The sequence below is a fragment of the Streptomyces sp. SudanB5_2050 genome (assembly GCF_964272335.1).
GTDB lineage: Bacteria > Actinomycetota > Actinomycetes > Streptomycetales > Streptomycetaceae > Streptomyces > Streptomyces rochei.
In genome coordinates this window covers 1,750,274-1,806,926 of the sequence record NZ_OZ186760.1, presented here as the reverse complement: position 1 = coordinate 1,806,926, position 56,653 = coordinate 1,750,274, and the positions used below count along the sequence as shown (strand labels likewise).

The 56,653-nt window shown below is 72.7% G+C and carries 50 protein-coding genes and 1 tRNA gene (1 of these 51 only partly in view); 24 read left to right on the top strand and 27 right to left on the bottom strand.

The window, feature by feature from the left end; all coding sequences use genetic code 11:
• Positions 1–412: the 5' portion of a MaoC family dehydratase gene (locus ACFZP7_RS08020; protein ID WP_046250402.1), read on the bottom strand. 50 nt of this gene lie to the left of the window's left edge; the window shows 412 of its 462 coding nt (coding positions 1–412); it begins with the start codon at positions 410–412; its stop codon lies beyond the left edge, outside the window.
• A gap of 130 nt (positions 413–542) precedes the next feature.
• Here ACFZP7_RS08020 and soxR point away from each other — a divergent pair, with 130 nt between their 5' ends.
• Positions 543–1,064, top strand: a complete 522-nt coding sequence (gene soxR / locus ACFZP7_RS08015) for a redox-sensitive transcriptional activator SoxR (RefSeq protein WP_019325283.1) — start codon at positions 543–545, stop codon at positions 1,062–1,064.
• A gap of 102 nt (positions 1,065–1,166) precedes the next feature.
• Here soxR and ACFZP7_RS08010 read toward each other — a convergent pair whose 3' ends face one another.
• The gene (locus tag ACFZP7_RS08010; protein WP_030978268.1) at positions 1,167–1,919 is read right to left on the bottom strand and encodes a 3-keto-5-aminohexanoate cleavage protein; all 753 of its coding nucleotides are present in this window, start codon (positions 1,917–1,919) and stop codon (positions 1,167–1,169) included.
• An 82-nt stretch (positions 1,920–2,001) separates the two neighbouring features.
• Positions 2,002–2,604 carry a hypothetical protein gene (locus tag ACFZP7_RS08005; protein ID WP_046250400.1) on the bottom strand — a complete coding sequence of 201 codons (603 nt, stop codon included), beginning with the start codon at positions 2,602–2,604 and terminating at the stop codon, positions 2,002–2,004.
• Positions 2,605–2,824: 220 nt separating this feature from the next.
• Here ACFZP7_RS08005 and ACFZP7_RS08000 point away from each other — a divergent pair, with 220 nt between their 5' ends.
• A complete protein-coding gene (locus ACFZP7_RS08000; protein WP_385634137.1) occupies positions 2,825–5,632 on the top strand; it encodes a penicillin acylase family protein in 2,808 nt (935 codons plus the stop codon).
• Positions 5,633–5,648: 16 nt separating this feature from the next.
• Here ACFZP7_RS08000 and ACFZP7_RS07995 read toward each other — a convergent pair whose 3' ends face one another.
• Entirely contained in the window at positions 5,649–6,914 is a 1,266-nt protein-coding gene (locus ACFZP7_RS07995) for an exo-beta-N-acetylmuramidase NamZ domain-containing protein (RefSeq protein WP_385634136.1), read from the bottom strand.
• A gap of 175 nt (positions 6,915–7,089) precedes the next feature.
• On the opposite strand from ACFZP7_RS07995, the gene ACFZP7_RS07990 reads away from it, so the two are divergent.
• Genes ACFZP7_RS07990 through ACFZP7_RS07980 form a run of 3 tightly spaced genes read left to right on the top strand, consistent with a single transcriptional unit; the run spans position 7,090 to position 10,164 of the window.
• Complete coding sequence (locus ACFZP7_RS07990; protein ID WP_210902667.1) at positions 7,090–7,860, top strand: SDR family oxidoreductase; 771 nt, start codon at positions 7,090–7,092, stop codon at positions 7,858–7,860.
• Positions 7,857–9,548, top strand: coding sequence for a class I adenylate-forming enzyme family protein (locus ACFZP7_RS07985; RefSeq protein ID WP_385634135.1), 1,692 nt, complete (start codon positions 7,857–7,859; stop codon positions 9,546–9,548). Before ACFZP7_RS07990 ends, ACFZP7_RS07985 begins: the two co-directional genes overlap by 4 nt.
• A gap of 22 nt (positions 9,549–9,570) precedes the next feature.
• Positions 9,571–10,164: a TetR/AcrR family transcriptional regulator gene (locus tag ACFZP7_RS07980; protein WP_019325276.1), complete on the top strand. Its 594-nt coding sequence runs from the start codon at positions 9,571–9,573 to the stop codon at positions 10,162–10,164.
• On the opposite strand, the gene ACFZP7_RS07975 is transcribed toward ACFZP7_RS07980, so the two are convergent.
• From ACFZP7_RS07975 to ACFZP7_RS07960, 4 genes are all read right to left on the bottom strand, one after another.
• Positions 10,103–11,035 carry a LysR family transcriptional regulator gene (locus ACFZP7_RS07975; protein ID WP_019325275.1) on the bottom strand — a complete coding sequence of 311 codons (933 nt, stop codon included), beginning with the start codon at positions 11,033–11,035 and terminating at the stop codon, positions 10,103–10,105. The two genes, ACFZP7_RS07980 and ACFZP7_RS07975, sit on opposite strands and share 62 nt — an antisense overlap.
• Positions 11,036–11,210: 175 nt before the next feature.
• The gene (locus ACFZP7_RS07970) at positions 11,211–12,425 is read right to left on the bottom strand and encodes an acyl-CoA dehydrogenase (protein WP_385634134.1); all 1,215 of its coding nucleotides are present in this window, start codon (positions 12,423–12,425) and stop codon (positions 11,211–11,213) included.
• Positions 12,426–12,431: 6 nt separating this feature from the next.
• Positions 12,432–13,457, bottom strand: a complete 1,026-nt coding sequence (locus ACFZP7_RS07965; RefSeq protein ID WP_019325272.1) for a phosphotransferase family protein — start codon at positions 13,455–13,457, stop codon at positions 12,432–12,434.
• Positions 13,458–13,588: 131 nt separating this feature from the next.
• The gene (locus tag ACFZP7_RS07960; protein ID WP_385634133.1) at positions 13,589–13,885 is read right to left on the bottom strand and encodes a hypothetical protein; all 297 of its coding nucleotides are present in this window, start codon (positions 13,883–13,885) and stop codon (positions 13,589–13,591) included.
• A gap of 73 nt (positions 13,886–13,958) precedes the next feature.
• Between ACFZP7_RS07960 and ACFZP7_RS07955 the strand changes: the two genes are divergently transcribed.
• Positions 13,959–14,894 carry an NADP-dependent oxidoreductase gene (locus ACFZP7_RS07955; RefSeq protein ID WP_385634132.1) on the top strand — a complete coding sequence of 312 codons (936 nt, stop codon included), beginning with the start codon at positions 13,959–13,961 and terminating at the stop codon, positions 14,892–14,894.
• 32 nt (positions 14,895–14,926) lie between these two features.
• Here ACFZP7_RS07955 and ACFZP7_RS07950 read toward each other — a convergent pair whose 3' ends face one another.
• The 4 genes from ACFZP7_RS07950 to ACFZP7_RS07935 all read right to left on the bottom strand — a co-directional run bounded on the left by ACFZP7_RS07950 (position 14,927) and on the right by ACFZP7_RS07935 (position 17,478).
• Positions 14,927–15,238, bottom strand: coding sequence for a DUF202 domain-containing protein (locus ACFZP7_RS07950; protein ID WP_030978278.1), 312 nt, complete (start codon positions 15,236–15,238; stop codon positions 14,927–14,929).
• A 2-nt stretch (positions 15,239–15,240) separates the two neighbouring features.
• Entirely contained in the window at positions 15,241–15,633 is a 393-nt protein-coding gene (locus tag ACFZP7_RS07945) for a YidH family protein (RefSeq protein ID WP_031016710.1), read from the bottom strand.
• 416 nt (positions 15,634–16,049) lie between these two features.
• Positions 16,050–16,556, bottom strand: coding sequence for an NUDIX domain-containing protein (locus tag ACFZP7_RS07940; RefSeq protein WP_167546134.1), 507 nt, complete (start codon positions 16,554–16,556; stop codon positions 16,050–16,052).
• Positions 16,557–16,584: 28 nt separating this feature from the next.
• Positions 16,585–17,478: a DMT family transporter gene (locus ACFZP7_RS07935; RefSeq protein WP_385634131.1), complete on the bottom strand. Its 894-nt coding sequence runs from the start codon at positions 17,476–17,478 to the stop codon at positions 16,585–16,587.
• A 248-nt stretch (positions 17,479–17,726) separates the two neighbouring features.
• Between ACFZP7_RS07935 and ACFZP7_RS07930 the strand changes: the two genes are divergently transcribed.
• Positions 17,727–18,677: a hypothetical protein gene (locus ACFZP7_RS07930; protein WP_193515812.1), complete on the top strand. Its 951-nt coding sequence runs from the start codon at positions 17,727–17,729 to the stop codon at positions 18,675–18,677.
• A 36-nt stretch (positions 18,678–18,713) separates the two neighbouring features.
• Positions 18,714–20,252: an APC family permease gene (locus ACFZP7_RS07925; RefSeq protein WP_031016696.1), complete on the top strand. Its 1,539-nt coding sequence runs from the start codon at positions 18,714–18,716 to the stop codon at positions 20,250–20,252.
• A gap of 154 nt (positions 20,253–20,406) precedes the next feature.
• Here the strand turns inward: ACFZP7_RS07925 and ACFZP7_RS07920 are convergent, their stop codons facing one another.
• Together ACFZP7_RS07920 and ACFZP7_RS07915 are read right to left on the bottom strand one after the other, a co-directional pair.
• Positions 20,407–21,804 (bottom strand): GntP family permease, encoded by a 1,398-nt coding sequence (locus ACFZP7_RS07920; protein WP_019325263.1) that lies wholly within the window; start codon positions 21,802–21,804, stop codon positions 20,407–20,409.
• 93 nt (positions 21,805–21,897) lie between these two features.
• A complete protein-coding gene (locus ACFZP7_RS07915; RefSeq protein ID WP_019325262.1) occupies positions 21,898–22,425 on the bottom strand; it encodes a gluconokinase in 528 nt (175 codons plus the stop codon).
• A gap of 137 nt (positions 22,426–22,562) precedes the next feature.
• Between ACFZP7_RS07915 and ACFZP7_RS07910 the strand changes: the two genes are divergently transcribed.
• Positions 22,563–23,264, top strand: coding sequence for a FadR/GntR family transcriptional regulator (locus tag ACFZP7_RS07910; RefSeq protein WP_019325261.1), 702 nt, complete (start codon positions 22,563–22,565; stop codon positions 23,262–23,264).
• Positions 23,265–23,269: 5 nt separating this feature from the next.
• On the opposite strand, the gene ACFZP7_RS07905 is transcribed toward ACFZP7_RS07910, so the two are convergent.
• Complete coding sequence (locus tag ACFZP7_RS07905) at positions 23,270–23,644, bottom strand: YchJ family protein (protein WP_078494838.1); 375 nt, start codon at positions 23,642–23,644, stop codon at positions 23,270–23,272.
• A gap of 70 nt (positions 23,645–23,714) precedes the next feature.
• Positions 23,715–23,802 (bottom strand) — tRNA-Leu (locus ACFZP7_RS07900).
• Positions 23,803–23,976: 174 nt separating this feature from the next.
• Between ACFZP7_RS07900 and ACFZP7_RS07895 the strand changes: the two genes are divergently transcribed.
• The 3 genes from ACFZP7_RS07895 to ACFZP7_RS07885 all read left to right on the top strand — a co-directional run bounded on the left by ACFZP7_RS07895 (position 23,977) and on the right by ACFZP7_RS07885 (position 26,664).
• The gene (locus ACFZP7_RS07895; protein WP_019325259.1) at positions 23,977–25,302 is read left to right on the top strand and encodes a M20/M25/M40 family metallo-hydrolase; all 1,326 of its coding nucleotides are present in this window, start codon (positions 23,977–23,979) and stop codon (positions 25,300–25,302) included.
• Positions 25,303–25,482: 180 nt separating this feature from the next.
• Complete coding sequence (gene chpH / locus ACFZP7_RS07890; protein WP_019325258.1) at positions 25,483–25,716, top strand: chaplin ChpH; 234 nt, start codon at positions 25,483–25,485, stop codon at positions 25,714–25,716.
• Positions 25,717–25,881: 165 nt separating this feature from the next.
• On the top strand, positions 25,882–26,664 hold the full coding sequence (locus tag ACFZP7_RS07885; protein ID WP_385634130.1) for a chaplin family protein: 783 nt from the start codon (positions 25,882–25,884) through the stop codon (positions 26,662–26,664).
• Positions 26,665–26,773: 109 nt separating this feature from the next.
• Here ACFZP7_RS07885 and ACFZP7_RS07880 read toward each other — a convergent pair whose 3' ends face one another.
• Positions 26,774–26,962 (bottom strand): DUF5703 family protein, encoded by a 189-nt coding sequence (locus tag ACFZP7_RS07880; protein WP_027758838.1) that lies wholly within the window; start codon positions 26,960–26,962, stop codon positions 26,774–26,776.
• Between the two features lie 47 nt (positions 26,963–27,009).
• On the opposite strand from ACFZP7_RS07880, the gene ACFZP7_RS07875 reads away from it, so the two are divergent.
• Positions 27,010–27,753, top strand: a complete 744-nt coding sequence (locus ACFZP7_RS07875) for a hypothetical protein (RefSeq protein WP_385634129.1) — start codon at positions 27,010–27,012, stop codon at positions 27,751–27,753.
• A gap of 101 nt (positions 27,754–27,854) precedes the next feature.
• Here the strand turns inward: ACFZP7_RS07875 and ACFZP7_RS07870 are convergent, their stop codons facing one another.
• Both ACFZP7_RS07870 and ACFZP7_RS07865 read right to left on the bottom strand, forming a co-directional pair.
• Positions 27,855–30,293 carry a helix-hairpin-helix domain-containing protein gene (locus ACFZP7_RS07870; RefSeq protein WP_385634128.1) on the bottom strand — a complete coding sequence of 813 codons (2,439 nt, stop codon included), beginning with the start codon at positions 30,291–30,293 and terminating at the stop codon, positions 27,855–27,857.
• Positions 30,290–31,276 (bottom strand): aldo/keto reductase, encoded by a 987-nt coding sequence (locus ACFZP7_RS07865; protein ID WP_385634127.1) that lies wholly within the window; start codon positions 31,274–31,276, stop codon positions 30,290–30,292. Before ACFZP7_RS07865 ends, ACFZP7_RS07870 begins: the two co-directional genes overlap by 4 nt.
• Positions 31,277–31,388: 112 nt before the next feature.
• Between ACFZP7_RS07865 and ACFZP7_RS07860 the strand changes: the two genes are divergently transcribed.
• Together ACFZP7_RS07860 and ACFZP7_RS07855 are read left to right on the top strand one after the other, a co-directional pair.
• Positions 31,389–32,444: an LLM class F420-dependent oxidoreductase gene (locus tag ACFZP7_RS07860; RefSeq protein ID WP_031016680.1), complete on the top strand. Its 1,056-nt coding sequence runs from the start codon at positions 31,389–31,391 to the stop codon at positions 32,442–32,444.
• Positions 32,445–32,697: 253 nt separating this feature from the next.
• Positions 32,698–33,486: a hypothetical protein gene (locus ACFZP7_RS07855; RefSeq protein WP_030974812.1), complete on the top strand. Its 789-nt coding sequence runs from the start codon at positions 32,698–32,700 to the stop codon at positions 33,484–33,486.
• Between the two features lie 7 nt (positions 33,487–33,493).
• Here ACFZP7_RS07855 and corA read toward each other — a convergent pair whose 3' ends face one another.
• Positions 33,494–34,489, bottom strand: coding sequence for a magnesium/cobalt transporter CorA (gene corA / locus ACFZP7_RS07850; RefSeq protein ID WP_031016678.1), 996 nt, complete (start codon positions 34,487–34,489; stop codon positions 33,494–33,496).
• 61 nt (positions 34,490–34,550) lie between these two features.
• Between corA and ACFZP7_RS07845 the strand changes: the two genes are divergently transcribed.
• The 4 genes from ACFZP7_RS07845 to mshC all read left to right on the top strand — a co-directional run bounded on the left by ACFZP7_RS07845 (position 34,551) and on the right by mshC (position 38,273).
• On the top strand, positions 34,551–35,237 hold the full coding sequence (locus ACFZP7_RS07845) for a histidine phosphatase family protein (protein WP_019325249.1): 687 nt from the start codon (positions 34,551–34,553) through the stop codon (positions 35,235–35,237).
• An 84-nt stretch (positions 35,238–35,321) separates the two neighbouring features.
• Positions 35,322–35,912, top strand: a complete 591-nt coding sequence (locus ACFZP7_RS07840; protein ID WP_019325248.1) for a DUF3090 domain-containing protein — start codon at positions 35,322–35,324, stop codon at positions 35,910–35,912.
• Positions 35,876–36,706, top strand: coding sequence for an SCO1664 family protein (locus ACFZP7_RS07835; RefSeq protein WP_175437948.1), 831 nt, complete (start codon positions 35,876–35,878; stop codon positions 36,704–36,706). Before ACFZP7_RS07840 ends, ACFZP7_RS07835 begins: the two co-directional genes overlap by 37 nt.
• Positions 36,707–37,043: 337 nt before the next feature.
• Positions 37,044–38,273, top strand: coding sequence for a cysteine--1-D-myo-inosityl 2-amino-2-deoxy-alpha-D-glucopyranoside ligase (gene mshC / locus ACFZP7_RS07830; RefSeq protein ID WP_355519381.1), 1,230 nt, complete (start codon positions 37,044–37,046; stop codon positions 38,271–38,273).
• A 68-nt stretch (positions 38,274–38,341) separates the two neighbouring features.
• Here the strand turns inward: mshC and parJ are convergent, their stop codons facing one another.
• The 5 genes from parJ to ACFZP7_RS07805 form a co-directional block, all read right to left on the bottom strand.
• Positions 38,342–39,331 carry a filament polymerization regulator ParJ gene (parJ, locus tag ACFZP7_RS07825; RefSeq protein WP_019325245.1) on the bottom strand — a complete coding sequence of 330 codons (990 nt, stop codon included), beginning with the start codon at positions 39,329–39,331 and terminating at the stop codon, positions 38,342–38,344.
• A gap of 246 nt (positions 39,332–39,577) precedes the next feature.
• Positions 39,578–41,194 (bottom strand): glycerol-3-phosphate dehydrogenase/oxidase, encoded by a 1,617-nt coding sequence (locus tag ACFZP7_RS07820; RefSeq protein ID WP_030974806.1) that lies wholly within the window; start codon positions 41,192–41,194, stop codon positions 39,578–39,580.
• Between the two features lie 18 nt (positions 41,195–41,212).
• Positions 41,213–42,751, bottom strand: coding sequence for a glycerol kinase GlpK (gene glpK, locus ACFZP7_RS07815; RefSeq protein WP_019325243.1), 1,539 nt, complete (start codon positions 42,749–42,751; stop codon positions 41,213–41,215).
• A gap of 85 nt (positions 42,752–42,836) precedes the next feature.
• Positions 42,837–43,634 (bottom strand): MIP/aquaporin family protein, encoded by a 798-nt coding sequence (locus tag ACFZP7_RS07810; RefSeq protein WP_019325242.1) that lies wholly within the window; start codon positions 43,632–43,634, stop codon positions 42,837–42,839.
• Between the two features lie 318 nt (positions 43,635–43,952).
• A complete protein-coding gene (locus ACFZP7_RS07805; protein WP_019325241.1) occupies positions 43,953–44,717 on the bottom strand; it encodes an IclR family transcriptional regulator in 765 nt (254 codons plus the stop codon).
• Positions 44,718–45,159: 442 nt separating this feature from the next.
• Here ACFZP7_RS07805 and metH point away from each other — a divergent pair, with 442 nt between their 5' ends.
• The 3 genes from metH (at position 45,160) to ACFZP7_RS07790 (ending at position 51,575) form a co-directional block, all read left to right on the top strand.
• Positions 45,160–48,672, top strand: a complete 3,513-nt coding sequence (metH, locus tag ACFZP7_RS07800) for a methionine synthase (RefSeq protein ID WP_031016665.1) — start codon at positions 45,160–45,162, stop codon at positions 48,670–48,672.
• Positions 48,673–48,814: 142 nt separating this feature from the next.
• Positions 48,815–49,516, top strand: coding sequence for an HAD family phosphatase (locus ACFZP7_RS07795; protein WP_019325239.1), 702 nt, complete (start codon positions 48,815–48,817; stop codon positions 49,514–49,516).
• A 454-nt stretch (positions 49,517–49,970) separates the two neighbouring features.
• Complete coding sequence (locus tag ACFZP7_RS07790) at positions 49,971–51,575, top strand: ABC transporter substrate-binding protein (RefSeq protein WP_046248523.1); 1,605 nt, start codon at positions 49,971–49,973, stop codon at positions 51,573–51,575.
• Between the two features lie 68 nt (positions 51,576–51,643).
• On the opposite strand, the gene ACFZP7_RS07785 is transcribed toward ACFZP7_RS07790, so the two are convergent.
• Positions 51,644–52,315, bottom strand: a complete 672-nt coding sequence (locus ACFZP7_RS07785) for a response regulator transcription factor (RefSeq protein WP_019325237.1) — start codon at positions 52,313–52,315, stop codon at positions 51,644–51,646.
• 14 nt (positions 52,316–52,329) lie between these two features.
• On the bottom strand, positions 52,330–53,319 hold the full coding sequence (locus ACFZP7_RS07780) for a RecB family exonuclease (RefSeq protein ID WP_385634126.1): 990 nt from the start codon (positions 53,317–53,319) through the stop codon (positions 52,330–52,332).
• 175 nt (positions 53,320–53,494) lie between these two features.
• Here ACFZP7_RS07780 and ACFZP7_RS07775 point away from each other — a divergent pair, with 175 nt between their 5' ends.
• Positions 53,495–55,489, top strand: coding sequence for a site-2 protease family protein (locus ACFZP7_RS07775; protein WP_385634125.1), 1,995 nt, complete (start codon positions 53,495–53,497; stop codon positions 55,487–55,489).
• Positions 55,490–55,547: 58 nt separating this feature from the next.
• The gene (locus ACFZP7_RS07770) at positions 55,548–56,450 is read left to right on the top strand and encodes a tRNA (adenine-N1)-methyltransferase (RefSeq protein WP_019325234.1); all 903 of its coding nucleotides are present in this window, start codon (positions 55,548–55,550) and stop codon (positions 56,448–56,450) included.
• The last annotated feature ends 203 nt before the right edge of the window (positions 56,451–56,653 follow it).

The following is a 56,653-nucleotide window of genomic DNA, read 5'->3' as shown; positions in this document are numbered from 1 at the left end:
CGCCCTCGCGCTCCACGGTGAAGGCGACGGTCACCTGGATGCCGCCCGTGACGTCCTCGACCCCGGTGATCGTCGCCGTGGCGCGCAGACGCGAGCCGACGGGGACGGGGGCGGGGAAGCGGACCTTGTTGGTGCCGTAGTTGACGCCCATCTTCACGCCCTCGACCTTGATCAGCTGCGGTCCGAAGAGCGGCAGCAGCGACAGGGTCAGGTAGCCGTGCGCGATGGTGGTGCCGAAGGGTCCGGCGGCGGCCTTCTCCGGGTCGACGTGGATCCACTGGTGGTCGCCGGTCGCCTCGGCGAACAGGTCGATCCGCTTCTGGTCGACGTCCAGCCAGTCGGTGTACCCCAACCGCTCGCCGACCGCGGCCTTCACCTCGTCGGCGGATGTGAAGATCCTCGGCTCTGCCATGTCCCGGCCTCTCTGCTCGCTCGACCTGTGCGCTGGACTCTAAGCGACTGCTTAGCATGGTCGCCCGCGGGGCCCCTGTCAACGGACCGGAGGGGGCCGGGCGGGTGACCGGGTCGGTAGGGTCTGAGGAGTGCCTCAGATTCCCGAGAAGATCCACGAGCTCACGGTCGGCCAGCTCGCCGCGCGCAGCGGCGCCGCCGTCTCCGCCCTGCACTTCTACGAGTCCAAGGGCCTGATCAGCAGTCGCCGCACATCGGGCAATCAGCGCCGCTTCAGCCGGGACGCGCTGCGCCGGGTCGCCTTCGTGCGCGCGGCGCAGCGCGTGGGCATCCCGCTCTCCACCATCCGCGAGGCGCTCGCCGAGTTGCCGGAGGAGCGCACGCCCACGGCGGAGGACTGGGCGCGCCTGTCGGAGTCCTGGCGTTCCGAACTGGACGAGCGCATCAAGCAGTTGAACCGGCTGCGCGACCACCTCACCGACTGCATCGGCTGCGGCTGCCTGTCCCTGGAGACCTGCGTCCTGTCCAACCCCGACGACGTCTTCGGCGACCGGCTCACCGGCTCCCGCCTGCTGGTGGAACGCCGCGACTCCGCGGCCGCCGGCCGACGCGGCGGTCGCGCCCGGGAGCGGAAGACGGAGTGCTGCGACTGACGACACGGTGACGGCCTCCGGTGTGGCCGGGTGCCGGACCGGAGCCGTCGTCACGGCTCGCGCGGGCGGGCGGAGCCGTGCCCCTCGTCGGTGCGCACCGGCTCACCCTCCGCGAGGGCCGGCCGTTCCCCGTGCCGCCGCCGCCCACGCGCGCGCCCCGGCGGCGACCAACTCGGCGTTGGACGCGGCCCGGTGGCCGTCGGGCAGGAACAGGGTGTCCTCCAGGCCGATGCGGGTGGCGAGGCCCAGCCGGCCGGCCAGGCGCAGGACCGGCCAGGTGCCGGACTCCTCGCCGTGCAGCAGGACGGGACGGCCGCGGGCCGTACCGAGGCCGGCCAGCAGCGCGCGCGCCGTGTCCGCCGCGGTCGCCGGGTCGGGGTCGGTGACCTCCGCCAGCACCCGCAGCACCTTCGGCGCGAGGGGCGAGCGCAGGAACCGGGCCGTCCCGTCCGTGCCGGACCAGACACCGGCCTCCACGCCCACCCCGCGCTCGATCAGCGCCGCGGCGACCTCCTCGGCGCCCGGCTCGTGCCAGTTGACCGAGGCGTGGTCGGGCAGCACCGTCCAGCTGCGGATCCGCGCGACCCGGGCGGCCGGGTCCGGCTCGGCCCAGGCCCCGGTCGTGACGCCCACCGGCACCGACGCGGGCACCCGCGCACGGATCGCGCCGAGCGTCACCGCGAGCACGCGCGGGGACAGCGTGTCCCGGCCGCACGGTGTCTTGGGGTGGACATGGACATCCGTGGCCCCGGCGGCCACCGCCCCGGCCGCCGAGTCCGCGACGGCCTGCGGCGACAGCGGTACGACGGCACCGTCGGCGCTCCCGCGGGCCCCGTTCAAGCAGACCTGCACCATCCCCCCATGGTGCCGGTGCCCACTGACAACACCCTCGGCCGCGCCGCGGGGGCGCGGCATCCCCTGCACACCCCCGGGCCGGCTACGCCGACATCAGCAACCGTCCCCGCCGGGCGTACGCCAGCGCGTCAGGGGTCAGGACGGGCCGCGGGACCAGGATTCCGCAGTCCGTGCAGACGGGGCCCGCGGAGGGCTCGTGGTCGAGGTCGTACAACCACACGAGGCGCTCCCCGTCGCAGACCGGGCACACCGACCCCGGTTCGCGCTCCAGCGCGGAGATCAGCCGGCGCAGCACCTCCGCCAGCGGCCCGTCCGGATGGACCCGGGGGTCGTCGCACCAGGCGACCCCGAAGCCGCCCCAGGTCAGCCGGTGCCAGTCGTCCACGCTGCCCGGCCTGCGCAGCCCGTCGTGCTTCTCCTTCCTGCGCCGCTCGGCGAACTCGACCTCGTAGGCCAGCCACACCGACCGCGCCTCCTCCAGCTCCTCCAGTGCGGCCACGAGCCGCGCCGGGTCCGGAGAGCGGTCCTCGGGGTCGAACCCGGCCCGGGAGCACAGATGGTCCCAGGTCGCCCGGTGCCCGTAAGGGGCGAACCGTTCAAGGCACTTGCGCAGCGAGTAGCGCCGCAGTGCCAGATCGCATCGTGGATCGCGGACCTGTCTCGCGAGACTCCGGAAACCGGCCATCGCCCTGCACCTCCGTCACACCTGCACCTGCACTTCGGTCACTTCGGCGTCGTCCAGCGGACGTCGCCGAATAGACGTATCGACAGGCGATTCGGCTCCATCCGATTTCCGATGCCCCCCATCAGCCGATCCACCCGCTCCAAAAAGTGACGCATGTTCATCTTCCAACTCGGGGATACCGGCGGTAACGTCCGGCCCACCCCCGTCGGGAGGAGCTGCCATGCCACGGCGCACCCCACGCAACGCCCTCGACAGAATGAGAACTCCCCGCGGCTTCCACGGGTTCCTGAAGGGCGCCTCCCTATGCGTCCTCGTCGCCGGCCTTCTGTCACCGCTTGCCCCGGCGACGGCCGCCGACACGGACGCCCCGGCCGCACCCGCCGCCCCGGCGGCGGCGGACGACCACTGCGGCGCCCGGTGTTCGGACATCCTGCCGCCCGGCCAGAACGGCAACGCCACCCTCGCCCAGATCCTCCTCAACCAGGCCTTCGGCACCCAGCCCGCGCACGCCGAGGACCAGCTCGGCCCCTACGCGAACCTCGCCACCGGCTACACCGGCCTCACCGACGAGAAGATCAACACCTTCTTCAACGACGCCTCCTTCGGCGTCCCCGAGGGCCAGGTCGCCTCCACCCTCCGCCCCGCCGGACGCGACGACGTGACCATCGTCCGCGACAAGAGGACCGGCGTACCGCACATCACCGGCACCACCCGCTACGGCACCGAGTTCGGCGCCGGCTACGCGGCGGCCCAGGACCGGCTGTGGCTGATGGACCTCTTCCGGCACGTCGGACGCGGCCAGTTGACCCCGTTCGCGGGCGGCGCCCCCGCCAACCAGGGCCTGGAACAGCAGTTCTGGCGCAGCGCCCCCTACACGGAGGCCGAGCTGGAGGCCCAGATCGAGAGCGCCGCCGCCGAGGCGGGCGAGCGCGGGAAGCTGGCCCTGGCCGACGTGGACGCCTACCTCGACGGCGTCAACGCCTACATCGACGCCTCCGACAAGGGCCGCTACTTCCCGGGCGAGTACGTCCTCACCGGCCACAAGGACGCGATCACCAACGCCGGCACCATCGCGCACTTCGAGCGCACCGACCTGATCGCGCTGGCCTCCGTCATCGGCTCCCTCTTCGGCTCCGGGGGCGGCGGCGAGGTCGCCAACGCGCTCTCCCTGCTCGCCGCCCAGGAGAAGTACGGCGTCGCGGAGGGCACGAAGGTCTGGGAGTCCTTCCGCCAGCGCAACGACCCCGAGGCGGTCCTCACCCAGCAGGGCGGCAGCTTCCCGTACCTGACGAAGCCCGACGACCCGCGGGGCCGCGCCCTGCCCGACCCCAGCTCGGTCGAGGCGGAGCCCCTGGTGCACGACCGCACGGGCAGCGCCGCCGCCTCGCACGCGACCGGTGCCTCCGCCACCGCCGCCGACGCGGCCCTCTCCTCGGCCCGGCGCGGCATGTCCAACGCCCTGGTCGTCAGCGGCGAGCACACCGCGAGCGGCCACCCGGTCGCCGTCTTCGGCCCGCAGACCGGCTACTTCGCGCCCCAGCTCCTCATGCTCCAGGAGATCCAGGGCCCCGGCATCAGCGCCCGCGGTGCCTCCTTCGCGGGCCTGAGCATGTACGTCGAACTCGGCCGCGGCCAGGACTACGCCTGGAGCGCGACCACCTCCGGCCAGGACATCATCGACACCTACGCGGTCGAACTGTGCCAGGACGACCACCACTACCTCTACCGCGGCCGGTGCACGCCGATGGAGAAGATCGAGCGCAAGAACGCCTGGAAGCCCACCGTCGCCGACGGCACCGCGGCCGGCTCGTACACGATGCGGGTCTGGCGCACGAAGTACGGCCCGGTCCAGTACCGCGCCACGGTCGACGGCAAGAAGGTCGCCTACACCTCCCTGCGCTCGTCGTACCTGCACGAGGCCGACTCGATCATCGGCTTCCAGATGCTCAACGACCCGGAGTATCTGAACGGCCCCGAGCGCTTCCGGAGCGCGGTGCAGAACATCAACTACACCTTCAACTGGTTCTACGCCGACTCCGAGCACACCGCGTACTACAACAGCGGCGACAACCCGGTGCGGGCGGACGGCGTCGACGCCGACTTCCCGGTCCGGGCCGAGGCGGCGTACGAGTGGCGGGACTGGGACCCGGCCGCCAACACGGCCCGCTACACCCCGCCCGCCGCCCACCCGCAGTCAGTGGATCAGGACTACTACGTCTCCTGGAACAACAAGCAGGCCCGGGACTACACCACCGCCCCCTGGGGCAACGGCTCCGTGCACCGCGGCAACCTGCTCGACGACCGTGTGAAGAGGCTGGTCGCCGAGGGCGGAGTCACGCGCGCCGCGCTGGTGAAGGCGATGGCCGAGGCGGGCCTCGCCGACCTGCGGGCCGAGGACGTGGTGCCCGACCTGCTGAAGGTGATCGAGTCGGCGCCGGTGACCGACCCCGCCGCGAAGACGGCCGTGGACCGGCTCGAGGCGTGGATCGCGGCGGGCGGCCTGCGCACCGAGACGTCGGCCGGTTCGAAGAAGTACACCCACGCCGACGCCGTCCGCACCCTGGACGCCTGGTGGCCGCTGCTGGTGAAGGCCGCGTTCGAGCCGGGCCTCGGCACCGACCTGTACACCGCCTTCACCCGCAACCTGCCGGTCGACGAGTCACCGTCCGCCGCCCACGGCCCGACCGGCGCCCACGCCGGCAGCGCCTTCCAGTACGGCTGGTGGAGCTATGTCGACAAGGACATCCGGTCCGTGCTCGGTGAACCCGTCAAGGGACCCCTGGCGCGCGCGTACTGCGGTGGCGGCGACCTCGCCGCCTGCCGGGACACCCTGCTCACCACCCTGAAGGAGGCGGCGGGCCGGACGCCCGCCCAGGTCTACCCCGGGGACGAGAACTGCTCGGCGGGCGACCAGTGGTGCGCCGACTCGGTGATCCACCGCACCCTCGGCGGCATCAAGCACGGCGGCATCGGCTGGCAGAACCGGCCGACCTACCAGCAGGTCGTGGAGTTCACGTCCCACCGGTGACCGGCCGGTCCCACGGTCACCTGTAGAGGAGGTACTGGCGGCGCGTGCGGCGGAACGCCGCCAGTTCCTCCTCCCAGCCGCCCACCACCTCGTCGGTGTCCGCGCCCGCGTCGATCATGGTGCGCACCAGCGTGGAGCCGGTGAGCTTGTCGATCCAGTGGTCCGGGCGCCAGGCGAAGCCCTCCCAGCTCCGCTTCGCGGTCACCAGAAGGGCGATCCCCGTGCGCACCGGGTCGAAGGCGGCCCGGTCGTGCACGTGGAGCTGCACGCCGCCGACGGTCTTCCCCTGGAACTTGGAGAAGGTGGGCGCGAAGTACGCCTCCCGGAACCGCACCCCGGGCAGCCCGGCCTCGTTCGCGGCGGCGGCCCAGCCCCCGTCGACGCCCTCCGCCCCGAGCAGTTCGAACGGGCGGGTCGTACCGCGCCCCTCCGACAGGTTGGTGCCCTCGAACAGACACGTCCCCGAGTACACCAGCGCGCACTCCGGCGTCGGCATGTTCGGGCTCGGCGGCACCCAGGGCAGCCCGGAGGCGTCGTAGAACTCCGAGCGCTTCCAGCCGGACATCGTCACGGTCTCCAGCGGCACGGGCGACTGGAGGAACTCTCCGTTGAAGAGCCGGGCCAGCTCGGCCACCGTCATGCCGTGCGCCTGCGCGATGGGCTTGCGGCCGACGAAGGTCGCGAACTCCTCGTGCAGGACCGGTCCGAGGGCCGCCCGTCCGGTCACCGGGTTCGGCCGGTCCAGCACCACGAACCGCTTGCCCGCGAGCCGGGCCGCCTCCATGCAGTCGAACAGGGTCCAGATGTACGTGTAGAAGCGCGCGCCCACGTCCTGGATGTCGAAGACGACGGTGTCCACGCCGGACGCCGTGAAGACGTCCGCGAGCGGCTGCCCGCTCTTGAGGTACGTGTCGTAGACCGGCAGCCCGGTCGCCGGGTCGTCGTAGCGCCCTTCCGAACCGCCCGCCTGCGCGGTGCCCCGGAACCCGTGCTCGGGGCCGAAGACGGCGATCAGGTCCACGCGGTCGTCGGCGTGCATGACGTCGACGATGTGGCGTACGTCCCGGGTGATGCCGGTCGGGTTGGTGACCACGCCGACCCGCTGCCCGGCGAGCGGGGCGTAACCCTCGTCGGCGAGACGCTCGAAGCCGGTGCGCAGCCGGCGGCCGCCGTGGCCCCCGGGCGCCGCGTGCGCCGTGCCGGCCGCGGCGGCCGTGGAGGCCGCCGTCGCGGCCGCGGCCGCGGCCGTGGTGGCGAGCAGGTTCCGTCTGGACAGCGTCATGCGGTGACCTCCGTGATCGCGGCGGGTGTCATGCGCACGCACGCTAACCCGCGTCCCGGGCCCTACGGAACGGAGTAGACCGCGGTTCGCCTCTTCCGTCGTACATACCGACTGGTTAGTCTGACGCTGCAGCAGGCCCACGCGGGTGGCGCCGCAGCCGTGTCGAAGGAGACCGATGGTGGAAGCCGTGCAGGATGCCTCAGTCGTGGTCACCGGGGCGGGAGGCGGCATCGGTGCCGCCCTGGCCCGCCGCTTCGCCGCCGAGGGGGCCCGGGTCGTCGTCAACGACCTGGACGCCGACCGGGCGAAGGCCGTCGCCGAAGAGATCGGCGGCATCGCGGTCCCGGGCGACGCCTCCGCGATCGTCACCGAGGCGCGCGAGGCGCTGGGCGGCACGGTCGACGTCTACTGCGCCAACGCGGGCGTCGGCTGCGGCGGCACCGAGGCCGCCGACGAGGCCGTCTGGGCCCTCGCCTGGGACGTCAACGTCATGGCCCACGTCCGCGCGGCCCACGAACTGCTCCCCGACTGGCTGGAGCGCGGCAGCGGCCGCTTCGTCTCCACCGTCTCCGCCGCCGGACTGCTCACCATGATCGGCGCCGCCCCCTACAGCGTCACCAAGCACGGCGCCTACGCCTTCGCCGAGTGGCTGTCCCTGACGTACCGCCACCGCGGCGTCAAGGTGCACGCCATCTGCCCGCAGGGCGTGCGCACCGACATGCTCACCGCCAGCGGCAGCGCGGGCGAACTGGTGCTCAAGCCCACCGCCATCGAACCGCGGGACGTCGCCGACGCCCTGTTCGAGGGCATCGAGGAGGACCGCTTCCTCATCCTCCCGCACCCCGAGGTCGCCGAGTACTACCAGGCACGCGCCGTCGAGCCCGACCGCTGGCTGCGCGGCATGAACCGGCTCCAGCGGCAGTGGGAGGAGGGGACGGCCCGATGACCGGCTCCCGTTACGCCGCCAAGCCCTGGCTGGACCTGCTGACCGACGCCCAGAAGGCGCCGCTCGACCCGGACGCCTCCCTGGTGCACGCCCTGCGCCGGGCCGCCGCCGAGGCTCCCGACCGGACCTTCCTGGCCTACTTCGACGGCCGCCTCACCTACCGCGAGGTCGACGAGCTGACCGACTCCGTCGCCGGGCACCTCGCCGCGCGGGGCCTGGAGCGCGGGGAGCGGGTCGCGGTCCTGCTGCAGAACTCCCCGCACTTCGTCCTCGCGGTGCTGGGGGCCTGGAAGGCGGGCGCGGTGGTGGTGCCCGTCAACCCGATGTACAAGGCGGGGGAGGTGGGCCACGTCCTGCGGGACGGCGAGGTGGCCGCGCTCGTCTGCTCCGACCGGGCCTGGGAGGCGTATCTGCGCGAGACGGCGGCGGACTCGCCGGTGCGGATCGTGCTCACCGGGTGCGAGCTGGACTTCCAGAGCCGCCGGGACACCCGCGTCCTGACCTTCGAGCGGCTGCCGGACGCCCCCGACGCCGACGACCTCACGCGGGCGGCCCGCTCGGGACACCCGGCCCCGGCCGGACGCGACCCGGAGCCCGGCGACACCGCGCTCATCAGCTACACCTCGGGGACCAGCGGCACCCCCAAGGGAGCCACCAACACCCACCGCAACATCATGTACAACGCCGAGCGGCAGCGCACCGGGCTCGGCCTGCCCGAGGCGCCCGTCTACTTCGCGCTGGCGCCCCTGTTCCACATCACCGGCATGGTCTGCGAGTTCGGGGCCTGCCTGAACAGTATGGGCACACTCGTGCTGGCCTACCGCTTCGAGGCGGGCGTCGTGCTGGACGCGTTCGCCGAACACCGGCCGCACTACACGGTCGGCCCGTCCACCGCCTTCATGGCGCTGGCCGCCCACCCGGCCGTCACCCGCGACCACTTCGCCTCCTTCGCCAACATCTCCTCCGGCGGCGCCCCCCTGCCGCCCGCCCTGGTGGAGAAGTTCCGCGCCGGCTTCGGTCCGTACATCCGCAACGGCTACGGGCTCACCGAGTGCACCGCGCCGTGCGCCTCGGTCCCGCCGCACCTGGAGGCGCCGGTCGATCCGGTCTCCGGGACCCTCGCCGTGGGCGTCCCCGGCCCGGACACGGTGGTGCGGATCGTCGACGAGCAGGGCGCGGAGGTGCCCTTCGGGGAGCAGGGCGAGATCGTCGTCAGCGGCCCCCAGGTCGTCCCCGGCTACTGGCGCCGCCCCGACGCCACCGCCGAGACCTTCCCCGGCGGCGAACTGCGCACCGGCGACATCGGCTTCATGGACGAGAAGGGCTGGCTCTACGTCGTCGACCGCAAGAAGGACATGATCAACGCCTCCGGGTTCAAGGTCTGGCCCCGCGAGGTCGAGGACGTGCTCTACACCCACCCGGCGGTGCGCGAGGCCGCGGTCGTCGGAGTGCCCGACGGGTACCGCGGGGAGACCGTCAAGGCGTACATCAGCCTCCGTCCGGGCGCCGACACGGACCCGGACGCCCTCGCCGCGTACTGCGAGGAGAGACTGGCCGCCTACAAATACCCGCGCCAGGTGGAGATCCTGCCCGACCTGCCGAAGACGGCGAGTGGGAAGATCCTCCGTCGGGAACTGCGTTCCCGTACGCAACGGGACGAACAGGCACGGCCGCTGGACGGCCGCTGAGAAGGAAAGGCAGGTGACGGCAGTGCCCAGGACCACGGACGGGGACGGCACTCCGGTGCCGCAGCGGCTCCTGGCCGCCGCCACCCGGCTCTTCGCGGAGCAGGGCTACGACCGCACCTCGGTACAGGAGATCGTCGAGGCGGCCGGCGTCACCAAGGGCGCCCTGTACCACTACTTCGGCTCCAAGGACGACCTGCTGCACGAGGTGTACGCGCGCGTGCTGCGCCTCCAGCAGGAACGCCTGGACGCCTACGCGGACTCCGACGAGCCGGTCGAGAAGCGGGTGCGGGACGCGGCGGCCGACGTCGTCGTCACGACCATCGACAACCTCGACGACGCGTCGATCTTCTTCCGGTCCATGCACCAGCTGAGCCCGGAGAAGAACAAGCAGGTGCGCGCCGAGCGCCGGCGCTACCACGAGCGCTTCCGCGCGCTCATCGAGGAGGGCCAGCGGGCCGGTGTCTTCACCAAGGAGACCCCGGCCGACCTCGTGGTCGACTACCACTTCGGCTCGGTGCACCACCTGTCGACCTGGTACCGCCCCGACGGCCCGCTCAGCCCGCAGGAGGTCGCCGACCACCTGGCGGACCTGCTGCTGCGGGCGCTGCGTCCGTGACGCGTCCCGTGAGGTGACCGGCGAGGGCCGCCGCCGCGGGATTGCGCGGCCGCGGCCCCCGCCCGGCCAGGACGACGGTCCGGCCCGGTTCCGGCTGCCGGATCTCCACACACGGCAGCCCCGCGCGCTCGCCGATCCGGCGCGGCACGAACGCCACGCCGATCCCGGCCCGCACCAGATCCACCAGCAGCCCGATCTGCGTCACGTCGCAGGTGATCCGGCGCTCCAGACCGCAGTGCGCCGCCAGCCGCCGCACGGCCGTCTCCAGACCCGTACCGGCACGGAAGTCGACGAACGGCTCGTCGGCCAGGTCCCTGATGAGGGTCCGCCCGGCGGTGGCCAGCGGGTGGTCCGGCGCCGTGATCAGCACCAGTTCCTCCTGCCAGGTCGCGTACGGCGTCAGCCCCTCCGGCAGGTCCCCCGCGTCCGGCACCAGGTACGCCAGGTCCAGCTCGCCCGCGCGCAGCGCCTCGGTCAGCTCACCGACCGGCGCGTCCCGCACCGACACCTGGACACCGGGGAAGCGGCGGTGGAAGGTGGCCAGTTCGGCGGGGAGGTCCACGCAGGTCAGCGTCTGGATCGTGCCGATCGCCACCCGGCCGGTGGCCAGCCCTGCCACATCCGCGACCGCGTGCCGCGCCTCCTCGGCGCCGGCCAGCAGCGCGCGGGCCCGCGGCAGCAGGGCGCGGCCCGCCTCCGTGAGGACCACCCGGCGGCCCGTACGGTCGAACAGGTCGGCGCCCAGCTCCCGCTCCAGGTTGCGGACGGACGTGCTGAGCGCCGACTGCACGATCAGCTCACGACGGGCGGCGGCGGTGAAGCTGCCCTCGGTGACGACCGCCATGAAGTGGCGGAGCTGGCGGATCTCCATCCATCGATTCTAGAGATGGACCGCAGCGATACGATCTGTTGGACCGCTGACGGGGCCGCGAGCCAGCCTGGTGGCATGACCCGCAGACCGCCTCTCTGGCTCCGCCTCGTCGCCTTCGCCCGCGCGCTCGCGCACACGGACCACCACTACGGCGGCGGCTACTAGCCGCCGGCCGCTACAGGTACTTCTTGATCTCCCGGCGTGCCAGCGAACGCTGGTGCACCTCGTCCGGACCGTCGGCGATCATCAGCGTCCGGGCACCGGCGTACAGCTCGGCCAGCGGGAAGTCCTGGCTCACACCGCCCGCGCCGTGCAGCTGGATCGCCCGGTCGATGATGTCGACCACCGCACGGGGCGTGGCGATCTTGATGGCCTGGATCTCGGTGTGCGCGCCCTTGTTGCCGACGGTGTCCATCAGCCAGGCGGTCTTCAGCACCAGGAGCCGCAGCTGCTCGACGGTGACCCGGGCGTCCGCGATCCAGTTGTGGATCACGCCCTGCCGGGCCAGCGGCTTGCCGAACGCCTCGCGGGACACCGCGCGGCGGCACATCAGCTCGATCGCGCGCTCGGCCATGCCGATCAGCCGCATGCAGTGGTGGATGCGGCCCGGACCGAGGCGGGCCTGGGCGATGGCGAAGCCGCCGCCCTCCTCGCCGATCAGGTTCGACACCGGCACGCGCGCGTGGTCGAAGGTCACCTCGGCGTGGCCGCCGTGGTAGTGGTCCTCGTACCCGAAGACCCGCATCGCCCGGTCGACGGTGACGCCGGGGGTGTCGCGCGGGACCAGCACCATGGACTGCTGGCGGCGGATGTCCTCGCCGTCCGGGTCCGTCTTGCCCATCACGATGAAGATCTTGCAGTCCGGGTTCATCGCCCCGGAGATGTACCACTTGCGGCCGGTGATGACGTACTCGTCGCCGTCCCGCTCGATGTGCGTGGTGATGTTCGTGGCGTCGGAGGAGGCCACGTCCGGCTCGGTCATCGCGAACGCCGAGCGGATCTCACCGGCGAGCAGCGGCTCCAGCCACTGCTTCTTCTGCCCTTCGTCGGCGAACTGGGCCAGCACCTCCATGTTCCCGGTGTCGGGCGCCGCGCAGTTCGTCGCCGTCGGCGCCAGCTGCGGGCTGCGGCCGGTGATCTCGGCGAGCGGCGCGTACTGGAGGTTGGTGAGGCCCGCGCCGTGCTCGGCGTCGGGGAGGAAGAGGTTCCACAGGCCCTGGCGGCGGGCCTCGGCCTTCAGCTCCTCGACGACCCGCGGGGTGTCCCAGGGCGAGGCCAGACGGCCGCGCTGCTCGTGGGCGACCTGCTCGGCCGGGTAGACGTACTCGTCCATGAAGGCCAGCAGCTTGGCGCGGAGTTCCTCGGTGCGTGCGTCGAACGCGAAGTCCATGGCGGGTCAGCCCTTCTGAAGGGTGGTCAGGCCGTGCTCGATGAAGACGGGGACGAGGTCGCCGATGCGGTCGAAGCCGCGGCCGACCGTCTGGCCCAGCGTGTAGCGGTAGTGGATGCCCTCCAGGATCACGGCGAGCTTGAACCAGGCGAAGGCCGTGTACCAGGCGACGGCGGACACGTCGCGCCCCGAGCGCGCGGCGTACCGCTCGATCAGCTCGGCGGGGGCGGGGTGCCCGGGGGCCTGGGCCGTGGTGGAGACGGGGGAGTCGGGCATGCCGAGCGGGCTGCTGTACATCACCAGCAGGCCGAGGTCGGTGAGCGGGTCGCCGAGCGTCGACATCTCCCAGTCGAGGATCGCCCGGATCTCGTCGTCCTCCCCGCCGATCAGGACGTTGTCGAGGCGGTAGTCGCCGTGCACGACGGTCGGGGAGGGCGAGCGGGGCAGCTCCCGGCCGAGGGTGGCGTGCAGCTCGTCGATGCCGGCCAGGTCGCGGTTGCGGGAGGCGTCCAGCTGCTTGGCCCAGCGGCGGAGCTGGCGGTCCAGGAAGCCCTCGGGGCGTCCGAAGTCACCGAGGCCGACCTCGGCGGGGTCCACCGCGTGCAGGCCGACCAGCGTGTCGACCAGATTCAGCACGGCGGCCCGGGTGCGCTCGGGACCGAGCGGGGCGAGCTGCTCGGCGGTGCGGTAGGGGGTGCCCTCCACGAACTCCATGACGTAGAAGGGCGCCCCGAGGACCTCCTCGTCCTCGCAGAGCAGCACCGGGCGCGGCACCGGGACGTCGGTCGGGTGCAGGGCGCTGATCACCCGGTGCTCGCGCTTCATGTCGTGGGCGGTGGCCAGGACGTGGCCCAGCGGGGGTCGTCGCACGACCCAGCTCCCGGTACCGTCCGAGACCGCGTAGGTGAGGTTCGACCGTCCGCCCTCGATCAGCCGGCCGGACAACGGGCCGGCCACCAGGCCGGGCCGCTCGCGGTCGAGCAGGCCGCGCAACCGGTCGAGATCGAGTCCGGGCGGGTGGTCGGGGCTCATCGGCGCTCCTCGGGCTGGTGAACAGTACCCGAGTCATGATGCCGACCAGTCGGTATGCCGTCCAGGGGTGGAGCGCAACGTGATCGGGGCCACGCGGCGCTCCCACCGGCCCGCCGGGCGGGCCGGTGGGCTCAGTGGTCGTCCCAGTGCCCCTCGTGGGCCGCGTGGCGGTGGCCGTCGTGGAGATAGTCGTCGTGGTCGCCGTGACGCACGCGCGTGTGCCCGCACCCCTCGCCGTGCTGATGCTCGTGGCTCGCGTGCGCGGTGTGCGCGGCGGGTTCGCACTCGTCCCAGTGGCCGCTGTGCGCGCGGTGCAGGTGGCCGTCGTGCGCGTAGTCGACGTGGTCGCCGTGGGGCACCTCCGGGTGCCCGCAGTCGGGGCCGTGGGTGTGCTGGTGGGCGGTGTGCTCCTGGTGCAGTGTGGTCATGGCGCTCACCTTAACGGGGTGTATACGGACATTCCGGTTGCGTGAGAACCGGGTACCCCGGAGGGTCGGAGCCATGAAGGCGATCAGCTACGCACGGTACGGCGGCCCCGAGGTGCTGGAGTACGGGGAGGTGCCGGACCCCCGGGTCGGGCCCGACTCGGTGCTGGTGAGGGTGCGGGCCGCCGCCGTGAACCCGGTCGACTGGAAGTGCCGCGACGGTCACCTCGACGCGATCCTCCAGCCCGTCTTCCCGGTGGTCCCGGGGTGGGACGTGTCGGGGGTGGTGGTCCGGCCCGGGGCGTCGGTCACGGAGTTCACGGTGGGTGACGAGGTCATCGGGTACGTCCGTGAGGACTTCCTCTCCCGGGGGACCTTCGCCGAGTACGTGGCGGCGCCCGTGCGCACGCTCGCGCGCAAGCCGCGCAATCTCTCCTTCGAGGAGGCGGCCGGGCTGCCGCTCACGGGGCTGACGGCGTACCAGGTGCTGACGAAGGCGCTGCGGGTGAAGCGGGGTGAGACCGTCCTGGTGCACGCGGCGGCGGGCGGGGTCGGGTCCATCGCCGTCCAGCTGGGGCGGCACCTGGGGGCGCGGGTGATCGGCACGGCGAGCGAGCGCAACCACGCCTTCGTGCGGGGCCTCGGCGGGGAACCGGTGACGTACGGGGAGGGGCTGGCCGAGCGGGTGCGGGGGCTGGCGCCCGAGGGGGTGGACGCGGTGTTCGACACCGTCGGCGGGGAGACGCTGAAGGTCTCGGCGAACCTGGTGGCCCCCGGGGGCCGGTTGGTGTCGATCGCCGACGCGGAAGCCGTCGACTACGGGGGGCGGTACTTCTTCGTGCGCCCCGACTCGGAGGACCTGCTGCGGCTGACCGAGCTGGCGGAGCAGGGGGTGGTGAGCGTGCACGTGTCGGAGACGTTCCCGCTGGAGCGGGCGGCGGACGCGCACCGGCTGAACCAGGAGGGGCGGACGCGGGGGAAGGTCGTGGTGAAGGTGGACTCGGCCGAGTAAGGGGCTGCCGTGCGGGGCTGCCCCTGGGCGGGTCAGAGGACGAGCAGGGCGCCGCAGACTGCCAGTGCCGCCGTGCACAGGGCCGCCGCCGTGGCGTAGGGCGGGGTCATGGTGTGCGGCGTGGGCGTCGCGGCGAGGGTGCGGATGCGGACGTGGGCGATGCGGAGGAAGGTCAGCCACAGGACGCAGCACAGGGCGGCGGCCACCACGGAGACGGGGGTCGCGCCGCCGTGCAGCGCGGTCTTCGCGGCGAGTACGGCGACGACCGTGCCGGAGAGGGTGGTGCGGCGCCAGGCGAGGCGGGTGCGTTCGGGCTGGAGGCCGGGGTCGCGGTCGGGGCTCACGGTCAGCCCTCCCAGCCTACGAGGACCACGACGACCATCGCGACGGCGACGACGGCGACGACCAGGCTGAGGAGGGCCGGGAAGCGGGAGACGGGGAGGTCTTCGCCCCGGCGCATGGCGCGTTCGCAGCGGACCCAGTGGTTCACGGCGCGCAGCGCGCACAGGACGCCGGCGGCGAGCAGGGCGAGGGCCAGTCCCACGCGCCAGCCCCAGCGCAGTTCGGGCAGGAACTGGTCCACCGCGAAGCCGCCGCCGATGAGGGCGAGGGCGGTGCGCAGCCAGGCCAGGAACGTCCGCTCGTTGGCGAGCGAGAACCGGTAGTCAGGGGTTCCCCCCTCCTGGCGGACCTCCTCGGGCACGAACCAGAGCCGAACGTTCCGCACGAATTCGATCACGCGGGGACCTTATCGGGTGGGGTGCCTGCGGCGGTCTGTGCGGGTGTGTGGGTGGGGTGCCTGCGGCGCCGCTGCGGCTTCGGTGGGGGTGCGCGTAGCGCGTTCGGTTGTGGGTGGGGCGGGGCCGCGCCGGGGGGTGTCCGTCCTCGGAACGGCGCGAAATCGGTCGGCCACAGAAGCCGGGGGCGTTGACGCGCCAACCGCTGCGGGCGGACACCCCCCGACACGTCCCCTCCCCGCCGTACGCGGCTATCCCGCCATGCGACCTGAGCTGCGGGCAGTCGTGCCGCTGGGGCGGCACGGGTGGGCGCAGCGGCACCCCGTCGGCGCCGGGCTGCGCACCCACCCCCGCGCCCGCACCCACGCCGGGCCCCACGCGACCGCCGGTCCGAAACCCCCGCTCACCCGGCCGGCGGTCACCGCCGAGCCCGCAGCCGCGCATACGCCGCCAACCCGTCCGGCACCCACTCCCACTCCCCGAGCCGCCCCTCCAGCTCCGCCTCCGTGAGGAACCCGTGCCACGCCACCTCCTCCACCTGCGGAGCGACCGCCCCCTCGCAGCGCACCTCGTACACCGCCGACCACCAGGTCCGCCCGGCACCGTCGTCGTACAGGAACTTGAAGAGGAACGACGGGCGCGGCAGCCCGCTCACCCCCAGTTCCTCCTCCGCCTCCCGCAGTGCCGCGTCGTCGTAGGACTCGCCCGCGCCCACCACCCCGCCGACGAACATGTCGTACAGGGACGGGAAGACCAGCTTCGTCGCCGTGCGGCGGTGCACGAAGACACGCCCCTCGGCGTCCCTGGCCCGCACGAACACACAGCGGTGGCGCAGCCCTCGCGCGTACACGTCGCCCCTGCGGGCCCGCCCCACGACGCGGTCGTCCTCGTCGACGACGTCCAGGATCTCGTCAGCAGCGTTCATGGCGTCCATCCAAGCAGCGGCACACCCGTCAGCGTCGCTCCAGGGCGCGGTCGTGGCCGCTCTCGCCCGTGCCCTGCGGCATCGCCGGATGCAGGCCCAGCAGGACGATGCCCGCCACCACCGCCACGAGCCCGCCCGCCTCCCACGCCAGCGCCGCGGGACCGGTGCGCAGCCGGTCGCCGAGGAAGCCGACACCGCAGGCGATGCCCGCGAGCGGCTGGGCCGCGGTCAGGGCCGGCAGCGACCTGCGCAGCGGTGCCGTCTCGAAGGCGCTCTGGACCAGGATCAGGCCGGTGACGCCGAGCACCACGACCGCGTACGGCTGCCAGCCGGTCAGCAGCTCGGCCGGTCCTCCGGCGGAGAAGCGCCGGCCGCTGATCCGGGTCAGCGCGTCCTGGACCCCGTAGACCAGACCCGCGGCCAGCGCCAGCAGGGTCGGGCCCCAGGTCAGGCGGGCGCGGCCCGCGCACGCCGTCAGGAGCACGGCCAGGCCCAGCATCACGCCGATCAGCAGCCAGTGCCGCACCGGGTCGGTGACCGCGCTGCCGCCCCGCGGTTCGCCCGCGACGATGAACGCCGTGACGCCGCCCGCCAGCAGCACGAGCCCGCCCCAGCCCTGACGGCCCAGCGGACGGCCGGTCTGGGCGCGGGAGAGGGCCAGGGCGAAGAGCAGGTTGGTGGCCAGGAGGGGCTCGACCAGCGTCAGTTCCCCGCCGCCGAGGGCGATCGCGCCGAGCGCCATGCCGGCCACCATCAGGCCCATGCCGGCGAGCCAGCGCGGCACGCGCACGAGGTCCAGCAGGAGGCGCGGGGAGAGGAAGTCACCCAGCGGCGCGCGCTGGGCCGCGTTCTGCTGGAGGACGAAACCGAAGCCCAGGCAGCAGGCGGCACCCACGGCGAGGACGAGGACCAGAACCGACACGCTGCGTCCCTCGATCGTCGGGTCACGGGAGCGTCGGGGCCGACTCTAGTCAGGGGAGCAGCGGTGTGCCGGGTGGGTGGCGCATGCGGGTGGCACACTCATCAAGTTGCCTTTTCTACAAGTGAGTTGACGCGTGTAACGCGGATTCCGGCCTTGACGCCGAGCGTTGGCTGCCGGTTTGCTGTGCGTGATCAGTTCATGGCAAACCGGCTACGACGACCAGCGCGTCGCGTGAGGAAGATCCCGCGGTGTCCCCACCTCCGCCTCCCCTCGGCCGCGGCCGCAGACGGGCCGCCCAGGCCTTCGACGACGCCCTCGACGACGCCGAACTCGTCGCCGTCCGCGCGGCCCTGGCCCAGGGACGGTGGCAGTCCGCCCGCTCCCTGCTGGTCCACACGGGTGACGACTGGGACCGACGGGGGCATCGGGTGACGGTGCTCGCCAAGGAGCCCTACTGCGCCGCCTGGGCCCGCGAGTGGCTGCTCGCCGAACCCGACTCCGCCGACGCCTCGGTGCTGCTCGCCCACGCCCTGGTGCACCGCGTCCTGCGCGGCAAGGAGAAGCCGGGCAGGGCGAGGGAGGCGTGCCGGGACGCCGCCGCGCTGCTGCCGGACGACCCCACGCCCTGGCTCGGTCTCCTCGTGCTGGAGCGCTCGCTGGGCGCCGACGACGAGGTCGTGCGCGCCTTCGAGCAGGTGCGCGGGCGGTACACCGACCACCACCACGCCCACCACCTGATGGTGGCCCGGCTCGCCGAGCGCGGCGGTGACCGGGGGTCCGACCCGCTGCACGAGGTGTACGACTTCGCCACCTGGGCCGCCGAGCAGGCCCCCGCCGACTCGCCGCTCGCCGTCCTCCCGGTCGTCGCGCACGCCGAGCGCTACCGCGTGCTCGCCGCCGCCGGGCACGAGTCCGCCGATCCGAACGCCTGCGGGCACTGGATCGGCCGCCGCGCCCGGCTGGTGATGAAGGCCGCCTTCGACTGGTGGCTGGAGTGGGAGCAGGACGGCCACCCGCGCCGGCTGGTCGACTTGAACTTCCTCGCCCACGCCAAGACCTGCGAGGGCCGCGGCGCCGAGGCCGCCGCACTGTTCCACCGCATCGGCGAGCACGCCACGCCCGCACCGTGGTCGTACCCGGACCGCGATCCGTACTCCGCCTTCCGTGCCGCCCGCGCGAGCGCGCTCGGCACGGCCTGACATCCGCACCCGTCGAGAGAGAAGGTCGGTTCCCCGATGACCACGGGCAGTTCGAGCACGAGCAGATCCGCGAGCGGTGGCACCATCAGCACCTTCAAGGGGCAGGAGCGGGCGCTGCGCGCCGACCGGCTGGGCACCGGCGGTCTGCTGCTCTCCGTGCTGGCCTCCACCGCCCCGCTGATGGTGGTCGCCGGGGTCATGCCCACGACCTTCGCGGTGATGGGCATCGTCGGGCAGCCGCTGCTCTTCGTGGTGCTGGGCGTGGTGCTCGTCCTCTTCAGCGTCGGGTACGCCGAGATGAGCCGGCACGTGCACAACGCGGGGGCCTTCTACGCGTACATCTCCCGCGGGCTCGGCGGCACCGCGGGCGCGAGCGCCGCCCTGGTCGCGCTGGTCGCCTACAACGCCCTCCAGGTCGGCATCTACGGCATCCTCGGCTTCGAGGTCTCCGGCCTCCTCGCCACCTACGCCGACCTGGAGGTCGCCTGGTGGATCCCGGCCCTGCTGGCCCTGTTCGCGGTCGGCGCGCTGGGCTGGCTGAAGATCGACGTGAACGCGCGCGTGCTGGGCGTGCTGCTGCTGATCGAGGTGGTGCTGGTCGTCGTGTTCGACATCGCCGCCGTCGCCGACCCGGGTGCGCAAGGGCTGTCGCTGCACGCCTTCGACCCGGACACCCTCACGGGCGCCGGGGTGGGAACCGCCCTGTGCTTCTGCATCGCCGCCTTCCTGGGCTTCGAGCAGGCGCCCGTGTACGCGGAGGAGACCAGCCGCCCGCACGTGCTCGTTCCGCGTGTCATGTTCCTGGCGGTCGGTGGGGTCGCCGTCTTCTTCGCGCTCAGCAGCTGGGCGCTGACGGTCGCCACCGGACCGGACAGGATCGTCGGTACCGCTCAGGAGCAGAGCGCGGGGCTCCTGTTCTTCCTCACCGAGTCGCGGCTCGGCGGGACCTTCACCGACGTCCTGCACGTCCTGTTCGTGACCGGCATGTTCGCCGCGCTGCTCAGCTTCCACAACGTCGTCGCCCGGTACGCCTTCGCCATGGGGCGCGAGGGGCTGCTGCCCGCCGCGTTCGGGCGGACCAGCGGCTCCAGCGGCGCCCCCGGCACCGGCTCGCTGCTGCAGACCGCGGTCTCGGCCGTCGTGGTCGTCGGCTTCGCCGTCGCCGACGACAAGCCGGACGGCGACCCGACCCAGCCCGTGCTGCACCTGTTCACCTGGGGCGGCAACATCGGGGCGCTCGGCGTGATCGTGCTGATGGCCGCCGCCTCGTTCTCCGTCGTCGCGTTCTTCGTCCGGCGCGGCGCGGCCCGCGCCCAGGGCGCGCGGATCGCGACCTCCGCCGTCGCGGGCGTCGCCCTGCTGGTCATCGCCGGCTACACGGTCAAGGACTTCGACGTCCTCGTCGGCGCGGGCCCCGGCTCCGCGCTGAGCTGGGTACTGCCGGGCGTCATCGGCCTCGCCGCGGCGGCCGGCCTGGTGCAGGGGCTGGTGCTGCGCGCACGGTCACCCGAGCGGCACGCCCGGATCGGCCAGGGCAACGAGGCGTTCCAGCTGGACAAGGCGGCGTCCCCCTGAGCCTCGGGGGAGGGGGACGCGCGGCGACCGGCGCGCACGCCGACTCCGCCTCCGGCACCACCGCGCCGCCGAACCCGCGTCCTTCGACGACGGGTTCGGCGGCGCGCTGCGGCTGCTCGCCGCCGGGCCCGCGTGCGGCGGAACGCCCGTACCCCTAGATGACCAGTGAGAGGAGCAGGACCAGGGCGCCGGCGACCACCGAGATGATCGTCTCCATGACGGACCAGGTCTTGACGGTCTGGCCGACGTTCAGGCCGAAGTACTCCTTCACCAGCCAGAAGCCGGCGTCGTTGACATGGCTGAAGAAGAGCGATCCGGCGCCGATGGCCAGGACCAGCAGGGCCGCGTGGGTCGTCGACATGTCGGCCGCCAGCGGCGCCACCAGACCGGCCGCCGAGACGGTCGCCACGGTCGCCGAACCGGTCGCCAGCCGGATCGCCACCGCGATCAGCCAGGCCAGCAGCAGGGCCGGGATCGACCAGTCCTCGGAGATCTCCAGGATCATCTGGCCGACGCCGGAGTCGATCAGCGTCTGCTTGAAGCCGCCGCCCGCGCCGACGATCAGCAGGATGCCCGCGATGGGCGCGAGGCCCTTCTCGACCAGGCCGGAGAGGCGGTCCTTGCCGAAGCCGGCCGGGCGCAGCAGCGTGAAGATGCCGACGATCACGGCGGCGAGCAGGGCGATCAGCGGGTTGCCGATGACGTCGAAGGCGCGCTGCACCACGTTGTCCGGGTCGTCCACGACGATGTCGACGAGCGCCTTGGCCAGCATCAGCACGACCGGCAGCAGGATCGTCGCCAGGGTGGCGCCGAAGCCGGGGCGCTTCTCCAGCTCCTCGGAGGCACGCTGCGGGATCATGCGGTCGGGGGCCGGCACGTCCACCCAGCGGGCCGCGTACTTGGAGAACACCGGACCGGCGATGATCACCGTCGGGATGGCGATCAGGACGCCCAGCGCGAGCGTCACACCGAGGTTGGCGCCGAGCGCGTCGATCGCGACCAGCGGACCGGGGTGCGGCGGGACCAGGCCGTGCATCACGGACAGACCGGCCAGCGCCGGGATGCCGATGCGCATCAGGGAGTAGTTGCCGCGCTTGGCGACCATCAGGACGACCGGGATCAGCAGCACGATGCCGACCTCGAAGAAGAGCGGCAGACCGATCACGGAGGCGATCAGCACCATCGTCCACGGCATCGACCGGGGGGTCGCCTTGGCCAGGATGGTGTCGACGATCTGGTCCGCGCCGCCGGAGTCGGCGAGCATCTTGCCCAGGATCGCGCCGAGGGCGATCAGGACGCCGACGCCCGCGACGGTGGAGCCGAGTCCGCCGGTGAAGCTGGTGATGACCTTGTCGAGCGGTGCCCCGGCGAAGGCGCCGAGCGCCAGTGACCCGATGGTCAGCGACAGGAAGGCGTGCAGCTTGAACTTGGTGATGAGCAGAACGATGACGGCGATGCCCAGGAGCACGGCGATGCCCAGCTGGGCGTGGCCGGCCGAGGTGATGGGCTCGACGGTGTCCGCTGCCAGCATCTCGACGCTGAGTCTGGTCACGGTGGTTCCCTTGCGGTGATGGGGAGTCGGGGGAGGGGCGGGGCCGTGTCCGTGGAGGGCGGCACGACCTCGGGGGAGGGGTGGGGACGGGGGCTACCGGGTCGTCGGGGAGAGCTCCGCCAGGGCGTTCACGGCCCGTTCGGTGATCTCCTCCGGGGTGCCGGAGACGTCCACCGCGACCCCCGCCTCGTCCCGCTCCAGGGGCTGGAGCGTGGCGAACTGGGAGTCGAGCAGGGCCGTCGGCATGAAGTGGCCCTGCCGGTGCGACATCCGGTCCTCGATCAGCTCGCGGCTGCCCGTGAGATGGACGAAGACGACACCGGGAGCGGCCGCACGCAGCCGGTCGCGGTACGACCGCTTGAGCGCCGAACTGCTCACCACCCCACCCAGGCCCGCCCGCCCGTGCGCCCAGCCGCCGATGGCGTCCAGCCAGGGCCAGCGGTCCTCGTCGGTGAGCGGGGTCCCGGCCGTCATCTTGGCGATGTTGGCCGGCGGGTGGAAGTCGTCGCCCTCGGCGTAGGGAACGCCGAGCCGGGCCGCGAGCAGGGGACCGATGGTGGTCTTCCCGGTGCCCGCTACGCCCATGACCACGACGACATGGGGGGTGTGCAGTCGCTGCATCGCACTCTCGCTGTCTGCTGTCTTCGTCGACACGTGATGTCGACGCAACTGAAACCCATTAGGTACGACGAATTCAAGAGTCTGTGACATATAAGTCTGACTTTTTGTTCCCGTGACCTGCCCCGTACTCTGAGTGCATGAGCACACCGGGCCGGGGGCTGCACGGCCGCGTACTGGACACCCTCGGCCCCGCGATCACAGCGGGCGAATACCCCGCGGGCAGCGTGCTGCGCACGGACGAGCTCGCACAGCGCTTCGAGGTGTCACGCTCGGTGATGCGCGAGGCCGTGCGGGTGCTGGAGTCGATGCACCTGGTCGAGTCGCGCCGCCGCGTGGGCGTGACCGTGCTGCCCGAGTGCGAGTGGAACGTCTACGACCCGCAGGTCATCCGCTGGCGCCTGGCCGGCTCCGAGCGCCCGCGGCAGCTCCGCTCGCTGACCGTGCTGCGGTCGGCGGTCGAGCCGGTGGCCGCGGGTCTGGCCGCGCGCCTCGCCACCCCGGAGCAGTGCGCCGAGCTGACCGAGTGCGCGCTCGGCATGGTCGCCAACTCGAGCGGTCACCGGCTGGAGGAGTACCTCTTCCACGACGTGGCCTTCCACCGCGTCATCCTCACGGCGTCCGGCAACGAGATGTTCGCCCGCCTCGGCGGCGTCGTCGCCGAGGTGCTGGCCGGCCGCACGCACCACGACGTGATGTTCGAGGACCCGGACCCGGCCGCCGTCACCCTGCACGTCCAGGTCGCCGAGGCGGTCCGTGCCCGGGACGCCGAGCGCGCCGAGCGGCTGACCCGGGAGATCACGGTGGGCGCGCTGCAGGAACTGGACATCCTGGCGCCCTGACGGGACTACTCGGAGAACTCCCCGTCCACGTACACCCACGCCCCGTCGACGCGCTCGAAACGGCTCCGCTCGTGCAGCGAGCCGCCGCGGTAGGAGGCGCGGAAGGTCACCGTCCCCGTGGTGTGGAACGCCGTCCCCTGGGTCGTGTCCAGGATCTCCAGGCCGGTCCAGCGCATGCCCGGGTCCAGCTCCAGGCGGGCGGGCCGGGTCCGGGGGTGCCAGGTGCGCAGCAGGTAGCCCGCGTCCCCCTGGACGAAGGCGCTGTACCGGGAGCGCATCAGGGCCTCGGCGGTCGGCGCGGACGAGGCGCCCGCGTGGAAGCGGCCGCAGCACGAGTCGTACGGCTCGGGCAGGCCGCAGGGGCAGGTACGCGTGGTCATGGCCGCCATTGTGCCCGCTGGGCGCACCGCCGGAAAAAGCGGAAGACCCCTGCTCCGCAGGGGTCTCAGCTGGTGTCCGAGGGGGGACTTGAACCCCCACGCCCGATAAAGGGCACTAGCACCTCAAGCTAGCGCGTCTGCCATTCCGCCACCCGGACAAGGTGTCTGTCGTGCGGGGCGTTGCCCGCGGCGACGACGTAAACATTACCAGGCTTTCCGGGGTGGCCGATCACCCCCTCCTTGGGCGCGGACGGTCGGCGGGGGGAGGATGAGGGGGACCGACCGGCACTGACACCAGCAGTGACTTCAGCAGCGACCGCGGGAGGAAGCACGTGAGCGACTCGGGCACGGCCAGGAGCGTCACCGGCGAGGACGAGGTCGTCGACCTCTGCCGCGAGCTGATCAGGATCGACACCAGCAACTACGGCGATCACTCGGGACCGGGTGAGCGCAAGGCGGCCGAGTACGTCGCGGAGAAGCTCGCCGAGGTGGGACTCGAACCGCGGATCTTCGAGTCCCACCCCGGACGCGCCTCCACGGTGGCCCGGATCGAGGGCGAGGACCCGTCCCGGCCGGCGCTGCTCATCCACGGCCACACCGACGTGGTCCCGGCCAACGCGGACGACTGGACCCACCACCCCTTCTCCGGTGAGATCGCCGACGGGTGCGTGTGGGGCCGCGGGGCCGTCGACATGAAGGACATGGACGCGATGACCCTCGCGGTCGTCCGCGACCGGCTGCGCAGCGGACGCAAGCCCCCGCGGGACATCGTGCTGGCCTTCCTCGCCGACGAGGAGGCCGGCGGTACGTACGGCGCCCGTCACCTCGTCGACCACCACCCCGACCTCTTCGAGGGCGTCACCGAGGCGATCAGCGAGGTGGGCGGCTTCTCCTTCACCGTGAGCGAGCAGCGCCGCCTGTACCTGATCCAGACGGCCGAGAAGGGCATGCACTGGATGAAGCTGACCGTGGCCGGCACGGCGGGCCACGGCTCCATGATCCACCGCGACAACGCCATCACCGAGCTGTCCGAGGCCGTCGCCCGCCTCGGCCGGCACAAGTTCCCCGTCCGCGTCACCAAGACGACCCGGGCCTTCCTCGACGAACTGGGCGACGCGCTCGGCACCGAGCTGGACCCGGAGAACATGGAGGGGACGCTCGCCAAGCTCGGCGGCATCGCCAAGCTTATCGGCGCGACGCTGAGTAACACCGCCAACCCGACCCAACTGGGCGCGGGTTACAAGGTCAACGTCATCCCCGGCGAGGCCACCGCGCACGTCGACGGCCGCTTCCTGCCCGGGTACGAGGAGGAGTTCCTCGCCGACCTCGACCGGATTCTCGGACCGCGGGTGCGGCGCGAGGACGTGCACGCCGACAAGGCCGTCGAGACCACCTTCGACGGGGCGCTGGTCGACGCGATGCAGTCCGCCCTGGTGGCCGAGGACCCGGCGGCGAAGGCGATCCCGTACATGCTCTCCGGCGGGACCGACGCCAAGTCCTTCGACGATCTCGGCATCCGGGGCTTCGGCTTCGCGCCGCTCAAGCTGCCGCCGGAGCTGGACTTCGCGGGCATGTTCCACGGGGTGGACGAGCGGGTGCCGGTGGAGGGCCTGCGATTCGGCGTGCGGGTGCTGGACCGCTTCATCGACGCCTCCTGACGACGCGTACGCGGCGCCGGGGCCGGCGCCGCGGCACGGACGAGGTCCTATTCGGTCGCGCGTGCGGGGTGCGACCGGGAAGGGTGAATGCGCTCATAAGCTCGTAGCCTCATTACTCCCTCCTCGTTACAGGTGATGCGATCAGCAACCTGGGTCGCTTATTGCCAACTAGGAGGAACAATGCTCAAGAAGGTCGTCGCCGCCGCTGCCGCCACCGGTGGTCTGGTTCTCGCGGGTGCCGGCATGGCCGTCGCCGACTCCGGCGCCCAGGGTGCCGCCGTGCACTCGCCCGGCGTCCTCTCCGGCAACGTCGTTCAGGTGCCCGTTCACGTGCCGGTGAACGTCTGCGGCAACACGATCTCCGTGATCGGCCTGCTGAACCCCGCCTTCGGCAACGTCTGCGTCAACAAGTGACGTTGTGTCTCGCCCCGTGAGGGCCTGAGTCCGCCGGCCCCGGAGCGCGCGCCATGCGCTCCGGGGCCGACGCTCTTCGGTGCTCTCGGGCGCGGGACCACGGCAACGTAGGAATTCTCGGCATTCTCGGTGTCACGGGACTAGGGCAAGGCAGGGATTCAGGAAATGCGACAGGTCACCCGCAAGGGCCTGATGACGATGGCGGCGGCCACCGGCGTGATCGCCGCCGCGGGCGGCGCCGCCCACGCGGACTCCGGGGCGCACGGCTCCGGTTCGAACTCGCCCGGCGTACTGTCCGGCAACACCGTGCAGGCGCCGGTGCACGTGCCGGTGAACGTCTGCGGCAACACGGTCGACGTCATCGGCGTCCTCAATCCGGCGATGGGCAACTCCTGCGCCAATCAGGGCGGCGGGGCCTCCGGCGGGCACGACGGCTCCGCGGGGCAGGGCGACGGGCACTCGGGCTCGCACGCCGACGGGCACGCCACCGACTCGCCCGGGGTGGGCTCCGGCAACCATGTGCAGGTCCCGGTCCACGTACCGGTGAACGTGTGCGGCAACAGCGTCGACGTCGTCGGCGCCCTCAACCCGGCCACCGGCAACGACTGCGGCAACGGAGGTGGCGGGGATCACTCGACGCCGCCCGACGACGGCCACGAGACGCCGCCGGGCGAGCCCGGTGACCCCGGTGAGCCTGGTGATCCCGGTGAGCCTGGTGAGCCTGGGAACCCGGGTGAGCCGAGTGAGCCGAGTGACCCCGGTGAGGAGACTCCGGGAGGCTCCACGGGCGGCAACCAGCCGGGCACCCAGAACGTCGCCCAGCCCCAGGGCGACGCTCAGCTGGCGGAAACGGGCAGCGGCCTGCCGCTCGGCCTGGCCCTCCCGGTGGGTGCGGGCGCGCTGCTGGCGGGCACGGTGCTCTACCGCAAGGCGCGCGCCTCGGCGTGAGGCGGACCGGGCGGGAGGGCGTCGGCCCACCCGCACGCACGGCGGGCCCCGCACGGCGGGGCCCGCTCCGTCTCCGTCACCCGTGCCCGGTCGAGCCAGGTCACCCGGCTCACCAGGTGGCGCGTACCTGGCGGATGATCCGCCGCCGCAGCCGCACCCTGCGGCTGCCGTCGCGCAGCAGGCTCAGACGGTACAACTCCCAGTGTCCGTACTCGGCGTGGTCGGTCAGCAGACGCGTCGTCTCCTTGCGGGAAACCCCGCGCGGCACGTACACGTCGACAAATTCGTATTCCGGCATCGAATCTATTGTGCGGGCTGGGGCCCGGTACGGATAGCGTCTGCACTATGTCTGATGCTGCGCAGCCCACCGCTGCCGAGGTACGCGCCGCCGCCGAGGCGGTCAAGACCGCGCTCGACCGCCACCTGGCCGCGGTCGAACGCCGGTCGGGGGAGGACGACCCGGCCGTCTACGACGCGTTCAACCAGCTGGCCGCGGCCGCGGAGGCGTACGACGAACTGCTCTACGACCGCTACGACGAGGTGACCCCCTTCGAGATCCCCGGCGCGGACGACTCCCTGCCGCCGTACACGGGCCCCGAGGAACCGAGCGCGTTGAGCGTGCTGATCCGCCGCGACTACGCCGTGGCCGAGCCGCAGCGGCTGATGGCCCAGGCACGGCGGGTCGAGGCGGCGGACGAGGAGGGGGAGGGCGTGGCGTCCTCCGGCACGGTGCACGGTGCCCTGGGCCTTCTGTTCGGCGAGTTCGAGCCGGACGAGATCGCGTCCCGGCACAAGGAGTTCGGCCTGGAGGAGGGCGACTCCACGCTCTGGGTGACGGCCGCGGACGAGGCGGCCGAGCCGGGGGAGTGGCTGGAAGCCCCGTTCGAACAGGTCGATCCGCAGCGGGTGGTCTGCCGCTTCGACGTCAGTGCCGTCTTCGACGACGAGTTCGACGACGACCTCGAGGACGCGGACTTCGAGGAAGAGGAGCTGGAGGAAGACGTCGAGGAAGACCTTGAGGAAGAGGACCTCGACGCGGACGGGGACGGCGAGCCGGAGCGGCTGGGGGTGGACCGCCGAGGGCCGTGAGCCGCGGCGGACGGAACGGCCGTAGCGGCGGTCGACGGGCACTCCCCGTCGACCGCCGCCGCCGTCCCGGCCGGCCGGGACGGCGGCGGTCAACCGGTCGGTCAGTCGGTCGGCACCTGGGGTGCGAGCAGCACCGGCAGCCGGGTCGTGCGCGGCTTGGCGGGGACCTCGGCCACGGCACGGGGCAGCGCCTGCTCCACGCCCTGGACGACGGAGAGGTGACGGGCGGCCCGGCCGAACGCCGTGTAGATCCAGGGGCGGCTGAGGGCCCGCACGGCGTCACCGGGCAGGACCACGACCACCGCGGGCCACCGGCCGCCCATCGCCTGGTGCGCGGTCAGCGCCCATCCGTGCCGCACGGTCCGCTCCACCAGCTCCGGCGGCACGACGACGTCCTCGCCCGCGCACGACAGGTGCAGCCCGTCGGCGTCGGCCGTCACCACCCGGCCCGGCAGCACCCGGCCCGGCACGGGGGAGTGGACGACGCGGTCGCCGGGGTCGAAGCCGCCGAAGCGGCCGGGTCCCGGATTCAGCCGCTGCTTCAGCGCCGCGTTGAGCGCCCGGGTGCCCACCGCGCCGCCGTGGCCCGGCGTGATCACTTGGGTGTCCTCGGGCGGTACGCCGATCGCGCGCGGCACGGAGTCCGCGACGAGCTGGACGGTGCGGTGCACGGCCTCGCCCGCGTCCCGCACCGGCACGATCACGACCTCCTTGCCGGGCGCCTCCACCTGGCCCAGCTCGCCGATGCCGATGCCGGAGACCAGCTCGCCGAGCGGGCCGGGGTCCGGGAGCCGGGAGGCGACCTGCGGGCAGATCCGCGCCGCCAGCAGATCCGCGAAGACCCGCCCCGGCCCCACGGACCACAGCACCGACGGGTCGCCGGCCAGCACCAGCCGTGCGCCGTCCGGCAGGGACTCCACCAGCAGGGCTCCCGCCTCGACGTCCAGGTGCGGTGCGTCGAGCACGACGAGCAGGTCCAGGTCGAGCGCGCCGTCGGCGTCCCGGCCCGGCCCCTCCGTACCGGCGAGCAGCCCCGCCACCGTGACGGCGGGCGCGGGACCGGCGGAGTCGGAGTCCTCCGGGGCGGGCGGCCCGCCGGGGTCCGGGGTGCCGGGCGCGGACGGGGCGCCGCCCGCCAGGGCGGTGAAACGGTCCCGGCCCAGCACACCGGGCGCTGCGGCCCAGGCGCGCAGCCCGAGGGCCCGCGCGGCGCGCAGCAGGGCGGCCGGCTCGGCGAGCGACGCCTCGCCCCCGGTGTGCAGGACCAGTCCGTGGCCCGCGACGGCCCGGACGAGGTCGGCGGCGGCGCCCCGCGCGGCGTCGGCGGCCCGCTCCCAGTCGGCGGCGGAGCCGTCCTGCTTGGGAGTGGAGTTGACCAGGCGGGCCAGGCCGTCGGCGAGGCTCTCCTCGGCGAGTGCGAACCGCTCCAGACCGATCAGCACCCGGACCGGGCGCTCCTCGTCCTCCTCCGCGGCTTCCGCACCGCTGGGCCCGTCGGCCCCGGCTGCCGTGCCGCTGGCGCCCGGCGCGCTCCCCGGGCGGGCGCCCGGCTCCTCCAGCGCGTCCTGGAAGGCCAGCGCCTCGCCCTCGGCGAGCGCGCTCTGCACGGCGGCGTCCGGGTCCGGCACGCCGCGTTCGGCCAGCGCCGCCGTCAGCAGCGGCAGCTCCAGGGCCGTGTGACCGGCCAGGGCCGCCTGCTCCAGCAGCCACACCGTGACCGCCCGCCCGCGGCGCTCGTCGTCCGGGCCGCACGCCGCGCCGAGCAGGGCCCGGGCGAAACCGTCGGCCTGCTCCGGACGCACTCCGCCGACGCGCAGCAGCCGCCAGGGGTCGGCGCGCAGGGCGTCCTCCGCGCCCTCTCCGAGCAGTGCGGCGGCCTGGGGCGCGAGCGCCTCCGGGGCGCCGCCCTCGGCCAGTACGCGGCGCACGGCCTGCACGGCCTCCGGTGCGGGCCCGACGGGTCCCGCGGCCCGCTCGGCCGCCACCGGACGGGGCGGCCGGGCCGGCTCGGGGGCGGCGCGGCGCGGCGCGGGAGCGGGCTCGGCGAAGACCGTGGCCGCGGGCTTCTCACCGCTCTCCACGGCCCGGACGGCGGCGAGCAGATCGGCCGCCGTGCCGCTGAGCTTGCCCCCGGCCTCGATCGGGCCCTGCTTCTCCGCCTTCCGGCGCGCGATCCGCTCCCGCTCGAGCCGCTGCGCCGCCAGCTCGGCCTCGGCCTCGGACACCTGGGCGGGCGCGGCGTCGCCTTCCGCGCCGGCGCTCTCCGGCTGCCCGCCGGGCGTCTCACCGGAGCTGTCGCCGGACGCCTCACCGGACGACTCACCGTCCTCGCCGTCGGCCTCCCGGCCGAGGGGCCCCGGATCCGCGTCGGCGGCCGGGGAACCCGCGGTCCGGGCGGTCCCGTCGGACGCCCCGGCCCGGCCCTCGTCCGCCGCACCGGCGGCGCCCGGCGCGGGCCCGCTCGTGGCGCCCGGGGTCTCCGGCCCGGCGTCCACGGCGGCCGCGGTGTCCTCGTGGGCGGGCTCGGGCTCCGTGCTCACAGCGTGCTCCAGTCGTGATCGGGATAGCGGTGCACCGGCGCCGACACGTCGTCGAGCGCCCGGCAGATCTCGTCAGGAAGACTAAGGGTCTCCACTGACAACGCCGCCGTGAGCTGCCGCGCGTTGCGCGCGCCGACGATCGGGGCGACCACGCCGGGCCGGTCCCGCACCCACGCCAGCGCCACCTGGAGCGGCGTCACCGCGAGCCCGTCGGCCGCCGTCGCCACCGCGTCCACGATGTGCCCGGCCGTGTCGTCCAGGTAGGGCGCGACGAACGGAGCCAGGTGCTCCGAGGCGCCCCGCGAGTCGGGCGGAGTCGCGTCCTTGCGGTACTTGCCGGTGAGGACCCCGCGGCCCAGCGGCGACGAGGGCAGCAGGCCGATGCCCAGGTCCAGGGCGGCCGGCAGCACCTCGCGCTCGATGCCCCGCTGCAGCAGCGAGTACTCCATCTGCGTGCTCGCCAGCCGGTTCCGCACCCCCGGCGCCGCCAGTTGCCAGGTCGCCGCCTTGGCCAGCTGCCAGCCGCAGAAGTTGGACACCCCCGCGTACCGGGCCCGGCCGCTGCTCACCGCCACGTCCAGCGCGTGCAGCGTCTCCTCCAGGGGCGTGTCCGGGTCGAAGGCGTGCAGGTGCCACACGTCGACGTGGTCCGTGCCGAGCCGGGCCAGCGAGGCGTCCAGCGCGGAGAGCAGGTGGGCCCGCGAGCCGTCGAACCGGCGGTCGAGGTCCGGCACGCTGCCCGCCTTGGTCGAGATCACCAGGTCGCGGCGCGGCACCAGGCCCTCCATCAACCGCCCCAGCAGGTACTCGGCTTCCCCGTCGCCGTACACGTCCGCCGTGTCGACGAGGGTGCCGCCGGCCTCCCAGAAGGTTTTCAGGAGGTCCGCGGCGTCGTGCTCGTCGGTGTCCCGTCCCCAGGTCAGGGTGCCGAGACCGATGCGGGACACGCGCAGGCCGGTGCGGCCGAGATGCCTCTGCTCCATGAACGCCGACATTACTGGCCACGGCTTGCGCTGTGGGGGCCTGTGGACAACCGAATCGCCGCGCTAAGGTCGGGGCACAGAACACGTTACTGATCGGTAAGGGGAATCGGCCATGCAGCTCGGGATCAACCTCGGCTACTGGGGTGCCGGAATGGACGCGGACAACCTGGCCGTCGCCCAGGAGGCCGACCGGCTCGGCTACGCCGTCTGCTGGGCCGCCGAGGCCTACGGCTCCGACGCGGCCACCGTGCTCACCTGGGTCGCCGCCCAGACCGAGCGCATCGACGTGGGCTCGGCCATCTTCCAGATCCCGGCCCGCCAGCCCGCGATGACCGCGATGACGGCCGCCACCCTGGACTCCCTCTCCCAGGGTCGTTTCCGCCTCGGCCTCGGCGTCTCCGGCCCGCAGGTCTCCGAGGGCTGGTACGGCGTCAAGTTCGACAAGCCGCTGGCCCGCACCCGCGAGTACGTCGAGATCGTGCGCAGGGCGATGACCCGGGAACGGCTCTCCTACGAGGGACAGCACTGGACGCTGCCGCTGCCCGGCGGCCCCGGCAAGCCGATTAAGCTGACCGTGCACCCGCAGCGCGAGCACATCCCGCTGTACATCGCCGCGATCGGCCCGAAGAACCTGGAGCAGACCGGCGAGATCGCCGACGGCGCCCTGCTGATCTTCCCCTCCGCCGACCACCTGGAGGAGACCGCGGTCAAGCACCTGCGCGCCGGGCGCGAGAAGGCCGGCAAGAGCCTCGACGGCTTCGACGTCTGCCCGACGCTGCCGCTCGCCCTGGGCGACGACAAGGACGTCACCGCGCTCGCCGACACCTTCCGCCCCTACACCGCGCTCTACGTCGGCGGCATGGGCAGCCGCAAGCAGAACTTCTACAACCAGCTCGCCGGGCGCATGGGCTACGAGGCCGAGGCCGCCGAGATCCAGGAAAAGTACCTGTCCGGCGACAAGGAGGGCGCCGCCGCGGCCGTACCGCACGAGCTGATCGACCAGACCACCCTGCTCGGCTCCGTCGACCGCATCGCGGACCGGATGAAGGCCTACGCCGCCGCCGGCGTCACCACCCTGACCCTCGCCCCGGCGGGCTTCACCCTGGACGAGCGGATCGCCGCGCTGCGCGCCGGTACCGAGGCCCTGGAGCGCGCCGGACTGGCGTAGGGCTTCCGGGGAGTTCAGCGGCCGTGGTGGGGGCTCGGGGGGTCTTCCCCGCCACGGCCGTCACGAGGAACAACGCGCCCGCAGGCGAGGGGTTACGCCTCCTCCTGTTCCCCGTCGTCCTTCTTTTGGCTGAGTTGGCCGCCTTACCTGTTGCCGCTTCGCGGGTCCCGCACTTGACTCGTTCTTTGCGGAGTATGTGGAGTGCGGAGTCCGCGGAACCCGCGCGTCCTCGCAGCGGCAGAGAGGTGCCCCGATGCTTTCGGCCAAGAGTCTGTTCCAGGAGATCCTCGACAACGACGAGTCGTTCCGCCTCTTCTGCTCCATCGCGGCCAGCGGTGAGTCGCAGGGCGGCTGGGAGAACGCCCGCATCGCGGCGCTGGTGCCGGAGAGCGAGCGCCCCCTCGCCCCCAAGATCACCCGGCACGGGGCGGACGAGGACAAGCACGGGCGGATCTTCAACGCCCTGCTGAAGAAGCGCGGCCTCGAACCCGTCGAGGTCCCGCCGGAGACCGACTACACCATGCTTCTGGAGCGGCACGGCATCGGCCTCGCCCACGACAAGCTCAAGGCCGACCAGCCCCTCACGGTGCGGGACATCATCACCTACCTGGCGCACAGCCGGGTCACCGAGCAGCGCGCGGCCGAGCAGATGGCGATGCTCCTCAAGCACTTCGGGGACGACCCCGACCTCGGCCGGGCGGTCCGGATGATCTCGGCGGACGAGGACAACCACCTCGCCTACTCGCACGAGGAGCTGCTGCGCTACGCCGCCGCCGGTCACGGCCCGTACATCCGGGCGACGCTGCGGGAGTGCGCGCTCGCCGAGATCCGCGTCCACCGGGACGTCAGCCTCGGCGTGATGGCCCGCATGGGGCGCCTCCTCGGCTGGTCCCGCGCCAGGTCCGCGCTGCTCGCCGCGGGCATCCACGCGGTGTACGCCTACGAGCGGCTGGTCGGCTGGCGCCGCATGGTGACGCTGCGCGCCCCCGAACGCCGCGACGCCCTCGGCGGACCGGCCACCGCCGCCCCCGAGGTCGCCTGAGGCCCGGTCACAGCCAGCCGCGGCGCTTGAACAGCCGGAACAGCAGCACCTCCAGTCCGGCCATCAGCGCGATCACCGCCGGGTACCCCCACACCCAGCGCAGTTCCGGCATGTGCTCGAAGTTCATGCCGTAGACCCCCGCGACCATCGTGGGGACCGCGGCCATGGCCGCCCATGCGGAGATCTTCCGCATGTCGTCGTTCTGCCGGACGCTCGTCTGCGCCAGATGTGCCGACAGGATGTCCGACACCAGCCGGTCCAGGCCCTCCACCGACTCGTTGACGCGCGCGAGGTGGTCGCTGACGTCCCGGAAGAAGGGGCGTGCCTTGTCGTTCACGAAGGGCACCGCGGCGCCGAAGGCCCCCGTCCCGGCCAGCCGGGCCAGCGGCGGCGCCAGGGGGCCGGTCGCCCGGCGGAACTCCAGGATCTGCCGCTTGAAGTTGTAGATCCGGGACGCGGTGTGCCGCGAGCCGCCGCCGTCCGGCGAGAAGACCTCCGCCTCCAGCTCCTCCAGGTCGTTCTGCAACTCCGCCGCGACGTCCAGGTAGTGGTCGACGGCGGCGTCCGCTATCGCGTACAGCACCGAGGTCGGGCCCTTGCCGAGCAGCTCGGGCTCGTGTTCCAGACGCTGCCGCACGGCCCCCAGCGGGGAGCCCTCGCCGTGCCGGACGACGACCACGAACGCGTCGCCCAGGAAGATCATGAGTTCGCCGGTGGACACCGCGTCGCTCTCCGGCTCGTACACCACCGGTTTCAGGACGGCGAAGAGGGAGTCCTCGTAGACCTCCAGCTTCGGCCGCTGGTGCGCCTTCAGGGCGTCCTCCACCGCCAGCGGATGCAGCCCGAACTCCTCGGTGACCAGGTCGAACTCCTCCGGGGACGGCTCGTGCAACCCGATCCAGACGAAGCCGCCCTCCGCTCGCGCCTCGCCGAGCGCGTCGGAGAAGTCCTCGGGCCCGTCCGTGCGGTGCCCGTCCCGGTAGATGGCGCAGTCGACGATCACCGAACGCATTCTCCCTTCGTCCCGGCGCCCACGCACCGGGTCGTATGCCTACCCTGTCCGCATGCCCACGCTGATCCTGGTCAGGCACGGACGTTCCACCGCCAACACCGAGGGGCTGCTCGCCGGCTGGACGCCCGGCGTCGCCCTCGACGAGCGCGGGGCCGCCCAGGCCGCCGCGCTGCCCGGGCGGCTCGCCGACCTGCCCCTCTCCGAGATCGTCACCAGCCCCCTCCAGCGCTGCCAGGAGACGATCCGGCCGCTGCTCGACGCCCGGCCCGGACTCCGGGCGCACACCGACGAACGCATCGGGGAGTGCCACTACGGCGACTGGTCCGGCCGCAAGCTCGCCGAGCTGAAGGACGAGCCCCTGATGGAGGTGGTGCAGGCGCACCCCTCCGCCGCCGCGTTCCCCGGCGGCGAGTCGATGCGCGCCATGCAGACCCGCGCCGCCGAGGCGGTCCGCGAGTGGAACGCGCGCGTGGAGCGCGACCACGGTGCCGACGCCGTGTACCTCATGTGCTCCCACGGCGACATCATCAAGTCCCTCGTCGCGGAGGCGCTGGGCCTCCACCTCGACCTCTTCCAGCGGATCTCCGTCGAACCCTGCTCCGTCACCGCGATCCGCTACACCCGGCTGCGCCCGTTCCTGGTGCGCCTCGGCGACACCGGTGACTTCGCCTCGCTGGCCCCCCGCGAGGAGCCGCCGGGCGACGAGGCCACCGTCGGGGGCGGTGCGGGCGCACCGTGATCGTCGGCCGCAGTAGGGTGAAGCGGTCGCAGCAGTGACCGACTCCACCAGCCCAGTGCTCACGACTTCCCATGGAGACAGGACGTGTCCCGTCAGGTGTTCCTCTACGACCAACCGGAACGTTTCGTGGCCGGCACGGTCGGACTGCCCGGGCGCCGTACCTTCTTCCTCCAGGCTTCCGCCGGCTCCCGGGTGACCAGCGTGGCCCTGGAGAAGACCCAGGTGGCGGCGCTCGCCGAGCGCATGGACGAGCTCCTCGACGAGGTCGTCCGGCGCAGCGGCGGCAGCACCGCCGTCCCCGCCATGGCCCCCACCGAGCCCGCCGACACGGCCCCCCTGGACACCCCCGTCGAGGAGGAGTTCCGGGTCGGGACCATGGCGCTGGCCTGGGACGGTGAGGACCAGCGCATGATCGTCGAGGCCCAGGCCCTGGTGGAGCTGGACGCCGAGTCCGAGGAGGACCTGGCGGAGGCCGAGGAGCGGCTGCTCCAGGACGAGGAGAACGGCCCGCCGATGCTCCGCGTCCGCCTCACCGGCGCGCAGGCCAGGGCCTTCGCCAAGCGCGCCCTCGACGTCGTCAACGCCGGGCGGCCGCCCTGCCCGCTGTGCAGCCTCCCGCTCGACCCGGAAGGACACGTATGTCCGCGCCAGAACGGATACCGCCGCGGAGCGTGACGACCGACGCGGCGACCGCCGACCTGCTCGCCCTGGGCGAACTGACCGTGCGCGGACGCATCCGTGACGCCTCCAACGCGGCGCTGTACTGCACGGTGACCCACCAGGGTCGGGAGGTCGCCTGCGTCTACAAGCCGGTCGCCGGGGAGCGGCCCCTGTGGGACTTCCCCGACGGCACCCTCGCCCAGCGCGAGGTGGCCGCCTACGAGGTGTCCGAGGCGACCGGCTGGGGCCTGGTCCCGCCCACGGTCCTGCGCGACGGGCCCTACGGCGAGGGCATGGTCCAGCTGTGGATCGAGACGGTTCCGGAGACGGACCTGCTCGCCCTGGTGGACACCGAGGAACCGGGCCCCGGCTGGAAGGCGGTCGCCCTGGCCGAGGTCGGCGAGGGCCGCACCGCGCTGCTGGTGCACGCCGACGACGAGCGGCTGCGGCGGCTCGCCGTCCTGGACGCCGTGATCAACAACGCCGACCGCAAGGGCGGCCACCTCCTGCCCGCCGCCGGTGAGCGGCTGTACGGCATCGACCACGGCGTCACCTTCCACGCCGAGGACAAGCTGCGCACCCTGCTGTGGGGCTGGGCGGGCGAGCCCCTCACGGGGGAGGCCCTGGCCGTGCTCGACGGCCTCAGGGAGGCGCTGAAGGACGGCGGGACCCTGGCCACCCGGCTCGGCGCGCTCATCACCCCCGCCGAACTCGACGCCACGCGCGCACGCGTCGCCTCCCTCATCGAGTCCGGCAAGCACCCGGAACCGGGCGGCGAGTGGCCGGCCATCCCCTGGCCGCCGGTGTAACAGCCCGGCAGCCGCGGCCCCCGACCGCCCCGCCCCCGCCCCGACCGGGGCCCGACACCCCGACTTAGGTCCGCCACCCCCGGGCCGAGGGCCAACACCCCGTTCTCGGGCCGCCGCCGTCGGGCCCCCCAACGCCGGGCGGGCTCTCCGGCCGGTGGGACCTCCGGTCAGCGCCCCGCCCGGTCGGGCCCGGGGTGCCGACGGGGGAGAGCGGGGGCCCCGGCCCCTCAGAGGGGGCCGCGCAGGCACACCGGCCCGTGACGCGCAAGAGCGCGCTACCGGCCATCCGGCCCGGTCCGGTTCGTGTACGGAACATCCGTCCGGTTAGGCTCATGACATGCATGCCTGGCCCGCTTCCGAGGTCCCCGCCCTGCCTGGTCAGGGCCGCGACCTGAGGATCCACGACACCGCGACCGGAGGCCTGGTCACCCTCGACCCCGGTCCCGTCGCCCGCATCTACGTCTGCGGCATCACGCCGTACGACGCCACCCACATGGGGCACGCGGCGACCTACAACGCGTTCGACCTCGTGCAGCGCGTGTGGCTCGACACCAAGCGGCAGGTCCATTACGTCCAGAACGTCACCGACGTCGACGATCCGCTGCTGGAGCGGGCCGTGCGCGACGGCGTCGACTGGACCGCCCTCGCCGAGAAGGAGACCGCCCTCTTCCGCGAGGACATGACGGCGCTGCGGATGCTGCCGCCCCGGCACTACATAGGCGCCGTCGAGGCCATACCCGGGATCGTCCCGCTCGTCGAGCGGCTGCGCGACGCCGGCGCGGCCTACGAGCTCGAGGGCGACATCTACTTCTCGGTCGAGTCCGACCCGCACTTCGGCCAGGTCTCCCACCTGGACGCCGCCGCCATGCGGCTGCTCTCCGCCGAGCGGGGCGGCGACCCGGACCGGCCGGGCAAGAAGAACCCGCTCGACCCGATGCTGTGGATGGCCGCCCGCGAGGGCGAGCCCAGCTGGGACGGCGGCTCGCTCGGCCGCGGGCGCCCCGGCTGGCACATCGAGTGCGTGGCCATCGCCCTCGACCACCTCGGCATGGGCTTCGACGTCCAGGGCGGCGGCTCGGACCTCGCCTTCCCGCACCACGAGATGGGCGCCTCGCACGCCCAGGCCCTCACCGGTGAGTTCCCCATGGCCAAGGCGTACGTCCACGCCGGCATGGTCGGGCTGGACGGCGAGAAGATGTCCAAGTCCAAGGGCAACCTGGTCTTCGTGTCGCAGCTGCGTCGCGAGGGCGTCGATCCCGCCGCCATCCGGCTCACCCTCCTCGCCCACCACTACCGCTCCGACTGGGAGTGGACCGACCAGGTGCTCCAGGACGCCCTCGCCCGGCTGGACCGCTGGCGCGCCGCCGTCTCCCGGCCCGACGGTCCGCCCGCCGAGGCCCTGGTCGAGGAGATCCGCGCGGCCCTCGCCGAGGACCTGGACTCCCCGGCGGCGCTCGAGGCCGTGGACCGCTGGGCCGCGCTCCAGCAGGAGACCGGCGGCACCGACACCGGCGCACCCGGCGTGGTGTCCCGCGCCGTCGACGCACTGCTCGGCGTCGCCCTGTAGGCACCGGGGCATACGGCGGAGGGGCGCTTCCCGGTCGGGAAGCGCCCCTCTCGCGCAGGTCGGTCAGGTCAGTCCTCCGACGACTCCTCGTCGTCCCCGCCCGCCTTCGGCGGCCTCGGCGGACGCGTCCGCCCGCTCGGATTGTCCCGCAGGTACGGCGTCCCCGGAGTCGTGTCGCCGTCCGCCGTGGCGTGCCCGCCCGGCTGGCCCGGTCCGGACCCGTCCCGGCGGCGCAGGTACCGCTCGAACTCGCGGGCGATCGCCTCGCCCGACGCCTCCGGCAGCTCCGCGGTGTCCCGGGCCTCCTCCAGCGACTGGACGTACTCGGCGACCTCGCTGTCCTCGGCGGCCAGCTGGTCCACGCCCACCTGCCAGGCGCGCGCGTCCTCGGGTAGCTCGCCCAGCGGGATGCGCACGTCGATCAGGTCCTCCAGCCGGTTCAGCAGGGCCAGCGTCGCCTTCGGGTTGGGCGGCTGCGACACGTAGTGCGGCACCGCCGCCCACAGCGACACGGCCGGTACGCCCGCGTGGGTGCACGCCTCCTGGAGGATGCCGACGATGCCCGTGGGACCCTCGTACTTGGTCTCCTCCAGGTCCATGCGTCGGGCCAGGTCGGCGTCCGACGTGGTCCCGCTGATCGGCACCGGACGGGTGTGCGGGGTGTCACCCAGCAGGGCGCCCAGGACGACCACCAGCTCCACGCCCAGCTCGTGGGCGAAGCCGAGCAGCTCGTTGCAGAACGAGCGCCAGCGCATGGACGGTTCGATGCCGCGGACCAGGACCAGGTCGCGCGGTTTGTCGCCGCCCACCCGGACCACCGACAACCGGGTCGTCGGCCAGGTGATCTTGCGGACGCCGTCCTCCATGAACACCGTGGGCCGGTTGACCTGGAAGTCGTAGTAGTCCTCCGCGTCCAGCGCCGCGAACACCTCGCCCTTCCACTCGCGGTCGAGATGCGCGACCGCGGTGGAGGCGGCGTCGCCGGCGTCGTTCCAGCCCTCGAACGCGGCCACCATGACCGGGTCGACCAGCTCGGGAACCCCCTCGAGCTCGATCACCCAGTGCCTCCTTCCGACGTGCCCTCGCGTACCCCCCAACCTTACGGCGTGCCGAGGGGCCGCCCGCAGCCCCCGTGCACGGGGGAGTGAACGGATCACTGCCCCGTTCCCGCGGGTCGGACACCCTGACCGGACGGTGTCCGGGGAGCGTCCTCTTCGCGGCCGTCCGAAGGCCCGCCGGCGTCACGGAGCGACCGCGCCCGGCCCCGGCGGGGTCGGGACCGGGCGGGAACGGGGCGGCGGGGCCTACTTCTTGTCGAGCAGGTCCTGCACCTTCGCGCGGACCTCGTCCGTGGCCAGGCCGCGGATCGTCAGCGTGGTGCGGCGGCGCAGCACGTCGTCCGGCGTCTGGGCCCACTCGTGGTCGCGCGCCCACACGACCTGCGCCCAGATCTCCGGGGCGTCCGGGTGGACGCGCTCGGCCAGTTCCGGGGACTCGTTGGCGATCCGGGCGATGTCGAAGGCCAGCGAACCGTAGTGCGTGGCCAGGTGCTTGGCGGTGTCCGCGGCCATGCGCGGCCCCGGGGCGGGACCGTCCACCAGCAGGCGGTGCGCGACCGCGCGCGGGTTGGCGACACCGGGCAGCGGCAGCTTCTTCGGCAGCGAGGAGATCGGCTCGAAGTCGTCACCGAGCGGGTGGCCCGGCAGCGCCTCCAGCTTCTTCATGACGGTACGGCCGATGTGGCGGAAGGTGGTCCACTTGCCGCCCGCGACGGACAGCATGCCGCCCCGGCCCTCGGTGACGACCGTCTCGCGCTTGGCCTTCGCGGTGTCCCCGGGGCCGCCCGGCAGCACGCGCAGACCCGCGAAGGAGTACGTGATCAGGTCCCGGTCGAGCTGCTGGTCGCGGATGGAGAACGCGGCCTCGTCGAGGATCTGCGCTATGTCCTTGTCGTTGACCGCGACGTCCGCCGGGTCGCCCTCGAACTCCTCGTCGGTCGTGCCGAGCAGCAGCATGTCCTCCCAGGGGAGGGCGAAGGTGATGCGGTACTTGTCGATCGGCGTCGCCAGCGCGGCCTTCCAGGGCGCGGTGCGCTTGAGCACCAGGTGCGCGCCCTTGGACAGGCGGATGGAGGGCGCCGCGTTCGGGTCCTCCATGCGGCGCAGGTGGTCGACCCAGGGGCCGGTGGCGTTGAGCACCAGGCGGGCGTTCACGCCGAACTCGTCGCCGGAGAGCCGGTCCTTCAGCTCGGCGCCGGTCACCCGGCCCTTGGTGAAGCGCAGGCCGGTGACCTCGGCGTGGTTGAGGACGACCGCGCCCGAGTCGACCGCCGCGCGGACCGTCATCAGGGCCATGCGGGCGTCGTTCATCTGGTCGTCGCCGTACACGGCCACGGCCTTGAGGTTGTCGGTGCGCAGCTCCGGCACGTCCTGCGCGGCCTTGGCCGGGGAGAGCAGGTGGCCGACGCCGTCACCGAAGGCGGAGAGCGCCGAGTACGCGAAGACACCGGCGCCGAGCTTCGCCGCGCCGTGCGGCCCGCCCTTGTACACGGGGAGGTAGAAGGTGAGCGGGTTGGCCAGGTGGGGGGCCACCTGGCGGGAGACCGCACGGCGCTCGAAGTGGTTCTCGGCCACCAGCTTCACCGCGCCGGTCTGCAGGTAGCGCAGACCGCCGTGGAGCAGCTTGGAGGAGGCGGAGGAGGTGGCGCCGGCGAAGTCGCCGGCGTCGACCACGGCCACCCTGAGGCCGGACTGCGCGGCGTGCCAGGCGGTGGAGATGCCCAGGATGCCGCCACCGATCACGAGAAGGTCGTACGACGCCTTGGAGAGCTGCTCACGGGTCTCGGCTCGGCTCGGGTTCGAGCCGGAGGCCGGGTGCGTCCCCAGGGCAGGCACGGACTGCAGGGTGGACTGCGTGGTCATGGTGGTTCTTACTCCTCGTCAGCTTTCGTCGGCGATCCAGCCCATGGTCCGCTCGACGGCCTTGAGCCAGCTCTTGTACTCACGGTCGCGGGTCTCCGCGTCCATGCGGGGGGTCCACTCGGCGGCCCGGCGCCAGTTGGCGCGCAGGTCGTCGGTGCTGTTCCAGAAACCGACGGCCAGGCCGGCGGCGTAGGCGGCGCCGAGGCAGGTGGTCTCGGCGACCATCGGGCGCACCACGGGAGCGTCCACGAAGTCGGCGAGGGTCTGCATCAGCAGGTTGTTGGAGGTCATGCCGCCGTCGACCTTGAGGGCGGTCAGCTCCACACCGGAGTCCTTCGTCATGGCGTCCGCGATCTCGCGGGTCTGCCAGGCGGTGGCCTCCAGCACGGCGCGCGCGAGGTGCGCCTTGGTGACGTACCGGGTCAGGCCGGCGATCACACCGCGGGCGTCGGAGCGCCAGTACGGGGCGAACAGGCCGGAGAAGGCCGGGACGAAGTAGGCGCCGCCGTTGTCCTCGACCGTCAGGGCGAGGGTCTCGATCTCGGCGGCGGTGGAGATCAGGCCCATCTGGTCGCGCATCCACTGCACCAGCGAACCGGTGACGGCGATCGAGCCCTCCAGGGCGTAGACCGTGTCCTGGTCGCCGATCTTGTAGCCGACCGTGGTCAGCAGGCCCGAGTAGGAGTTGATGATCTTGTCACCGGTGTTCATCACCATGAAGGTGCCGGTGCCGTACGTCGACTTGGTCTCGCCCTCGGAGAAGCAGGTCTGGCCGAACAGGGCCGCCTGCTGGTCGCCGAGCGCGGAGGCGACGGGGATGCCGCCGAGCAGCTCGCCGAGCCGGCCGCCCCGGATCTCGCCGTAGACCTCGGCGGAGGAGCGGATCTCCGGGAGCATCTGGGTCGGCACGCCGATCGACTCGGCGATCCGCTCGTCCCACTGCATGGTGTGCAGGTTCATCAGCATGGTGCGGGAGGCGTTGGTGACGTCGGTGACGTGCTTGCCGCCGTCGACCCCGCCCGTCAGGTTCCAGATGACCCAGGTGTCCATGGTGCCGAAGAGCAGGTCGCCCGCCTCGGCGCGCTCGCGCAGACCGTCGACGTTGTCGAGCAGCCAGCGGGCCTTGGGCCCGGCGAAGTAGGAGGCGAGGGGGAGGCCGGTCTCGCGGCGGAAGCGGTCCTGGCCGACGTTGCGGCCCAGCTCGCGGCAGAGGGCGTCGGTGCGGGTGTCCTGCCAGACGATGGCGTTGTGGACGGGCTCACCGGTGTTCTTGTCCCAGACCAGCGTGGTCTCGCGCTGGTTGGTGATGCCGATGGCCTTGATGTCGTCGCGGGTGATGCCCGCCTTCTCGACGGCGCCGGCGACGACCTCCTGGACGTTGGTCCAGATCTCGGTCGCGTCGTGCTCGACCCAGCCCGGCTTGGGGAAGATCTGCTCGTGCTCCTTCTGGTCGACGGAGACGATGCGCCCGTCGCGGTCGAAGACGATGCAGCGCGAGGAGGTCGTGCCCTGGTCGATCGCGGCGATGAAGGGTCCGGCGGTGTGGGCGTCGGTCACTGTGTGCTCCTGGGTTTCCGTGGTGGGGTGGCCGGTGCGTACGGCGCGTGTGCTGCGGCTCGATGATGGCCGAGCGGGGGACCGCTCAGGCGAACGCGACGTTGTAGACACCTCCGGCGATCGCACCGCCGATCAGCGGACCGACGACCGGGATCCAGGCGTAGGCCCAGTCGGAGCCGCCCTTGTTGGGCAGCGGGAGCAGGGCGTGCACGATGCGCGGGCCGAGGTCGCGGACCGGGTTGATCGCGTAGCCCGTCGGGCCGCCGAGCGACAGGCCGATGGAGACCACCACGAACGAGGTGATCAGGGCGCCCAGGACGCCGAGGCCGTTGCCCGCGTCGTTCAGACCCTGGGTCAGGATGGCGAGCAGCAGGACGAAGGTGCCGATGATCTCGGTGGCGAGGTTCTGGACCGTGTGCCGGATCTCCGGGCCGGTGGAGAAGATGCCCAGGACCGGGCCGGCGCCCTTCTCCTGAGCCTCGACCGACTTGGCCGTGGCCGTGTCCTGCGCGCCGGGGCCGCCGACGATCTCCCGGTCGGTGAGGTGGGCCTGGAACTGGCCGTAGTAGGCGATCCAGACCAGGACCGCGCCGATCATGGCGCCCAGGAACTGACCGGCGAAGTAGGTCGGCGTGTTGCTCCAGTCGCCGTCCTTGATCGCGATGCCGACCGTCACGGCGGGGTTGAGGTGGGCGCCGGAGAGCGGACCCGATATGTACGCCGCCGTCATGACCGCGAAGCCCCACCCGAAGGCGATGGCGAGCCAGCCGGCGTTGCGGGCCTTGGAGGCCTTGAGCGTCACGGCGGCACAGACACCGCCGCCGAGCAGGATGAGTATGGCGGTACCGATGGTCTCGCCGATGAAGATGTCGGAGCTGGACACCCGCGACTCCTTTGTCCTTCGTCCAGGGGAAGCCGAACCCCCGGGTCCCTCCGGGTGTTCCGGCGCCCTCGGTGTGAGAGCGATGGCGGCCCTTGGCGTTGTCACACTCTAACGCGTATTGCCGGTAGGTGTTCGACAATGCCGACCGATGGACGCGAGTCTCGCCGCGCCGTCACGCGTGCGTCAAGAGCTGTGTTATCGAAAGCACGATCGTTATTGATCGTCGTGGCCTATCGGTCGCCGCCCGCGGGCCGCGGCGCCCCGTGGAACGCCGGGGGCCGGGACGCCGTACGGCGTCCCGGCCCCTGTCCGCTCGTCTCAGAAGCGCCCGGCGCCCAGGTCGCGCGAGACCGCGCGGGCGCAGTCCCGGACCGCCGCGACCAGCTCGGGGCGCAGCTCGCCCTCCCGGCACAGCCGCTCCACGGCCCCGGTGATGCCCACCGCGCCGACCGGCATGCGCCTGCGGTCGTGGATGGGGGCGGCGATGGAGGCGATGCCCTCCCAGGTCTCCTCGACGTCGGCCGCGTACCCACGCGCGCGCGTGATGTCCAGGACGTGCTCGAAGCCGTCCGGCTCGCAGACGGTCCGGTCGGTGTACGCCTTGCGGTCGGCCTCCAGCGCCTCGCTGTGCGCGACCGGGTCGTACGCCGACAGCACCTTGCCCAGCGCGGTGGAGTGCAGCGGCTGCATGGCGCCGATCTCCAGCACCTGCCGGCTGTCGTCGGGGCGGAAGACGTGGTGCACGATCAGGACGCCCTGCTGGTGCAGGACGCCCAGGTGGACGCTCTCGCCGCTGGAGCGCGCCAGGTCGTCCGTCCACACCAGGGCGCGTGCCCGCAGCTCGTGCACGTCGAGGTAGGTGGTGCCCAGGCGCAGCAGCTCGGCGCCCAGCTGATAGCGCCCGGACGCCTCGTCCTGCTCCACGAACCCCTCCTGCTGGAGGGTGCGCAGGATGCCGTGCGCGGTGCCCTTGGCCAGTCCCAGCGACGAGGCGATGTCCGACAGGCCGAGCCGCCGCTCGCCGCCCGCGAGCAGGCGCAGCATCGCGGCCGCCCGTTCGAGCGACTGGATGTTCCGTGCCATCGACGTACTGCCTCCGTCCCCTTCGACTGCCGACCTCGGCGTCGCTGACGTCGTTCGGCAATGCCGAACACTACCGGTCCATGCCGACCTCCCGCTAATGGTCGGCGGGCAACTGTTGCACTCCGGCCGGTTCCGATCGCCTCGAACCCGGCGTCCGGAGGCCGGGCCCGCACAGTGACCGGGCGGCTCGCCCGCGTCGCCGCGCCGGAGCCGCCCCGGAGCCACGTCGGAGTTCCGGCGAGTCCCGGCGGGGCCCCGCCGGCCGGAGAGTCACCCCTTCGGCGGCCGTCCGACCCGCCATCCTCGTCCGTCTCGTGGACGCCGCGACCACCGGCCTCCGGTCCCGGCTACCCTGGCGGCGTGCGTTCTCCCCGGAACGTCCCCCGCGGACGGACCGGGCAGGCGCAAAGCCGACAGCCGTCGCATCCTAGGGAGCCCCTTCATGGCCTCGTCGCCGTCCACCCCGTCCGCCGACACCCGGACCCGCGTGTCCGCCCTCCGAGAGGCCCTCGCCACGCGAGTCGTGGTCGCCGACGGCGCGATGGGCACCATGCTCCAGGCGCAGAACCCCTCGCTGGACGACTTCCAGCAGCTGGAGGGGTGCAACGAGGTCCTGAACGTGACCCGGCCCGACATCGTCCGCTCGGTCCACGAGGAGTACTTCGCGGCCGGCGTCGACTGCGTCGGGACCAACACCTTCGGCGCCAACCACTCCGCCCTCGGCGAGTACGACATCCCCGAGCGCGTCCACGAACTGTCCGAGGCCGGCGCGCGGGTCGCCCGCGAGGTCGCCGACGAGTTCGCCGCCCGCGACGGACGGCAGCGCTGGGTCCTCGGCTCCATCGGCCCCGGCACCAAGCTGCCCACGCTCGGCCACGCCCCGTACACCGTCCTGCGCGACGCCTACCAGCGCAACGCCGAGGGCCTGGTCGCGGGCGGCGCCGACGCGCTGCTGGTGGAGACCACGCAGGACCTGCTCCAGACCAAGGCGTCCGTGCTCGGCGCCCGGCGCGCCCTCGAGGCCCTGGGCCTGGACCTGCCCGTCATCGTCTCCGTGACCGTCGAGACCACCGGCACCATGCTGCTGGGCTCCGAGATCGGCGCCGCGCTCACCGCGCTGGAGCCCCTCGGCATCGACATGATCGGCATGAACTGCGCCACCGGCCCGGCCGAGATGAGCGAGCATCTGCGCTACCTCGCCCGCCACTCGCGCATCCCGCTGACCTGCATGCCCAACGCCGGTCTGCCCGTCCTCGGCAAGGACGGCGCCCACTACCCGCTGACCGCGCCCGAGCTGGCCGACGCCCACGAGACCTTCGTGCGCGAGTACGGCCTGTCCCTGGTGGGCGGCTGCTGCGGCACCACCCCCGAGCACCTGCGCCAGGTCGTCGAGCGGGTCGGGGGTGCCGCCCCCACCGAGCGGCACCCGCGGCCCGAGCCCGGCGCCGCCTCGCTGTACCAGACCGTGCCCTTCCGCCAGGACACCTCGTACCTGGCCATCGGCGAGCGCACCAACGCCAACGGTTCCAAGAAGTTCCGCGAGGCCATGCTCGAGGGCCGCTGGGACGACTGCGTGGAGATGGCCCGCGACCAGATCCGCGAGGGCGCCCACATGCTCGACCTCTGCGTCGACTACGTCGGCCGGGACGGCGTCGCCGACATGGAGGAACTGGCCGGCCGCTTCGCCACCGCCTCCACGCTCCCCATCGTGCTGGACTCCACCGAGGTCGACGTCATCCGGGCCGGCCTGGAGAAGCTCGGCGGCCGCGCGGTGATCAACTCGGTCAACTACGAGGACGGCGACGGCCCCGAGTCCCGGTTCGCGCGCGTCACCGAGCTGGCCCGGGAACACGGCGCCGCGCTGATCGCCCTGACCATCGACGAGGAGGGCCAGGCCCGCACCGCCGAGAAGAAGGTCGAGATCGCCGAACGGCTGATCGCCGACCTCACCGGCAACTGGGGCATCCACGAGTCGGACATCCTCGTCGACTGCCTCACCTTCACCATCTGCACCGGCCAGGAGGAGTCCCGCAAGGACGGCGTGGCCACCATCGAGGGCATCCGCGAGCTGAAGAGGCGCCACCCCGACGTGCAGACCACGCTGGGCCTGTCCAACATCTCCTTCGGCCTCAACCCGGCGGCGCGCATCCTGCTCAACTCCGTCTTCCTGGACGAGTGCGTCAAGGCCGGCCTGGACTCGGCGATCGTGCACGCCAGCAAGATCCTCCCGATCGCCCGCTTCGACGAGGAACAGGTCACCACCGCCCTCGACCTGATCTACGACCGCCGCCGCGAGGGCTACGACCCGCTGCAGAAGCTGATGCAGCTCTTCGAGGGCGCCACCGCCAAGTCGCTCAAGGCGTCCAAGGCCGAGGAACTGGCCGCGCTGCCGCTCGACGAGCGCCTCAAGCGCCGCATCATCGACGGCGAGCGCAACGGCCTGGAGCAGGACCTGGACGAGGCGCTCCAGGAGCGTCCCGCCCTCGACATCGTCAACGAGACCCTGCTGGACGGCATGAAGGTCGTCGGCGAACTCTTCGGCTCCGGGCAGATGCAGCTGCCGTTCGTGCTCCAGTCCGCCGAGGTCATGAAGAGCGCGGTGGCCCACCTGGAGCCGCACATGGAGAAGACCGACGACCAGGGCAAGGGCACCATCGTGCTGGCCACCGTCCGCGGCGACGTCCACGACATCGGCAAGAACCTCGTCGACATCATCCTGTCGAACAACGGCTACAACGTCGTCAACCTCGGCATCAAGCAGCCGGTCTCGGCCATCCTGGAGGCGGCCGACGAGCACCGGGCCGACGTCATCGGCATGTCCGGGCTCCTGGTCAAGTCCACGGTGATCATGAAGGAGAACCTGGAGGAGCTCAACCAGCGGGGCCTGGCCGCCGACTACCCCGTCATCCTCGGCGGCGCCGCGCTCACCCGGGCCTACGTCGAGCAGGACCTGCACGAGGTCTACGACGGCGAGGTCCGCTACGCCCGCGACGCCTTCGAGGGCCTGCGGCTCATGGACGCCCTGATCGGCATCAAGCGGGGCGTGCCCGGCGCCAAGCTGCCCGAACTGAAGCAGCGCCGGGTACGGGCCGCCACCGTCGAGATCGAGGAGCGGCCCGAGGAAGGACACGTCCGCTCGGACGTCGCCACCGACAACCCCGTCCCCGAGCCGCCCTTCTGGGGCACCCGCGTCATCAAGGGCATCCAGCTCAAGGAGTACGCGTCCTGGCTCGACGAGGGCGCCCTCTTCAAGGGCCAGTGGGGGCTGAAGCAGGCCCGCACCGGCGAGGGCCCCTCCTACGAGGAACTGGTCGAGACCGAGGGCCGGCCGCGCCTGCGCGGCCTGCTGGACCGGCTCCAGACGGAGAACCTGCTGGAGGCGGCCGTGGTCCACGGCTACTTCCCCTGCGTCTCCAAGGACGACGACCTGATCATCCTCGACGACGACGGCAACGAGCGCACCCGTTTCACCTTCCCCCGCCAGCGCCGCGGCCGGCGTCTGTGCCTGGCCGACTTCTTCCGCCCGGAGGAGTCCGGCGAGCGGGACGTCGTCGGCTTCCAGGTCGTCACCGTCGGCTCCCGCATCGGCGAGGAGACCGCCCGGATGTTCCAGGCCAACGCCTACCGGGACTACCTCGAACTGCACGGCCTGTCCGTCCAGCTCGCCGAGGCCCTCGCCGAGTACTGGCACGCCCGGGTGCGCGCCGAACTCGGCTTCGGCGGCGAGGACCCGGCCCAGATGGAGGACATGTTCGCCCTCAAGTACCGGGGCGCCCGCTTCTCCCTCGGCTACGGCGCCTGCCCGGACCTGGAGGACCGTGCCAAGATCGCCGACCTGCTCCGGCCGGAGCGTATCGGCGTCCACCTGTCGGAGGAGTTCCAGCTCCACCCCGAGCAGTCCACCGACGCCATCGTCATCCACCACCCGGAGGCGAAGTACTTCAACGCCCGCTGAGGGTCCGTACCGCTGGGGCTTTGTACCGCTCCACGGGCCACATCAGGCGTCTCCGTCCCGCAGGACGTACACTGGTCGGTCCACCGCAGGCCGGTCCCCGTCATGGGGACCGGCCTGATCGTCCCTTCAAGGAGGTACGTGGATGACCAGTACGGTCCCCGCGCTCGGAACCCGTACGGCCGAAGGCTCCGCCCTGCAGGCCGTGCTCCTCGACATGGACGGCACCCTCGTGGACACCGAGGGCTTCTGGTGGGACGTCGAGGTCGAGGTCTTCGCCTCCCTCGGCCACACCCTCGACGACTCCTGGCGGCACGTGGTCGTCGGCGGCCCGATGAGCCGCAGCGCCGGTTTCCTGATCGAGGCCACCGGGGCCGACATCACCCTCGCCGAGCTGAGCGTGCTGCTCAACGACGGCTTCGAGGAGCGCATCGGCCGCTCCCTGCCGCTGATGCCGGGCGCCGCCCGGCTGCTCGCGGAGCTGTCCGCGCACGAGATCCCGACGGCCCTGGTCTCCGCGTCCCACCGGCGCGTCATCGACCGCGTGCTGGCCTCGCTGGGCCCCCAGCACTTCGATCTGACCGTGGCCGGCGACGAGGTGCCGCGGACCAAGCCGCACCCGGACCCGTACCTGGCCGCCGCGGCCGGACTGGGCGTGGACCCCGCCCGGTGCGCCGTCGTCGAGGACACCGTGACCGGTGTCGCCGCCGCTGAGGCCGCGGGCTGCCACGTCGTGGCCGTGCCCTCGGTCGCGCCCATCTCCCCGGCCGCCCGGCGTACGGTCGTCGGTTCGCTGGAAGACGTGAACCTGACATTCCTGCGCGGTCTGATGACGCGAATGCGCTAGACCTTCACCCAGCGTGCGGCGGTGTTTACGGCGGCCTTTCCCAAGACGCCCACAGGGGCGGAGCAGTGGACGAGATCGTCTCCGGTGCGGGGAAATTCCGCCGTTCCCCATGACCGAATCAAGACCCCACCGCGCCTCGCGGAAATGTGACGTTCGCCACCTGTGAAGGGGTCGACAGGTGGGTGGGGGTGTGCTGCCCGGCGCTTGGCGAACGTTGTCGAGGTGCCCATGTGTCCTGATTGGTGAAACCCTGCACTAATCCTTCCACTGTCGGGTTTTCGGTGTGTCCACACCCGGTTTCGCTCCGTGATGAGCGTCCAACTCCGGTGCCTGCGAACCCCCGTGCGGGCGCGGACTAATCTCGTCGCGAGAACATCGGCCACTACCCCCGTGATCCGCCGCGACACCCCTGCATGCCGGATACACGGACCGACAGCTCTGGAGAAACTCGAGCATGAACCGCAAGACTTTGGTGCTGCCGGCCGCCGTCGGCCTGCTCGCGCCGGTACTCGCCGCCTGTGGCGGGTCCGACGGCGGCAGTGGCGGCGGGGACGCGATCGTCGTCGGCACCACGGACCGGTTCACCGCCTCGAAGGACGCGCCCGCGCCCCTCGACCCGGCGTTCGCCTACGATGTCGGCACTTGGAACATCCTGCGTCAGACCACGCAGACCCTGATGATCCAGCCCCGCGGCGACGGTGAACCCGTGCCCGAGGCCGCCGAGAAGTGCGGATTCACCGACACCGGCAACGAGCGCTACGCGTGCACCCTGCGTGACGGCCTGAAGTTCGCCAACGGCGACGCCATCACCGCGGAGGACGTGAAGTACTCCATCGAACGCGCCCTGTCCATCAAGGCCGACAGCCAGGTCTACGGCCTCCTGTCGACCGTCGACACCGTCGAGACGCAGGGCGACCGCGAGGTCATCTTCCACCTCAACACCGCGGACGCCACCTTCCCGTACAAGCTGTCGACCCCGGTCGCCGGCATCGTCAACAAGGACGTCTACGCGAAGGACAAGCTGCGCGAGGGCTTCGAGCTGGACGGCTCCGGGCCGTACACGATGAAGGCCGAGGTCGACGGCGACGTCATGACCAAGGCCGTGTTCACCAAGAACCCCGAGTACAAGGGGAGCCTCAAGGTGAACAACGAGAAGGTCGAGGTCGCCTCCTTCGAGGACGCCGACGCCATGGGCGCCGCGCTCGACAAGGGCGACATCGACGTGATGACCCGCGCCATGACGCCGGAGCAGATCCGGAAGCTCTCCACCTCCACGGACAGCGAGGTCGACCTGATCGAGGTGGCCGGTCTGGAGATCCGCTACCTGGGCTTCAACACGGACGCGCCGACGGTCAAGAACAAGGCCGTCCGCCAGGCCATGGCCCAGCTCATCGACCGCAGCGCACTCGTCTCCGAGGTCTACGGCTCCCAGGCCGAGCCGCTGTACTCGATGGTCCCGGCCAGCGTCACCGGTCACTCCAACTCGTTCTTCAACAAGTACGGCGACCCCAGCGTGGCCAAGGCCAAGGCCCAGCTGGAGGACGCGGGCATCGAGACGCCGGTGAAGCTGACGATGCACTACACGACGGACCACTACGGAGCCGCGACCAAGCAGGAGTTCGAGGTCCTGCAGAAGCAGCTCAACGACAGCGGTCTCTTCGACGTCGCCATCGAGGGCCAGCCCTGGGACAAGTTCCGCCCGGCGGAGCTGAAGGGCGAGTACGACGTCTTCGGCATGGGCTGGTTCCCCGACTTCCCGGACGCCGACAGCTTCACGGCGCCGTTCCTCGACAAGGACAACACCCTCAACTCGCCGTACACGAACACGGAGATCCGCAACACGCTGATCCCCGAGTCCCGTCGCGAGGCGGACCGGCTCTCCGCCGCGGACAGCCTCAACCGGATCCAGGACATCACCGCGATCGACGTCCCGCTCATCCCGCTGTGGCAGGGCAAGCAGTACGTGGCCGCCCGGGACGACATCACGGGCACGGCCTACCTGCTCAACTCCTCCTCCACGCTCCAGGTGTGGGAGCTGGGCCGGGGCGTGAGCGGCTGACCCGCCGGACCCGACGCCGAAGGGCGCCCCTCCTGTTCGGAGGGGCGCCCTTCGCGCTACCGCCGCGCCTACTGGGCGCCGGGCCGCACCAGACCGCTTTCGTACGCGTACACCGCGGCCTGCACCCGGTCGCGCAGGCCCAGCTTGGTCAGCACATGGCCCACGTGCGTCTTGACCGTCGTCTCGCTGACGAACAGGTCGGCGGCGATCTCCGCGTTGGACAGGCCGCGGGCCACCAGCTTCAGCACCTCCACCTCACGCTCGGTCAGCGTGTGCAGGGTGTCCGGCACCGGCTCCTCCCCGGAGGGCAGATGCGTGGCGTACTTGTCCAGCAGCCGGCGGGTGATGCTCGGCGCGAGCATCGCCTCGCCGTTCGCCACCACGCGGATCGCCTGGACCAGTTCGCCCGCCGGGGCGTCCTTCAGGAGGAAGCCGCTGGCGCCCGCCTTCAGCGCCTCCACCACGTACTCGTCGAGGTCGAAGGTGGTCAGCACCAGCACCTTGGCCGGGCCGTCCCGCTCGGGTCCGGTGATCTGCCGGGTCGCCTCCACACCGTCCATCCGCGGCATGCGGATGTCCATGAGCACGACATCGGGCTGGAGCGCACGCACCTGGTCGAGCGCCTGGAGGCCGTCTCCGGCCTCGCCGACGACCGCGAGGTCCTGCTCGGCCTCCAGGATCATGCGGAAGCCCGTGCGCAGCAGCGGCTGGTCGTCGACCAGTAGGACGCGGATGGCCACGTAAGTCTCCTTCGCTAGTCCGGCCCCATTCTGCCCTGCTCGGCACCGCCGGACTCGGCCGCCCTCACCGGCAGCGGGTAGGGCGGGGGAGTACCGCCGAACTCGGGGCAGTGGGCCTGGTGGTCGCACCAGCCGCACAACTTGGTGGGACGCGGCCGCCAGTCACCGGTCTCGGTCGCCAGCCGGATGGCCTCCCACAGCGCCAGCAGCTTGCGCTCGACCCGCTCCAGGTCGGCCAGGACCGGGTCGTACGTGAGCACGTCACCACTGCCCAGGTACACCAACTGGAGACGCCGCGGGACGACCTTCTTCAGCCGCCAGACCACCAGCGCGTAGAACTTCATCTGGAACAACGCGCCCTCGGCGTACTGGGGCCGGGGCGCCTTGCCCGTCTTGTAGTCGACGATGCGCACCTCCCCGGTGGGCGCGACGTCGACCCGGTCGATGATGCCGCGCAGCCGCAGCCCCGAGTCCAGCTCGGCCTCGACGAACAGCTCCCGCTCGGCGGGCTCCAGCCTGCTCGGGTCCTCCAGCGTGAACCAGCGCTCGACGAGCCGCTCCGCCTCGCCCAGCCACTGGGCCATGCGCTCGCCCTCCGGGTCGTCGGCGAACAGCTCGCCCAGCTCGGGGCGGCTCTCCCGCAGCCGGTCCCACTGGCCCGGGATCAGGGCCTTCGCCCGCGGCGGGGTGCGCTCGGCCGCCGGTGCGTCGAAGAGCCGCTCCAGCACCGCGTGCACCAGGGTGCCCCGCGTCGCGGCCTCGCTCGGCTTCTCCGGGAGGCGGTCGATGACCCGGAACCGGTACAGCAGCGGGCACTGCATGAAGTCGCCGGCCCGGGACGGCGAGAGCGAGGCGGGCGCCACCGGCACCGAGGTCGGCACCGGCGCCGCCCCGGAGGCCGTGGCCGCGGTGTCCGTCACGGCGCCGGCGCGGACCGCCGTCGTGGCCGCCGGTCCGGCCGGTGCGCCGGCGTCCTCGGCGACATCCTCGATGCTCGTCTCCATGCCCACAGACCTTACGGCCCGACACTGACAGCGACCCAGTCCGCGGCCCTTACCCCTGTGACGAAAGGGAACCAGAGGGGTGCCGGGGCGGAACGGACCGCGTCGGACGCATACCATCGACACGAGAACCCTCCCGCCCGGCAGGCGCGGGGGACGCTTCGAACGAGGGGACACCGTGGACGTGAGCGGCGGGAGCGGGCAGCCGCGCCCCGGCAACGACGAGTCGGCCGAGCCCCAGGCGGCACCCACCGCCCCGGCCACCGGCTCCGCCCGGCCGGAGCCCGCGGACTCCGGCCCGCCCGGGGACCGGCCCGCGGACCGGCCCCGGACGTCGGGGGGCGCCCACGGCGAGCCCGCCGGAGCGGCCGACGCCACCGGTGACCGCTCGCCGGCACCCGGCACGGACGGCACCGTCCCCGCGGCGGACCCGCACTCACCCGGCACCGGTTCGCCGGGCGCCGCGGCGCCCGACTCCGGCCCGCGCTCCCAGGACCCCCGGCCCGAGCCGTCGCCCGCCGGGCCGACCGGTGCCGACGCGGCGACTCCGGAGTCCCCCGGCCCCCTCGGCCCCGCTCGGGAGCCGTCGGGCGCCGAGACCCCGGCCCCCCAGCCACCGCCGCGGAAGGCGCCGGGCACCGAGCCCCCGGGCGAGCCTCCGGCGGCGGCCCCCGAAGGCACCGCCCCCGCGCACGGCGAGCCCGGCCGAAAGTCCCCCGGTTCCGACACCCCGAATCCGGCCCCCGAACCGCAGCCGTCCCAGGGGCCGCAGCCGTCCCAGGCGCCGCATCCGGCCCGGGCACCGGAGCCGACCCCAAACCCCGACCCGGCCCCGCGGCCCACACCGCCCCGCACCGACGACCACCCCGCGCACCCGCCCACGCCCGCGCACCCGGGTCACGGCGCCCACGGCACCCGCCCCGACGCCCACGGCACCCACCCCGGCCCCGCCCCCGCCCAGCACGCCCGCCCCGACGCCCACCGCGAAGGCGGCACCGGGCCGGGCCGGCCCCCGCAGCGGCGGCCGGAGCCCGGCGGAGGGCTGCTGATGGGCCGGCCCTTCGGCGTACCCGTGTACGTCGCACCCAGCTGGTTCCTGGTCGCCGCCCTGATCACCTGGGTGTTCGGCGGCCAGCTCGACCGCGTCCTGCCCGAGCTGGGCGCCGCCCGCTACCTGGTCTCCCTCTTCTTCGCGGTCGCCTTCTACGCCTCCGTCCTCGTCCACGAGCTGGCCCACACCGTCGCCGCCCTCCGCTTCAAGCTCCCGGTGCGCCGCATCCAGCTCCAGTTCTTCGGCGGCGTCTCCGAGATCGAGAAGGAGGCCGAAACCCCGGGCCGGGAGTTCATGCTGGCCTTCGTGGGCCCCCTGCTCTCCCTGGTCCTCGCCGGTGTCTTCTACGCCGCCCTGCTGCCCGTCGCACCCGACTCGGTACCGGGCGTCCTGCTCGCCGGCCTGATGGTCTCCAACCTCCTCGTGGCCGCCTTCAACCTGCTGCCCGGCCTCCCCCTCGACGGAGGCCGGATGCTCCGCGCCGTCGTCTGGAAGCTCACCGGCAAGCCGATGAGCGGCACCGTCGCCGCCGCCTGGGTCGGCCGCGCCCTCGCCATCGCCGTACTGATCGGCCTGCCGCTGCTCACCCAGTCGCTCGGCAGCGAGTCCGCCGACGACGTCGGCATGGACACCGTCCTGGACGCCCTGCTCGCCGCCATCCTGGCCGCGATCATCTGGACCGGCGCCGGCAACAGCCTCCGCATGGCCCGCCTGCGCGAGCACCTGCCCGAGCTGCGCGCCCGCGCTCTCACCCGGCGCGCCGTCCCCGTCTCCGCCGACACCCCGCTCTCCGAGGCACTGCGCCGCGCCAACGCCTCCGGGGCCCGCGCCCTCGTCGTCGTCGACGCCGAAGGCGTCCCCGTCTCCCTGGTCCGCGAGGCCGCCATCGTCGGCGTACCGGAGCACCGCCGCCCTTGGGTGCCGGTCAGCGGGCTCGCCCAGGACCTCACCGACGGCATGCGCGTCTCCGCCGAGCTGTCCGGCGAGGAACTGCTCGACGCCCTGCGCGCCAACCCGGCGACCGAGTACCTCGTCGTCGAGGAGACCGGCGAGATCTACGGCGTCCTCTCCGCCGCCGACGTCGAGCGCGCCTTCGTCAAGGCGATGGCCCGCCCCTCCTGACCACCGCCCTCCCCGAGCGGTGGTCGGCGGCCCCGCCGGGGACCGGTAGGCTGGTCACATGTCCGAACCGACCGGTGCCGCCCGCAGGCGCGGGCCCTTCAAGGTCGGGGACCAGGTTCAGCTGACCGACCCCAAGGGCCGCCACTACACGTTCACGCTCGAGGCCGGGAAGAACTTCCACACCCACAAGGGTTCCTTCCCCCACGACGAACTGATCGGCGCTCCCGAGGGCAGCGTTGTCCGCACCACCGGGAACGTCGCCTACCTCGCGCTGCGCCCCCTGCTCCCCGACTACGTCCTGTCCATGCCCCGCGGGGCAGCCGTCGTCTACCCGAAGGACGCGGGGCAGATCCTCGCCTTCGCCGACATCTTCCCCGGCGCCCGCGTCGTGGAGGCGGGCGTCGGCTCCGGCTCCCTCAGCAGCTTCCTGCTGCGCGCCATCGGCGACCAGGGCATGCTGCACTCCTACGAGCGCCGCGAGGACTTCGCCGACATCGCGAGGCAGAACGTGGAGCGCTACTTCGGCGGCCCGCACCCCGCCTGGCAGCTCACCGTCGGCGACCTCCAGGACAACCTGTCCGACACCGACGTCGACCGCGTCATCCTCGACATGCTCGCCCCCTGGGAGTGCCTGGACGTCGTCAAGAAGGCACTCGTGCCCGGCGGCATCCTCTGCTGCTACGTGGCCACCACCACCCAGCTCGCCCGGACCGTCGAGTCCATCCGCGAGATCGGCTGCTTCAACGAGCCGACCTCCTGGGAGACCATGATCCGCAACTGGCACGTGGAGGGCCTCGCCGTCCGCCCGGACCACCGGATGATCGGCCACACCGGCTTCCTGCTCACCGCCCGCCGCCTCGCCGACGGCGTCGAACCGCCCATGCGCCGCCGCCGCCCCGCCAAGGGCGCCTACGGCGAGGACTACGACGGCCCCAACGCCGGCGGAGGCTCCGGCCGCTGAGACGGCCCCTGGCCCGCACAACGCACCGACGCCGTGGTGGAGTTCCCCGACCGCACCGGGAACTCCACCACGGCGTCGCCGCATTGCCCCACCCGCGACGAGAGGGGCCGGGCCGCGCCGGGTGGGGCGGGACCGGGGAATCATTCCGGATACCCACCCCGCCGTTCCCCCGCACTGTGACGTGTGGCACGATGCTGGCCACC

Bases quoted from the DNA above. Each gene is read 5' to 3' on its own strand.
- ACFZP7_RS08010 (WP_030978268.1), bottom strand. From the start codon at position 1,919: ATGGTGCAGGTCTGCTTGAACGGGGCCCGCGGGAGCGCCGACGGTGCC.
- ACFZP7_RS08005 (WP_046250400.1), bottom strand. From the start codon at position 2,604: ATGGCCGGTTTCCGGAGTCTCGCGAGACAGGTCCGCGATCCACGATGC.
- ACFZP7_RS08000 (WP_385634137.1), top strand. From the start codon at position 2,825: ATGCCACGGCGCACCCCACGCAACGCCCTCGACAGAATGAGAACTCCC.
- ACFZP7_RS07995 (WP_385634136.1), bottom strand. From the start codon at position 6,914: ATGACGCTGTCCAGACGGAACCTGCTCGCCACCACGGCCGCGGCCGCG.
- ACFZP7_RS07990 (WP_210902667.1), top strand. From the start codon at position 7,090: ATGGTGGAAGCCGTGCAGGATGCCTCAGTCGTGGTCACCGGGGCGGGA.
- ACFZP7_RS07985 (WP_385634135.1), top strand. From the start codon at position 7,857: ATGACCGGCTCCCGTTACGCCGCCAAGCCCTGGCTGGACCTGCTGACC.
- ACFZP7_RS07975 (WP_019325275.1), bottom strand. From the start codon at position 11,035: ATGGAGATCCGCCAGCTCCGCCACTTCATGGCGGTCGTCACCGAGGGC.
- ACFZP7_RS07970 (WP_385634134.1), bottom strand. From the start codon at position 12,425: ATGGACTTCGCGTTCGACGCACGCACCGAGGAACTCCGCGCCAAGCTG.
- ACFZP7_RS07965 (WP_019325272.1), bottom strand. From the start codon at position 13,457: ATGAGCCCCGACCACCCGCCCGGACTCGATCTCGACCGGTTGCGCGGC.
- ACFZP7_RS07960 (WP_385634133.1), bottom strand. From the start codon at position 13,885: ATGACCACACTGCACCAGGAGCACACCGCCCACCAGCACACCCACGGC.
- ACFZP7_RS07955 (WP_385634132.1), top strand. From the start codon at position 13,959: ATGAAGGCGATCAGCTACGCACGGTACGGCGGCCCCGAGGTGCTGGAG.
- ACFZP7_RS07940 (WP_167546134.1), bottom strand. From the start codon at position 16,556: ATGAACGCTGCTGACGAGATCCTGGACGTCGTCGACGAGGACGACCGC.
- ACFZP7_RS07925 (WP_031016696.1), top strand. From the start codon at position 18,714: ATGACCACGGGCAGTTCGAGCACGAGCAGATCCGCGAGCGGTGGCACC.
- ACFZP7_RS07915 (WP_019325262.1), bottom strand. From the start codon at position 22,425: ATGCAGCGACTGCACACCCCCCATGTCGTCGTGGTCATGGGCGTAGCG.
- ACFZP7_RS07910 (WP_019325261.1), top strand. From the start codon at position 22,563: ATGAGCACACCGGGCCGGGGGCTGCACGGCCGCGTACTGGACACCCTC.
- ACFZP7_RS07905 (WP_078494838.1), bottom strand. From the start codon at position 23,644: ATGACCACGCGTACCTGCCCCTGCGGCCTGCCCGAGCCGTACGACTCG.
- chpH (WP_019325258.1), top strand. From the start codon at position 25,483: ATGCTCAAGAAGGTCGTCGCCGCCGCTGCCGCCACCGGTGGTCTGGTT.
- ACFZP7_RS07885 (WP_385634130.1), top strand. From the start codon at position 25,882: ATGCGACAGGTCACCCGCAAGGGCCTGATGACGATGGCGGCGGCCACC.
- ACFZP7_RS07880 (WP_027758838.1), bottom strand. From the start codon at position 26,962: ATGCCGGAATACGAATTTGTCGACGTGTACGTGCCGCGCGGGGTTTCC.
- ACFZP7_RS07875 (WP_385634129.1), top strand. From the start codon at position 27,010: ATGTCTGATGCTGCGCAGCCCACCGCTGCCGAGGTACGCGCCGCCGCC.
- ACFZP7_RS07865 (WP_385634127.1), bottom strand. From the start codon at position 31,276: ATGGAGCAGAGGCATCTCGGCCGCACCGGCCTGCGCGTGTCCCGCATC.
- ACFZP7_RS07860 (WP_031016680.1), top strand. From the start codon at position 31,389: ATGCAGCTCGGGATCAACCTCGGCTACTGGGGTGCCGGAATGGACGCG.
- ACFZP7_RS07855 (WP_030974812.1), top strand. From the start codon at position 32,698: ATGCTTTCGGCCAAGAGTCTGTTCCAGGAGATCCTCGACAACGACGAG.
- ACFZP7_RS07845 (WP_019325249.1), top strand. From the start codon at position 34,551: ATGCCCACGCTGATCCTGGTCAGGCACGGACGTTCCACCGCCAACACC.
- ACFZP7_RS07835 (WP_175437948.1), top strand. From the start codon at position 35,876: ATGTCCGCGCCAGAACGGATACCGCCGCGGAGCGTGACGACCGACGCG.
- mshC (WP_355519381.1), top strand. From the start codon at position 37,044: ATGCATGCCTGGCCCGCTTCCGAGGTCCCCGCCCTGCCTGGTCAGGGC.
- ACFZP7_RS07820 (WP_030974806.1), bottom strand. From the start codon at position 41,194: ATGACCACGCAGTCCACCCTGCAGTCCGTGCCTGCCCTGGGGACGCAC.
- ACFZP7_RS07805 (WP_019325241.1), bottom strand. From the start codon at position 44,717: ATGGCACGGAACATCCAGTCGCTCGAACGGGCGGCCGCGATGCTGCGC.
- metH (WP_031016665.1), top strand. From the start codon at position 45,160: ATGGCCTCGTCGCCGTCCACCCCGTCCGCCGACACCCGGACCCGCGTG.
- ACFZP7_RS07795 (WP_019325239.1), top strand. From the start codon at position 48,815: ATGACCAGTACGGTCCCCGCGCTCGGAACCCGTACGGCCGAAGGCTCC.
- ACFZP7_RS07790 (WP_046248523.1), top strand. From the start codon at position 49,971: ATGAACCGCAAGACTTTGGTGCTGCCGGCCGCCGTCGGCCTGCTCGCG.
- ACFZP7_RS07780 (WP_385634126.1), bottom strand. From the start codon at position 53,319: ATGGAGACGAGCATCGAGGATGTCGCCGAGGACGCCGGCGCACCGGCC.
- ACFZP7_RS07770 (WP_019325234.1), top strand. From the start codon at position 55,548: ATGTCCGAACCGACCGGTGCCGCCCGCAGGCGCGGGCCCTTCAAGGTC.